Raw genomic sequence first — 57,671 nt, 5'->3', positions numbered from 1 at the left:
CTTCTTGTCGCGCATTTCGTAGAAAATGTAAATCTTCTGTGTCCAAAATTTTCAATGCATTTGGACATTCTTTCGAAACTCGCCAACCATATTGTTCTTCAATCATAAAACGATCAAAAAGAACAATTTCAGGATTTAATTGTTTAATAAAATTATCAAAACTTTCATCATTTAACTGAATTACAACTTCTTTTATTCCTTTCAAAATCAAATCAAAACTATAATCAGATTTTGAAGCAGCGCAGGCAAAAGTTATCTCAAATTCAGCTTTTTGGAAACAATCAATTAACTGAATCATTCGAGTTCCTGCCGCAGAAGAAGTTGGTTCTGGCCAAACTTGACCAATGATTAAAAGTTTTTTCATCCCACAAAATTACACTTTCTGTTTCTTAATTGGAAGATTAAATATTATACACCCAATTTGGCTTATTTTAATGTAAATTTGCAGCTAAAATTATATAAAATGTCTTATCAAACTGTTTTTGAAGAATTTTTCGGGCAAGTAAAATCAAGTATCAAAGAAGGAACTTTTGCAAAACTTACAATGGCCAAAACTATTGGAGATACTGATCTTAAAAATATATTTGTTCGTTTACATCTTTTAGAAAATAATGAGTACAATTTTGCCTTCACATTTCGTTATAAAACCGAAGAAGTTGAGCAATTTCATAGTGTTGAACAGACTTTTTTAATTTTGAGTTCTTACATCAAAAATCCATTTACAAATGCTTTATTATTTACAACTGAAAAAGATTTGATTTTTAAAGTGAACAAAAAAAATGCAGCAAGTTTGACGGAACAAGCACCAACTTTCAAACATGCATCGGATGTGATATTAGAAATGATTGAAAAGAAAATCATTTAATAGACGATTTTTCACATTCAATCTTTAAACAATATAATTTCGTAAATTTGGACTTAATATTTTTCGAAAAATGCTTGGATTAAAACTTTTGACAGACCCACGTTGGGCTGATATTGCGGAAAGAAATTTAGAAGAAATTTTAACAGATCATGCGTGGTGTGAACAAAAAGCGGCGACAAACGCGATTACCATGATTGCGTATAATTCTGAACATGACGAATTTATTCAGGAAATGTCGGATATTGCAATCGAAGAAATGCAACATTTCAAAATGGTTGTAGAAATTATCGAGCGTCGTGGATACAAATTAGGTCGCGAGCGAAAAGATGATTATGTTGGTCAATTGATGAAATTTTGTAAAAAAGATGGTTCTCGAAATATGGCTTTTGTTGATCGTCTATTATTTGCAGCGATGATTGAAGCAAGAAGTTGTGAGCGTTTCAGAACATTATCTCAAAATATAAACGACGAAGAATTAGCAAAGTTTTACTATGATTTGATGGTTTCGGAAGCGAATCATTACACAACTTTCTTAAATTTTGCTCGAAAACTTTCAACTGATGTTGATGTGGACAAACGTTGGAAAGAATGGTTGGATTTTGAAGGAAATTTGATTCAATCTTACGGAAATAAAGAAGCTATACACGGATAGAATTTAGATAATAAAAAAGTGAAATCAAGATTTGATTTCACTTTTTTATTCGACATAAATCAATCGACAAGGAACGTCCAAATCTTCCGTCAAATAATAACTACAACACAAGCGATGATAACCATCTGCAATGATTAATTCGTTCGCAGATCTTACCAACAAAATTGGAGAAAGCTTTTTATTTGCTTTTATTTTTTTTGAAATTCTCTTGAACATGCCTATTCTCCAAAGGAAGTAAACTCAATTTACTCGCTCTGAAAATGTCTTTGGATTTTTTAATTATTGTTTTGGCTTCCGATAATTTATTTGCAAGCGAAGCAGCTATTTCAGGCTTAAAAATTAATTCCAAATAATCTTGCGCAGCAGTAAAATCATGATTTTCTGGTTCATCTAACCAAATATTTTTGTCATCTGTTAGGTTTTTCATGCTAATTAAAATTGATAGGTTTTTATAATTTTATCATCTAATAATTGCTTCATCAACATTTTATGTTGTTTACTTTTACCTCTAACCAACCAAGTTGTAGAAACATTTCCATCTGTAGCATGTTGCTTAGCAACCGAAAATTTTAAATCAAATTTTTTAAATAATGTTTGACAATATTCATATTCCTCTTTCGACTTTGTCAGAATTGTATAATATTTAATTTTATGGTAATCATCAATATAATTTTGAAGATAAGTTAATCCAACCAAAATAATCAAAACGATAACACTTCCCAATAAACCTAAATAAACATACCCCGCTCCAATACACATTCCCAACGATGCAGTCGCCCAAATAGTAGTTGCGGTCGTAATCCCTGCAACTTTATTATCGTCCTTAAAAATTACTCCGGCTCCTAAAAATCCAATTCCCGTAATGATATTTGCAGCCAATCGATCAGGATTTCCTACTCCAATTCGGATCGAAAGAATTGTAAACAAACAGGAACCAAAACTAACTAAAATGAATGTTCGTAAACCGGCAGATTTGTTGCGATATTCTCTTTCCGTACCGATCAAAACGCCAATTATAATCGATATACAAATTAAAATCAATTCATTTTGAATCGATTTCGCTAAAAATTCTTCCATAACAGAATATATAACATTAAATATACAAATTTGATCTTTTATTAACTATCCTATATCAATTTAAATCTAAAATTCTATACGTAAATTTGACTAAATCTAAAATAGTATGGAATTAGGAATAGGAATGTTTGGCGATCTACATATTGATCCTAAAACTGGTTATACACAAACTCCTCAACAACGTATGAGTGAGATTATAGAAGAAGTAAAATTAATGGACGAAATTGGATTAGATTTCTTTGGAATTGGAGAACATCATCGTCCTGATTACGCAGTTTCTTCTCCAGAAATTATTTTGGCTGCTTTGTCTACAGTTACAAAAAATATTAAGTTGGGAAGTGCCGTTTCTGTCATCAGTTCTACAGATCCCGTAAAGTTGTATCAAGATTTTGCTAGTGTTGACAATTTATCGAATGGTCGTGCTGAAATTATGGCTGGACGCGGTTCATTCATCGAATCTTTTCCTCTTTTCGGTTATGATTTAAACGATTACGATGCTCTTTTTGATGAAAAACTTCGTTTACTTTTAGATTTAAATAAAAACGAAGTAATCAATTGGCGCGGAAAATTTAGAATGCCAATTATTAATCAAAGTGTTTATCCAAAGCCTGTGCAAGAAAAACTACCTATTTGGATTGCTGTTGGCGGAACAAAATCATCAATTGTACGTGCTGCAACATTAGGTTTACCTATTATTTTCGCGATTATTGGAGGCAATCCTGCTGATTTTAACTATCTGTTCGAAATTTATAAACAAGTTTATATCGAAAATGGTCATGATATTAAAACGATGCAAATTGGCGTTCACATGCACTCTTTTTTTGGAGAAGATAGCGAAAAAATTGCAGAAGAATATTTTCCAATTTATGGTGCACAAATGAATAGAATTGGAGCAAGTAGAGGTTGGCCAAAATATACAAAACCACAGTTTGACTATGGACGTTCTACAAATGGACATTTGATTGTTGGAGACGCTTCTTTAGCGGTTGATCGTATTTTGAAATATCAGGAAATGTTTGGTTTAACTCGTTTTTCTGCACACATGGACGTGGGAGCGCCAAATCACTTGGATATGATGAAATCTATCGAAATTTTTGGAAAAGATATTCTACCAAAAGTGAAAATGTAACAAAATAAATTTAATTTATAATGACAAAAGACACGATTCGTTTTCGTGTCTTTTTTTATTTTTCGTTAAAATTGAATGAATGAAGAAAATATTAGCCTGTTTTATTGTTTTAGCCAACTTCGGTGTGCATGCACAAGAAAGTAATTTTAGAACTTGGAATACCTTAAATATCAATCAAAAAATCAATAAAGATTTTAATTTTCAGTCGGATATACAATATCGTTCGTACGAAGATTTAGATCAGTTACAACAACTTTTGATTCGTGGAGGAATTGGTTACAACTTAACCGAAAATAACAATACAATTTTAGCTGGTTACGCCTACATTCAAAACAGAACTCCTACTGCTACAGACGATTATGCTCATAGTCACGAACATCGTTTGTATCAACAATTCAATACAAAACATGCTTTACAACGTTTTAATTTCGCGCATCGCTTTCGTGTCGAAGAACGCTTTTTAGAAAATGATACACAATTTAGATTTCGTTATCAATTGACTGCAACTGTTCCGCTAAATAATGCCAAATTAATCGAAAACACGTGGTATTTGAAAGCGTATGATGAGATTTTTCTACAAGCTGTAAAAGATAAAACGTTTGATAGAAATCGACTTGGTTTAAGCTTTGGTTACGTTATTTCGCCAACTTTTAGTTTAGAAGCTGGTTATATGTTACAAAGTCTTAAAGCATCTCATACCGATCATTTGATGATTGGATTGACAGTTAATAATCTGATAAAATAGTCTTATCTTGGTTAGGATAATTTACACTTGATTATATGAAAGTCAAGCTAAATGGAAAAACAAAAGTAAAATGCACTATTTTTATTAATTACTAATATAATTAATCTAATCAATAATTTTAATTACTTCATAAAAAAATAAGACCTCTTTAGTCGAAACTAAAGAGGTCTTATTTAAAAATATTTTTTCTAAGCAAAACTTATCAAATCTTCGTAGGCTTTTTTTGCCCCTTCAAAAACTTGTTGTTGCTCTTCTTCAGTTGTAAATTCTTGATTAATATAACCAATAAAAGTTTTCCAGATTTGACCAAGGTTTTCGCCGTAATGTCCAAAATAATTGAAACTTTTATTCTCTAAAAAAGGATACTTTTTCAGTGTTTTTGCAATTACATTTCCGCCAAGCATAGAACCTTCTATCACATACAAAGCTCCAATTGCTTCGGCTCTATTTCGAAGCTCGAATTGTTTTGGTACATTCAATTCTTCTAAACCTAACTCATTGATATCTTGTTCAATCAAAGACAATTTATTCAATTTTGTCAACGTTAAATTTTTTAAATCTTTGTCATTCAAAAATTGTTTGATAGAATCTTCATAAGATTTTAGAAAAATATGATTAACCTGCAACATTTTATAGTAATTTTTATCTGTAAATGTGCTGTTAAACAATTTATTCGACTCTAATTTATCTTCAATTTCTTTGTGATAAACCGCTGTTTTTTCTTTTAAATAATCAGATAGCATTCGTTAGATTTTTTTTAAATGTTAATATAAAAGTTGTTCCTTCTCCTACTCTACTCTCAAAAGATATACCACCATTCATTCTATCCATCATTCTATGCGCAATCGAAAGTCCAACTCCGTTTCCAGAAATGTTTCCAGTGTTAGACATTCTGCTAAATAGCTTGAACATTTTATTATAATCTTCTTCTTTTATACCAATTCCGTTATCTTTTATTTTGAAGATAACTTCTTTATTATTGATTTCAGATGATATTTCAATCTTTGGATGTTTTGCTTGAGAGGAATATTTTATTGCATTACCAATAATATTCAGAAAAACCTCATAAAACATCGTTTTATCTCCCAAAACATTATGTATTTCTTCTACAACAACTTCAGTATTGTTAATTTTATAATACAACAAAACATCATGTATAATCTTTTCTATGATTGGTTTTGTTTCGATTGTAGACAATACAATTTCTGATTTTTTAGCTTTACTCAACGCCAAAAGATCCTGCATCATTTGTGTCATTCGATCAATTTCTTCAATAACACTTTTTAATCGATCATTTTTAATTTCATCATCCTTCAAACTTCTTTGAAGCATCTGACAATTCAATTTCATCACCGATAATGGTGTACGTAAATCATGAGAAACTGTATAAGTAAACGAGTCTAATTCGTCATTTATTTCTTTTAATTGTTCATATAAACTATGAATTTTGAACGACTGCAAATGAAGTGTTTCTATAATTAACTTAATCACTTCTTTCGCAACATATTTCTCCTTATCTAACCAAATAAACGATTTACTCTTAATATTCTCTTGCCAAATTTTGAAAGAAGTTCGAGGAGAAAAACTATGTATTTCATCGCCATTTATAACATCTACATTTTTAATTTTACTTGGTTCTCCAGCCCAATTTAAGGTTTGAATTTGTTCTTTTTTGAACCAAATAATAAAATGTTCGTAAGTTTGATTTAGAAAACAAAACATTACACCAGCCGAACTTGGACTAAGCCTAAGCTCTTGTCCATAATCTAGATAAAAAGTATTCGAGGTAAATAAACGTGCTGAGTTTCTTTTAAATGCCCATTCTTTTATTCTCAAAATTTCTTCTTTATCTGGCGTTTCGCCTTCTACAAAAACATCGTCAAAATTAACCAATGCAATCCCATCTGCCTTTGTAAGATTAAGAACCTCTTTTAGATTATTGTTCATTGATTGCTGAAGATTTTCTTCCGTTAAAAGATTTTCTTTCAGCTTAATCGCTGTTTCGTTAAAATGATTTTGGAACTTTAATCGTTCAGTTGATTTAAAATTCACATAAGTCAACCTTGCTTGACGCGTCAATAATTCGGTTTGCAAACGAACTTGATTTGGAATAAATTTTGGCTTAGAATTCTGACATGCTACAATTCCCCACAATTTTTCGTTAATTACAATAGAAATAGAGAAACTTGCTTCACAATTAGCATTGCGTAAATACTGTAGATGTATAGGAGAAAGTGCTCTAACAGAAGAGTACATCAAGTTTATTTTTTGATAATTCTCATTACCAATTAAAATGATTCTTTTACTGTCAACATCTGCAACCAAACGGCTTTTTTTCTCTAAATATAGTTGACGTGCTTGTTTAGGAATATCAAATTCGGGAAAACGCAAACCCATATAAGAATCTAATCCCTTATCAATTTCTTCCGCTATAACAACGCCACTACCATCTTCCAAAAATTTATACAACATTACTCTCTCGTAATGAATCAAACTCTTGATAGACGAAATTAACAAATCCCAAGTTGAGCTTATAGACTTAGAGTACAGGATTTGTTCAGAAAAATTATAATAGGCTAATCTGTTTTCTAAAATAATTAATTCTTCTAACTCTAAATAAATCAATTCATCAAAATGATAAACTGTTAAATGGTAGGTTTTTGAATTAACTTTTGTATTAGTTCGGTAAAATTCACCTTGTTCTAAATTCAAAATCTCATCAAAATCAAGCTCAAAATCATGAAGTTGATTAATATGTTGGCTTAATATCTTTTCGGTAGAAATTTCAAATAATTCATCAATATTTTGAGAAAAAAATTCAATTTGATGCGAATTTTTATGAATTCCTATCAAATATCCAAAAGGTTGAATTTCATTGAGAAACTGAATTTCTTCGTCTTCACAATTTTTGATGATTTGGTTGATCATATAAATGGTTTAGGAGTGTAATTATGAATCTAAGGTAAATTTATTTTTTAATCTTCTTGTCTTTTAATTTTCAGAATATAGTTTTCTAACTCTAATTCATCGGTATCTACTAATTCGAAATCATTAAAATGAGTTAAACTTTTCTCAAAAAATGTTGTAACTTTTTCTTTTTCTAACGATGGATGAACTTTAATTCCATTAAATTTTATGTTCTTCATATAGACATAAAAATCGTAATTAAAATCGGTTTCTCCTAAATAAGTATTAGCAATTTTCCCTTTCCATTTGATATCAAAAACACCAAATTCTTCTGTATCTAAAAACGTAATTTCGTGCTGAGCAACCGTGTCATTACCTAACATTGAAATACCAAAAGCAAGATTTTCTGACTCGTCAAGATTTACTGGAAGAGGATCAATTTCGAATGTTTTTTTATTGAGTTGATTAAAATCTAATTGCGCATCATTTTCGATCTTTATCCCTTTATTGTTCCAATATGTACTCGAGATGATAGCATGATCATAATTAATCCAAAGTTGCTTTTCGGCATTCTCTTCAGAAATGTCATCTATTTCATCCAAATCATCTTTATATTCCTCTTCTTCGTCATAATTATCTGACTCTAAATGAAGATCCATCCAAAGGTCAAAATTTTCATCAAGGCGAGCACTCCAAACAAAATCTATTACTTTGTGTCCGTTTGTAAATGGGCTATTCGAAAAATATATTTTGTTATTATCCTTACTCATAAATTGGGTTTTGACTTATGTTTTTGAATTTACAACGATTATTCTACTCTACAAAATTTAAAAAAATAATTGATTCGTTTATTAGATATTGTCATTGATTTTCAAAGAAATAAAAAAAGTGCAATTTCTATAGAAATTGCACTTTTAAATTATAGTTATGATTTATAAATCAATTGAATTACAAGGTTTCTTTTAACCATTTGAAAAATTCTGTATGCCAAATCACAGAATTTTGTGGTTTTAACACCCAGTGATTTTCTTCAGGGAAATAAATAAAACGAGATTTGATTCCTTTCAATTGTAAAATTTGATAAGCCTCTTGCCCTTGTCCCATTGGCACACGATAATCATGACCTCCAACATAAATTAACATTGGCGTATTCCATTTATTTACTAATTCTGTACTACTTGGATCAAATTTAGAGTACGTTTTTTGCGCAGCTTTGTTATTTGTTTCCCACCAAGCGCCACCAGCATCCCAGTTTGTAAAGAAAATTTCTTCTGTAGTTCCGTACATCGATTTCAAATCGAAAACACCATTATGTGCAATAAAAGATTTGAAACGACCTTCGTGAATACCTGCTAAATAATAAACAGAATACCCTCCGTAAGACGCACCAACAGCACCACGACGATCTTTATCTACATAAGATTCCTTCGAAATATCATCAATCGCAGCCAAATAATCTTGCATTACTTGTCCTCCCCAATCTTTAGAAATTTGCTCATTCCACTCTACTCCATGACCTGGCATTCCACGACGGTTTGGCGCAATTACAATATACCCTTGTGCTGCCATTAATTGGAAATTCCAACGAGGAGAATAAAATTGTGTTAAAGCTGATTGTGGTCCACCTTGACAATACAATAAAGTTGGGTATTTTTTATTCGGATCGAAATTTGGCGGATAAATTACCCACGCATGCATTTCTTTTCCGTCTGTTGTTTTAATTTTGCGTGCTTTTACATCACTCAACGCAATATTATCAAAGATTTCTTTGTTTTCGTTTGTTAATTGCGTTAATGCTCCAGATTTTAAATCAACCACATAAATTTCTGCAGCGTGATTGATATCTGTTTTTGTAACAATTGCTTTATTACCAACAATTTCTTTGATGTCTGCAATGTCAAAATCACCTTTTGTAATTTGTTTGATAAAAGGCATTTTTCTCATTTTGAAGTTTACATCAACCTCAAATAATTGAATTGTTCCTCCTACTGGCGCATTGAAATAAATTTTGTTACCATCATTGCTCCATTTATAACCTTGTACGGTTCCGTCCCAATGTTTTGTAATATTCATTTCGATATCACCACGACGAACGATTAAATCATTTTTATCTGCTTCGTAACCATCTCGTTCCATGCTCAAAAACGCAAAATCTCCTTGAGAAGAAAAACTTGGTGTATTGTCATAACCCATTTTTCCTTCCGTGATATTTTTCGTCGTTTTCGTTACTAAATCGTATTGATAAATATCTGTATTTGTGCTTAATGCGTAATCTGTTCCGAATTTTTTCTTAGAAACATACAAAACTTTTGTTCCGTCTGGTGTCCAAACAAATTCTGAAACAGAATATGGTTCGTCTTTTAAAACATCAATTTTAGTTGAACCTTCTTTATTTTCTGACACAAATAAATGATCGTAATTTCCATCATTCCAAGTATCCCAATGTCTGTAATTTAATTCATTATAAATCTGCACATTCGATTTGTCCATTTCTGGATAATAATCAGAACCAAAAACCTTTTGTAATTTAACTTTATCAGTTTCTGCTTTATATTGTTGAGATTTATTCAACGATTCATCAGCCAAAAGCGTTTTATAATCTTCGATTTCCGAAGCTTTTCCTCCTGCCAACGAAATCATATACGTTTTCGATGTATCTTCTTGTGTTTTTACGTTAGTAGAAGTTACTTTGTAAATCAGATTTTTTTGATCTTTCGTTACTCCAACTGGAGCTACTTTTTTTACTTGCCAAAGAAGTTCTGGCGTCATTACTTTTTGTCCCATTGCTGTTGTCGATATCAAGATACTTGCGACTAATACAGAAAATCTATTCATGTTAATTTCAAATCTAAATAATTGTAAAAGTAACAATTCTTTATCGAGAAAGGTAAAATTTATAATTAAAAAAAGACATCATCCAGTACAAATTGTACTTAAATGATGTCTCCGCTAATAATTTTTTTCAAATCGTCTAATCGATTCTTAAAATTAGGCTATATATTTTATATTAAACTACTTAATTAAAAGTTTAACTTATTTTTATGAGTAAAAACTGGAATAATTGCTCCAAAAACTAAATTTTGTTGAGAGAACACAATATCCTGTTTTGCTTTATCAGCTTTGTTTGCAGTTGTACGAATATCACTTAAGTTAGCATATCCACCTTTTAATTCGGCTTGTACAAAGAAATAATCCCAAAAAGTAAAGTTGATCCCAACCATTGCAGCTGTTGCAAAACCTGCTAAGTGAAACTCATCATAACGTTCGTTACCCATCAATTTTACGTTAGAACGTGGATATAAAATCCCTGCTCCCAAACCAGCTGTTACGTTAACATCGATTCCTTTTCCATTTTTTGTGATTGGGAAATGTTGAATATTATCAAAACGACGAACCTCTAAATTAGCATAGTTCAAACCATCTGTATGCTCAAACGTTAAGAAATCTTCTGTTAATTTTTGATCAACATTATTATATGTTCCATCGTAATCTGAACCTGTGTTGATGTGACCATTCATTTTTACAACTTGGTCTTGATCCATCACATATTTCATGTGGTCAATCCCGAAAGAGATATTCCAATTATCCGAAACAAAGTAACCTAAACGGAAGTTATATTGCGGAATCGTCATAGAACTTGGATTGAAATACTTGATTCCAAAAGAAGTTTGACGGTCATGAGCTGCTACATTATCTAACGTAAAATCGTATCCATCTCCTTTGAACTGAATATCTGATTTTGTATACTGCGCGTGATTCCAACCCCAATAAACATAAAATTTACCTTTATTATTTTTTCCTTGCCCGAAAGTAGTTGCAACTAAAGCAACTAAAAACATTACACTTATATACTTTCTCAAAATTTAACTTTTTGCAAATTTATTCTTAAAAAAATTGAGTAAAAATGATTTATGATATCAATTTTATATCTAGACAATATTTAAAATCAATAAACATTGTTAAGCGTCATAAAATAAAATGATAAATATTTATTAAAAATGATGTTCTCTATTTTGTAATTAAAAATTAAAATATATTTTTGTGACATAATGAAAGACTACCTGATAAAACATAGCATTGGAATTTTTTTCACGCTTCTTTTGGTGTTCAGTACGAACATGCAAGGGTTGGCGGGTTATGTAGATTATCAGATGAGAATGGAGCAACAAGACAAAAAAGATTCTTCTGACAATGATCAAAAAGCTTTGTTTTCTCAAACTTCAACTGAAGAAGAAAATAATCAGAAAAATTCTTCGAGCGAAATTACAGAAAAAATACATTATTTCCACGAAATAAAATTGTTTACATTTTTTAATGTGAAACAAATTACATATTCGGATTTTCATCATTCTAATGCATATGCATCTTTAGATAATGGTGTGACAACTCCACCTCCAGAATTAGTTTAATTTTTTAATTGATTTTTTGCATCATCCTATTCAAATCTATTGAATGGATAGCAAATTTATTTTTATCATTTCAAATTATTAAATAATTCATTTTAAAACTATTATGAATCTTTTTCAAAATTGGAAAAAGGACATACCTGCGAGTATTGTTGTCTTTTTCGTTGCATTGCCTTTATGTTTAGGTGTTGCGTTGGCCAGTGGTGCGCCTTTATTTGCCGGAATTATTGCGGGAATTGTAGGAGGAATTGTTGTTGGTCTTATTTCTAAATCTCAAATTGGTGTTTCTGGTCCAGCTGCTGGTTTGGTCGTTATTGTATTAACTGCTATTACAGATTTGGGTGCTTACGAACTATTTTTAGTCGCGGTTGTTATCGCCGGAATTTTTCAAATATTACTAGGTATTCTAAAAGCCGGAGTTATTGGTTATTACTTTCCATCTTCGGTGATTAAAGGAATGTTATGTGCGATTGGTATTTCAATTTTCTTGAAACAAATTCCATTAGCGTTAGGATATACAGAAACATTTAGTTTTAGTAATTTTAGTTTAGATTTTATCACACCAGGAGCGATTATTATTACAGCAATCTCTTTATTTATCTTGATTGTTTGGGACAATATTTTAGGAAAAAAATCAAACTTTTTCAAATTATTACCAGGATCATTAGTAGCTGTATTAGTGGGTATTTTGTACCAAGTTACAATTGGTGATACCAACCACGAAGTATTTTCTATCGACCACAATTTATTAGTAAAAGTTCCTGTTCCTGAAAGTGTTTCAGATTTCTTAGGACAATTTACTATGCCCGATTTCGCCTCTGGATTAACAAATCCTATGGTTTGGCAAGTTGCATTTACCATCGCAATTGTAGCATCATTAGAGACTTTATTATCTGTAGAAGCAACTGATAAATTAGATCCTTTAAAACGTCAAACACCTACAAATCGAGAATTGATTGCACAAGGTGTCGGAAACTCATTAGCTGGTTTAATTGGAGGTTTACCTGTTACGCAAGTTATTGTACGTTCATCTGCAAATGCAATGAGTGGCGGGCTTACAAAACTTTCTACAATTACGCACGGTGTTTTATTATTAGTGAGTGTGATCTCTATTCCAATGTTTTTAAATTTAATTCCAAATGCGGTTTTAGCCTCTATCCTATTGGTTATTGGATACAAATTAGGTAATCCGAAACAATTCTTGGATATGAAAAAATTAGGAAAAGATCAGTTAATTCCGTTCGCAGTAACAGTTATTGCAATTTTGGCAACAGATTTATTAAAGGGTATCATCATTGGTCTTATTGTTGGTGTAGTGGTTTCCTTAATCAAATCTTACAATAACTCGCACGTAATGTTGGTGAAAGAAGGAAATGTTTTCCATATGAATTTTGCTGAGGAGGTAACGTTTGTAAACCGCGGTGCAATTGTAAAAGAATTAGATGGTTTGAAACCTGGTTCTAATCTTGAATTAGATGTTCGTAAAACACGAATTTTAGATTATGATATTATTGAATATTTAGATGAATTTAAAGTCAAAGCAAAAAATAATAACATTAATATTCGACTAATTTCCGAACGTGGAACAGTCGATAATCCCCCATCATTCAGAGAGTTTTTTGGTTACGTATTAGTTGCCGGAGCTCATTAATCTGTAAAAAACATATAAAAATTAAAACACACACAATAAAATTAAATATAATGAAAGCACATACATCAGAAACTCAAGCAACAACAACTCCAGATAAAGCGTTAGAATTTTTAAAAGAAGGAAATGCAAGATTTGTTCAAAATTTAAAAGCGAACAGAGATTTACTTTCACAAGTGAATGACACAAGAGAGGGACAATGGCCGTTTGCAGTTGTTTTGAGCTGTATTGATAGCCGTACTTCTGCGGAACTTATTTTCGATCAAGGTTTAGGAGATATTTTTAGTGTACGAATTGCTGGTAATTTCGTTAATCAAGATATTTTAGGTTCGATGGAATTTGGAACAAATGTGGCTGGCTCTAAATTGATTGTTGTCTTAGGGCACTCTAAATGTGGCGCATTAAAAGGCGGATTAGATGCTGAAGCGATTCACAAAACTGGAATGAATAATTTGTGTCATTTGGTTGATCATTTCAATCCAATTATCGACGAAATTATAAAAGATGGTGAAGAACGCTCTTCTAAAAATGCAGATTTATTAGAAAGATTAAATCACCAAAACGTTATACAAACAATAGAAGATATCCGTAACCAAAGTACAACCTTGAACACCTTAGAAAAAGAAGGGAAAATCAAGATAATAGGTGCAAACTACTGTGTAGATTCAGGCGTTGTAACTTGGTTATAAAACAATTAATTCTTTAGATATTTTTTAGTAATGTAAAAGCCACTCGCAGAGTGGCTTTTGTTATTTAATTAAATCTATAGTTTCTATTTTATAACCATCATAAAATATTCTATAATTATTTAATTTGTTTTTAATAATCCATTTAACATCATTCAAAACAAAATTATCTTCTAAAGCTCTAATAATATATCTATCATCAATATAAATTTCTAAAAATTTATCATCAAATAGTTTAACATTCGAAATATCCAATGACACTAACTCAAATAATTCATTATTATCAATATTAAAATTTGTAATCTTATTAAATATTTTACATCCAGATACAAATTCTATTATTACTTCAACAATTTTATCATAATAAATTGATTTATTACTAATTGAAAACTTAAACGATAAAATACCCGAATATTCAATTGAATACAAACTTGCATTCAATAATAATTTATTTAGTGTATATTCTATTTCTTCATTCATTATTAAATTAGTTTTCGTTTTTATAATGGTTTAAATGAAATGGTATCACTCCTTTTTTAATCAGTTCGGATTTTATTTTATCTGCGTAATTATTCGCAAACTTTTCCTTTTCCTTTTTCGGAAGATTTACATGAATATCATTTCGTCTCTCCCATTCATCAAATTCTTCATCCTCATGACCTGGTTTTTCTACTTGTTCTAAATAATGCACATAATGACCAAATTCGTGTAGTAATGTTCTATATAACTGTGTATTTCTTGCAAATTCAGGTTCTATTTTAGATGTAAAATATTTATTACTTTCTTCAAATATATGTCCATCATTTTTAAGTATTTCGAATTCTTTTCGTTCATCAACTGATAGCTTTTTACTCCAAATTAATTGTGAATCTTTATCTATAGATTCTAAAATAATAGCAGGAAAATCTTCTTTCTCGAATTCGTATAAATAAACTAATCTTCCCCAAACACTCGAAATAATTTGCTCCTTTCGCTTTGGTTGTCTCAAAACTATAAATTTTAATTCTCCATAATCCTCAACAGGTATATTTGAAATAATTTTTACAATATCATTTATTGAACATGCGTGAACAGAATTTAGTCTTGTATCTTCCACTACAAACACAAATTCATGATTATTAATAATTCTACTCTCTTTTTTATAAGTTGTTAGTTTTTCATAAAAAGATTGGTAACTACCATATGGAGTAGAAATCGTCAACTTATTATTCTTACTAAAACCCTGTTTGGCAGTACCTATATTTCTATTTCTTCTTGAAGGATTAAACAAATTACTTCTTTGTTAATAAAGTTAAACCATTTCACAAAATAAACTACATTTTCCATGTAATACACTAAGCTAACTACCTAATTTACTCAGCAAACTTACTTAAACACTTAGCTGACGACGTTCTGAACCTAGTCAGCTTCCAAATTTACTAAGTTGACGGTCTCTTTTACCAAGCTGGCTTGGTTACGAACCAAGAAAACGAGGTAACCTAACCCCAAATTTGACGTTCCTGACATTGTCAGCTAAGTTCTGGACGTAATCAACTAGGTATAAAACCTCATCAGCTTACTAAAATACAAAGCTAGCTTACTTCGGAACGTAATCAGCTTGCTTCAGAACCACGTCGACTACGTTCGGGACGTGGTCAGCTACGTTTGAAACGTAGTCAAGATCCATTAAAATCGCTCGAATTGACAAATTTTCACATCAACACATTAGCTCATTTTCAAATTATCCTTTCTTCGGCAACTCTTTCAAGAAATTATATCTTTTTTGAACAAAATCCATCATACAATAAAAATGATTCAAACCATTTGTTACCATCAACAATTGAGAACCTAACACAATGTTGTAACGCGCTATTTGATCAAAAGTTGCTTGCGAAATTGCAATATTCGGCGCTTTACATTCCACCATAATAAATGGTTTTTCTTGCTGATAAACGACAATATCTGCACGTTTTCGCATTCCTGTAATATCAATTGCAACTTCCAACGCAATCGCCGAAGTTGAATAACCCAAATCGTTGATTAAATAATTCAGAACGTGTTGCCTAACCCATTCTTCGGGCGTATAGACCAACCATTTTTTTCGAATCAAACAAAAGATATACAATTTATCTTGGGCTTGTTTCAATCTTATTTGGTATTTTTCGGAAAAATTTAATTGTACTAATTCAGTCATTGTATGAGTCCTGTAGAATCTTTGATCAAAGATATAAAAAACAAAAACTATAAACCGATTTACTTCTTGGCGGGCGACGAGCCGTTTTTCATCGATCAGGTAACTGATTTGTTGGAAGCAAATATTTTAACAGAAGAAGAAAAAGGTTTTAACCAAACAATAGTTTATGGACAAGATGTAGAAGTTGGACAATTGATTGGAATGGCGCGTCAATACCCGATGGGTGCAGAAAAATCTGTAGTGATTGTAAAAGAAGCGCAACATCTTAGCCGTTCGATAGATCAGTTGGAAATGTATGCAAATCAAGTACAAGATTCGACGGTTTTAATCATCAATTACAAAGGAAATTCACTTGATAAACGCAAGAAAATCTATAAAGTTCTGAATGAAAAAGGGTATTACCACGAATTCAAAAAGATTTATGAAAGCGAGTTACCTTCTTGGATAGAACAAAAAGTTGCAGCTAATCAATTTAAGATTGAACCAAAAGCAAAGTTTTTGTTGACGGAGTATGTCGGAGCAGATTTATCTCGTTTGAACAATGAATTAGAAAAACTCTTTACAATTGTTGGCGCGGATAAAACTATCACACCAAATCATATTGAGGAACATATTGGGATTAGTAAAGATTATAATGTTTTTGAACTTCGCAATGCAATCGAAACGAAGAACATCGAAAAAGCATTCAAAATCATTAAATATTTCGAGAAAAATCCGAAGGATAATCCGTACGTCGTTTCAATCACAACAATTTTTAATCTGTTTACAAACATCATTCAAATACATGTTACGCCAGATAAATCGAAGCAAAATTTGGCGAAAGTATTAGGAATTAATCCGTATTTTGTACAAGGAATGATGACAGCTGCAAGTAATTATCCGCTAAAAAAAGCTACGAGAATTATCTCATTTATACGTGAATATGATTTGAAAGGAAAAGGTGTTGGAACTACTGGAAATGTGACGCCAAGCCAATTATTAATTGAATTAGTGTATAAAATTATGAATCTATAATTTTCATCTATTTATAGAATCGAGAAAAATAAATAAGAAATACTAAATTTGTAAAAAAATAAAACAACACAATGGAAAATAACGTAAGAGATGTTATCATAATAGGATCTGGACCTGCGGGTTATACAGCGGGAATTTATGCTGCACGCGCGAACATGAATCCTTTGATTTTAACTGGTATGGAGCCAGGTGGACAATTAACAACAACAACGGATGTTGAGAATTTCCCAGGTTATCCAGAAGCAGTTACAGGACCAGAATTGATGGCTGATTTACAAAAACAAGCAGAGCGTTTTGGAACTGAAATAAAATACGAATATGTAACGGAAGTAACTTTTGGAGAAAAAGAAGGTGATGTACATACTGTAAAATCGAACAATGGAACTTACCAAGCTCGTTCTATTATTATTTCGACAGGTGCAACTGCGAAATATTTAGGTTTAGATGATGAAACTAAATACGCTGGTAGCGGAGTTTCAGCTTGTGCAACTTGCGATGGTTTCTTTTACCGCGGTAAAGATGTTGCGGTAGTTGGTGGTGGTGATACCGCTGCTGAAGAAGCAACTTACTTATCAAAACTTTGTAACAAGGTTTATTTATTGGTTCGTAAAGAGGAAATGCGCGCGTCTAAAGCGATGCAAGATCGTGTTGCAAATACACATAATTTAGAGGTTTTATATAACCACGAATTAATTGGTTTGGAAGGAAACAATGTTGTTGAAAAAGCGAAAATCATCAACAATGTTACAAACGAAGAAAAAGAATTAATCGTTGATGGAGTTTTTATCGCGATTGGACATAAACCAAATACAGAATTATTCCAAGGGAAATTGGATATGGACGAAACGGGATATTTAATCACGCAAGATCGTTCGTACAAAACAAATGTAGCAGGTGTTTTTGCTGCTGGTGATGTGCAAGATTCTGTTTACAGACAAGCAATTACTGCTGCTGGATCTGGTTGTGCTGCTGCATTAGACGCAGAACGTTATGTAGCAGAATTCTTTGAAGCTTAATTATATTTTTAATAACATATCAAAAAAACTCAACCAATTGGTTGAGTTTTTTTGATTCTTATTGTCTAAATCGTTCAAATTGATGCCAATATTTATCTAATGTAAATAGAAATTGAAATCTCGAAGCAACTACAGATTTTATTACAAATATGTCAAAATATTTCCTCTGGTTTTCAACCAACCTGTGATACTATATCTTGGTCGATTAACAGTTTTTACTTCGTGCGGAATAGTTTTACTATCAAAAACAGCCAAACGACCAGCAAGAGGTAAAATATCTAATTCTTTTTCAGCCTTATTTTCATCTGCCAAATACAAGGTCAATTGTCCGCCAAATTCATCTTTCCACTCTTCATCATTCAAATACAATACAATAGAAAGTGTGCGTCTATCATCATTCTTAAAAGCATCAACATGTTTTTGGTAAAATGTCCCTTCGGGATAAATAGCGTAATGAAATTCACTTTCCTCAATGCCCATGTAGCATGTTAAATTGAGATAGTCAATAAAATCATTGATTTTTGAGAAAAAAATTTCTTCCGTTTCTGTTTTATTTTCTTCATCAATCCATCTGATTTTATCGCCTCTGATTGATTTTATAATTTGTTCGTTAACCGAACTTCCGACAGCAGCTTGATGAAAATCTTTTTTATTTTCTTTTCGAATTATAGCTTCGCGAAGTTGCTTTGTTTCCTCTGTTGAGAAAAAAAAGTCTGAAATAGAGTATTTTTGATTTGATAAGTCATCAATAATCTTTTCATAAATTGGGTTTAATGTAATATTACTCATTCATTATTATGAAAACTTCAGTAAAAGTATATTTTATTACGAAAAACATAATCATATTTTTAAGTTTTTTTTCAAAAAAAGGACATAAAAAATCTGTCCTCAAAAAATAGTTTTAATTATCAATTACTTAAACCAGTCAACTTTATTCAACTGATAAATAAAATTTAACTTTGGCTCTTCTCCAAAATATTCAATTTGTTCTTCTTTCACTTTTTTACAACCCAAACGCTCTACTGCAATTTGCGAACGTACATTATCAGCGCCAACATGTAAATAAATTTTGTCAACAAACTGAAAAATATAATCAAACATTAATTTCTTAACAGACGGATTAAAACCTTTTCCCCAACAATTCGTCGAATAAAACGTATAACCAACCAAAATAGATGAATCTTGCTCATCATAATCGTAAAAACGAGAGCTACCAACAACTTGATTTGTCTGTTTATCAATAATCTTGAAAGCACCTTTACTTTGAATTGCACCTTCGAAAAAATTCATAAAAACATCTCTTTTCCAACGATTTTTATTTGGGTGCTGTTCCCAAACTTTCGGGTCTGAAGCAGCTAAATAAAGCGCTTCAAAATCATTATCGTTGAGCGGTTGAAGTTCTACTAAATCATTTTCTAAATTGGGCTGAATATTTATCATTTGTTTCATTTAATACAATACTAATTTACATTTTTCTTATACGATATTCATTAAAAATGATAATTAATTCATTGAAAATTTTTACATAAACTTTCTTAAAATGAAATCAGATAACTAAACTCAAAAAACAATTGGACTTTTATGGGAAGTCTATGAAAAGAAGCAAATTCTAGAAAGATTTCAAAGAACTTAATTAAAATGACAACCGAAGGATATACCCTTAAAGTTATTAAGATTGGACAATTAGAACTCTATAACCACAACAAGTTTCATTCAGAATTTTGTAGACGCTTATATAAAAAGGCTTGAACAATTAACAAAATAAATCTTGAATTTTATTGATTATTATTATACGACTAACTAACTTCACAGAAAAAATATGTTTTTAAATTTTGAAGATAAAGCCAGTCTTATTTCTAAACTAAAAAGTTTAAAAGTAGATCAACAGCCAGAATGGGGAATTATGACACCTCAACACATGGTTGAACATTTGATTGTAACCACTAAAATTTCAAATGGAGGTTTAACAGTACCTTGTCGAATTCCTGCAGAGCAAATACCCCAATACAAATCCTTTTTATTAGAATCTGATCATGAAATGCAAAAGGGGATAAAAGCAAATGGAATGGAAGGTTTACTAGATTTACGTTACCATTCTTTAGAAGCTGCAATAGAAAAATTAGAACAAGAAATTGATAAATTCAATTCATATTTCACAGAAAATCCTGATGCTAAAATTGTCAATCCTGTTTTAAATGATATTGGATACGAAGATTGGAAAACATTTCATAAAAAACATTTTACACATCATTTCAAGCAATTTGGTTTGATATAAAAAATACAATAATCAAAAAAGCTTTCTCNNGAGAAAGCTTTTTTGATTATTAATTAGGAAAACTCATCAAAACTTTTCATCTTTGCCTTTCAATGGGGTGCTAAAAAGCTGAGAATATACCCAAGAACAATTTTGTTCTATACCTGATCCAGATAATGCTGGCGGAGGAATTGATGTTAGCAATAACTTCTATCTCCTCATCAAAACAAATTATGATGAAGGAAATTATTTTACACACAACTTGGCTTGAATGGCTAGGTGTCACATTTTCTATTTTTCAAGTCGTATTGGCGAGATTCAATAATCCAAAAAATTATTTATTTGGAATTGCAGGAATTACATTATCGCTTTTCGTTATGTTCAATTCTAAGCTATATGCCGAGTTCACTCTTAATATTTATTATTTAGTGATGAGCATTTATGGTTGGTTATATTGGCAATTTGGACAACAAAAACACGAAATTGAAATTACGATAACCAACAAAAAAGAATGGGGAGTTGTCTCAGGAATTGTTTTAAGTAGTTTTACCATTTTTTATTTAACACTTACACATATCACCGATTCTGACGTTCCAATTTGGGATTCAATCGTAAGCGCATTTGCATGGGCTGGTATGTGGTTAATGGCAAAACGTAAACTCGAAAATTGGATTTTGTTGAATATTAGTAACATTATTTCAATTCCATTAATGATTCACAAAGATTTGTATTTATATGCTATTTTATCGTTGATTTTATTCTGTGTGGCGATTTCTGGATATTTTAATTGGAGAAAAATTTTGAATGAAAATAATGCTTGATATTCCCAAAATTCAAAAAGAATTATTGAATAAAGAATCCTTTAATCAAGTAGTTCTCGATCATATTTATACTCAAAATTGGTTGAATATTTGGGTTCCGAAACAATACAATGGACTTGGCTTACATTTTTCTGAAGGATTAAAAATTCTTCAATCAGTTGCTAAAATTGACGGAAGTTTAGGTTGGTTTATAACTCTTTGTAGTGGAGCAAATTATTTTTCTCGAAATCTAAAACCCGATATTGCTTATAATTTATTTTCATCACAAAAAACGTGTTTTGGTGGAAGCGGAATGCTTGGTGGAACTGCTGAAAAAGTTGGAGATAAATATATCATAAACGGTTTGTGGCATTATGCAACTGGCGCTCCTTACCTCACTCATTTTACATTAAATGCGAAAATAATCGAAGATGGAAAAGAGAAATTGGATAAAAATGGTGAACCAAAGTTTTTGTCATTTATTTTAAATAAATCTCAAGTTAAATTAATTTCAACTTGGAAATCAATGGGAATGGTTGCTACATCTTCTCATAGTTTTGAAGTAGAAAATGAAATCGTTCATCAAGATTATAGTTTTATTTATAATGAATTTTATAGTGATGATTTGGTCGAAAAAATACCTTTCCGAATTTTTGCTGATTTAACTTTATTGGTAAATTATCTTGGAATGGCAGAACATTTTATCGAAAAAAGTTTAGAGATTATTCAATACCAAAAACAAACTAATTTTGATAATTTCGTTATTAAATCAACTTCGAAAACTATTGAATTTGCTAAAACAATAGAAAATTTATTGACAAATAATTCTCCTATTTCAGAAGAAATCGAAACTGAAATTCATTCATTTGGAATAGAAACTGTTGAGAAAATCACTCAATTTATCATTGAAATTTATCCACAACTTGGAATTAAAGCTTCAAAAATAAATGAAGAAATCAATCAAATTTTCAGAGATTATTTTACCGCAACCCAACACCGAAATTTTAGACAAAATATTCAACTCAAATAGTCTATTTATCTATATTTGCAAAACTTTTGGCTGCGTAATTTAATGGATAGAATATCAGATTCCGGTTCTGACAGTATGAGTTCGAGTCTCATCGTGGCTACAATTTTTAATAATTCCTTCATTATTTATTATTTCTCTTATACATTTGCCAAAATTTTTCAGTTTTGGAAATCGAGATTTTATTCTATTTATGCATGGCAGCTTTTTGCGCTGGCTTCATCGACTCTATTGTTGGTGGTGGTGGATTAATACAAACGCCATTATCACTTGCTTTTTTACCTAATTTACCTGTTTCAACAGTAATCGGAACGCTAAAAATTCCAGCATTTAGTGGAACAGCTTTAGCAACTTCACAATATCTAAAAAAGGTAAAAATAGATTGGAAACTTTTCACGATTATGGCTATATGCGCATTTGTTTCTGCTTTTTTAGGATCACAATTGTTAACGGTTATCAATAATGATTTTATGAAGCCTGTTTTGTTAATCATTTTGATTGTTTTAGCCATTTACACTATTTTCAAGAAAGATTTTGGACAAGCAACCGAGCGTAAAATTCCTTACCACATTGCGATTATCAATGGTTGTATTGTGAGTATTGCAGTTGGTTTTTACGATGGTTTTATTGGTCCTGCAACTGGAACTTTCTTTATTTTGGGATTCGTAACACTTCTTGGTATGGATTTTTTGAAAGCTAATACTAATGCAAAACTGATCAATTTAGCAACTAATTTTGGTTCGATTTGTTTGTTTTTAATCAAAGGGCAAATTATCTGGAAAATAGCTTTACCAATGGCTATTTGCAACGCTTTAGGAGGTTTATTGGAGCAAAATTAGCCATCAACAAAGGGAATAAATTTATTCGATACATATTTATTTTGGTAATCCTACTCTCAATTTGTAGATTTGGTTATGAAGTAATTTTCAAGTAAATGAAAACCATTTTTTCAATTATTTTTGTTTCTGCATTTATCACTGTTTTTTCTCAAAAGTTTGAGTTAAAAGATTCAGTTTTGATTGAAAATAAAACAATCAAATCAATTGATACTGATCTAAATAATTCGATTTATTTGATTTCAGATACTAGAATTGAAAAAATATTTCAGTCGAAAAAGAACAAAAGTATTGATCTCAAAAATATTATTACTTCAGTTGATGTCAATAATCCACTTCGAGCTTATGTGTATTCAAATTTTAATCAACTCACTATTTTAGACGAAGATTTGAATCCTATTCAGGATATTGTAAAGATTAAATCTAACGATTTTATGCCTGCAGCATTAAAAGTTGTTGACACGCAATTTTGTTGGTTTTATGATTTAATCGGGAATAAAATTGTTTACTATAATTATCAGTTACAAAAACCAATTCTGACATCAAAACAAATTTATTTGAAGTATAATGATCAATCAATCGATAAAATACATGTGTACAAAAATTTGGTGTATTTAAAAGGTCAGAAAACAATTTATGTTTACGATGATTATGGAAATTTCAAATCTAATTTTGAATTTGACACCAATCAGCAACCTTTTTATTTTTATAAAGATGTTATTTTCTATATAAATGACAATAAACTAATATCAAAAAATATTGTTAATCAAAATTTGACGACTTTTATCGATTTAGAAAATGTAAAAAGTTTTGCGTTTAGCGAAAAAAATCTTTATACTTTGGTCGAAAATAAAATTTACACTTATACTATTTTAAATACAAATAATTAATAATAAACTATTTAATCAATTAAAACTAATTACTAATCCTTATTTATTTTTAATTTATAATTGAATAAAAATTCATAAATCAATCGGAATAATTTTTTTCTAAAAAAAGATTTTTCTATGAGTCGCTAGCTTAGATTTTGTTTTGAAAATTAAGCTTTAGTATATTTGCAAACGTTAAAATAATTGGAAAATGCATATCGCCATAGCCGGAAATATTGGAGCAGGTAAAACTACTCTAACAAACCTTTTAGCAAAACAATACAACTGGACAGCTCAGTTTGAAGATGTAGAAATGAATCCGTATTTGGATGATTTTTACAACGACATGGAAAAATGGGCGTTCAATCTTCAGATTTATTTCTTAGGAAGCCGTTTTAATCAAGTAAAAGAGATTAGAGAAAGCGGAAAAGACATTATTCAGGATCGTACAATTTACGAAGATGCGCATATTTTTGCGAGTAACTTGAACGATATGGGATTATTGTCTACAAGAGATTATAACAACTATTTACGTGTTTTTAATTTGATGACAAGTTTTGTAGAAGCACCAGATTTATTGATTTATCTTAAAGCTTCAATTCCTACATTGGTTTCGCAAATTCAGAAACGTGGTCGCGATTACGAAAATTCGATTAGTATTGATTATTTGAATCGTCTAAACGAGAAATACGACAAGTGGATTTCGAATTATAAAGAAGGAAAAGTGTTGGTAATCGACGTGGATAATTTAGATTTTGTTGAAAATAAAGAAGATTTAGGATTCATTTTCAATAAAATAGAAGGAGAAATTAACGGACTTTTTTAGTCAGAAAAAATAAAGTAACTTGCACGGCTTGATTTTAAATTTAATCAGGCCGTTTTTTTGCGTAAAAAATTATGGAAAATAAAAGTATTTTGAAGGGAGTTTTGTTCGTTGCAATGGGCGCTAGCTTCTACGGAATGTTAGCAACATTTGTAAAAATTGCATACGATCAAGGCTATACGACTGCCGAGGTAACAACTTCTCAGTTTGTATTAGGAATTTTGATTTTGGGAATCATCAACTTATTTATGATGAGTAAAAAAGATTTACCAAAGATTGAACAAAAAGATAAAAAAAGGTTGATTCTTGCTGGAACTTCGTTAGGTTTCACAAGTTTATTTTACTATCTAGCGGTACAATATATCAATGTGTCAATCGCAATTGTATTGTTGATGCAAACGGTTTGGATTAGTATTTTGGTTGAGAGTATTTTGGGAAAACAATTTCCTTCTGCCAAAAAATTAATTGCAATGGTTTTGGTATTATTTGGAACTGTTTTGGCAACAAATTTAATCAACCAAGAAGTCGAGTTAAATCCTAAAGGATTGTTTTGGGGATTTTTAGCAGCTTGTTCTTTTACGACTACCATGTTTACATCGAATAGTTTAGCCAATTATTTACCAGCTTATAAAAAAAGTTTGTGGATGCTTTTTGGAGGTTCTATTATTGTGTCTCTATTTTTGTTTTTTAGCCAAATCGGACCTTATTACTTTGATGGTTTAATGAGCTTTTACAACAACTTTTCAAATGATGTAAATGGAATTCATGCATTCAATTTTAGCATTTTTTATACTTGGGGATTACCGTTGGCAATTTTCGGAACTGTCTTACCTCCTATTCTTTTAAACAAAGGTTTTCCGCACACAGGATTAGGTTTGGGAAGTATTGTTTCTTCGTTAGAATTACCCGTTTCAGTAACCATGGCTTTTGTGCTTTTACATGAACAAGTACTCGCAATACAATGGACAGGAATCGCCGTTATTATTTTTGCTATTATTATATCAAATCTGAATTTTAAGAAAAAATAAATTCAAAATGACGAATTCTTATAAGTCAATGAAAATTCAATAACAAAAAAAGCCAACTCTTAATAAGTTGGCTTTGTATTTTGAGTAAAATCTAAATTATTTCACCAAAATTTTATTGGCTAATTGATTTGTTCCATCAATTTTTTCTTGAATTGGTAAACCTAATATCTTCGCAAGCATTGGATAGATTTCTGTATTTGGAAAAACTTTAATCTCTTTACCAGACTTAATATTTGGTCCCCAAGCCATAAAAGTCGCTTTCATTTCTGGCGTTTCTTTTACATAAAAACCATGCGAACCTTTCGGTGCATTTTTGTTTGAGAAATAGTTTGGAGCATGTGCAATCAAAATAATATCTCCAATACGATTGTATCGATCATTCTTTTTATCAAAATGATATTTAGATGGGACATTTGTTGTTTTATACACTTCGAACGTATTATTCTGAACTGCTTTTATTTCTTTGTAAATTGATTCGATATCATTTTTATCTTTTACAAAAAGACTTACATAAGAACCATTTGAAGCAACTTGTACTTTTGATTCATCAATTTTAATTGGCAATTTCAATGGATTTTCATCATCAATTCTTGTCATTCCATGATCAGAAACAAAAACAAAATTCACTTTCAAACCTGTTTTTGCAACCTCATCATTCAATTTCTTGATTGATTGATCTACAAATTGTACAGCTTCCTTTGTTTCAGGTGCATCAGGACCAAAAGAATGCCCTGCGTGATCTACTTCCGGAAAATAAAACGTAATTAAATGTGGACGTTTTTCAGCTGGTAACTCCAACCAATTTACAACTTGCTGAATACGGTAATCAATTGGTGATTTTTCCGAATACTTGTACGAATACGTTGGGAACATACCATTAATAGGCGCTTCCGAACCTGGCCAATAGTAACAAGCAGCTAACATTTTGTTCTGTTCTGCAAGGTTCCAGATTGGCGTTCCTCCGTACCATTTCGGATTGATAACTGCATTTCTATTTCCCAATAAATAACGATCACCAACTTCTCTGTCTAACATATTATTTCCTACCAAACCATGATGAATAGGTGTTAAACCAGTTACAATTGTATAATGATTTGGAAATGTAACAGAAGGAAAAGACGGATACATGGCATCTGCTTTCACTCCATTTTTAGCCAAAGCTAATAGATTTTTAGCTTCATGTTTTTGAGCATAATCATAACGAAAACCATCTGCCGAAATCAAGATAACATAAGGTTTATCTTGTTGTTTGGCATCATTTACACGATTTTCGATTACGATTTGTTCTTCGATTTCTTGTGCATTTGCTGTAACTGAGAACGTTAAAACAATTGCAGAAAATATACTAAGTATTGATTTTTTCATGCCTCAAATTTAGAAAGTTTTATACTTAGAATGAATTAAAAAAATGTCAAATCTTATGAGAAAATTATTCAAAATTCTAACTCTTCTTCATCAACAACTTCAGAAATTCTTTTCCAATAAAAGGATTAATGATATGTTGAAACCCTTTTTGCAAGATAAAAACTGTAATTGTCGCATTAGTTTCTGGCGAATAAATCACATCTGTTCCCCACCAACCACCATGATAATAGGCATTGAATCCCATATCAAAATGATAAATTCCCAAACAATATTTCGATTGATCCGAAGGTAAAACATATGTTGACATCGAATCCAAAATTTGTTTATTCTGAATAATTTTCCCTTCAAACAAATACTGAAAAAACAGAGCCGATTCTTTCGCTGTCGAAGCTATTCCACCACCACCATACAAATCCCACGAAGGATCTAAATCATACGAATCCCACTTGTATTTATCTGCATATTGATGCGCAAGCGGAAGTGTTTTCGAAGGATATTTCTCCAAATCGATAAACCACGTTTGTGTCAAACCTAATTCTTTATACTTTAACAAATCTCGAATTACTTTGTAAAATGGTTGACGCGTTTTTTGTTCAATAATTTCTGCTAAAAGCAAATAATTGATATCACCGTAACTAAACTTTTCTCCTACTTTTTGTGGACTTCCGATTTCCATTGCTCGTTTTATTTGTTCCTCCTTCGTCCATTTATATTGCGGTCGCTGATTAACTAATTCAAAATACGCATCATCGACATAATCTTGTATTCCAGAAGTGTGCGACAACAAATGTTTGACTGTTATCGTATTCAAATCATAACCATCTTTTTCGAGCAATTGACGAGTCTTCTTAGACAATAAATTCTTGATCGATTGGTTAATTCTAACTTGACCTTTTTCTACCAAACGCAAAATTGCAGCAGCTACATAAGGTTTGGTATTACTTGCGATTAAAACCGGTTGTTGGCTGTTTAAAATTTCGTTGGTTTTAATATCCAAAACTCCTTTTGCATAACTCCACGAAATGTTTTGTTCTGGTGCTTCAACGTGAACAATAATTCCGACAGCGTTTTTATTTTTTTCGTAAATCGAATCTATTTTAGATTGAAAAATGGTTTGCAGCTGCGCAAATCCGATAAAAGGAATGAGTACAATATTGAGTAGAAGTCTTTTCTTCATTTAGTGTTATTTGATTTTAAAGATAAATAAAATCTTGAATTGTATGTGATACGCTTAACGTTTTAAGTTGTACGTAATATGTTTTACAAAGTGTAAAATTCGAAACACTAATCTCGTAACTCACGCAACTCATAAATCAAAAGAAAGCTAAGCAGGAATTACTAAACTCTTGCTTAAGAGTTCACCAACTCTTAGGTATCTTTTAACCAAAATAAAGGCAAGATTAAAAATCTTGCCTTTATTATTAAACTTACAAGTTAAAATCTATTTAATTTCAACACGAATTCCTTCACTTTGCGCACTCAATTCTGGTGCATACATATTTTGCATCGATGTAATTCCGTTCGAGAAATTACCTGCATTATTCGCTTTCAAATCATATTCGAAAACATATGTTCCTTTTCTCATGTAATCCGAAAAGAAATTAGTTGCAGCATCTCTTGTGCTTTCGTAATATCCAAATTCGCCTTTCCATTTGTAACCAGAAAGTACATTCACAGGTTCGAAACCACTTGCACGCATATCTTTGATGTGTACAAACTGCATGTTGCGATCAACAGAAATCTCTAATCGAACAGTTACAATATCACCAACTTTTATCGGTGTTGACGTTGTAATTTCTTTCAGAATTGGACCATTTGCAGAATTCGATTTAACAAATAATTTCTTGTTGAATTTAATTCCAGTTTCAGCAGATTTTATTTTATCTAAATCTTCAAAATATTGCCAATACATCGCTCCCCAAGCAACACCTGGAGAAGTTTTCGAAACTTCAACTTTACCCATTTCAGGTTTAATTTCTTCTTTGTTCCAAGAAGTTTTTACATAACCCGAACCAGCTTGCGCATTGTTATCTAAATCAATTTTTTGATTTCCGATCTTCACTTCAATTCCTTTCTCTGCATCTATCCAAGATTTTCCGAAATTCATTAAAGCATAAACCGCTTTTGTCGTTGCTTTTGTCGAATTCCACTGATTTGTTTGACGATTTTTCAATAACCAAACTTTCATTTCTTCGACAGATTTTTCATCTTTTGTTACCTCGTCAAATGCTTCGATTAACAACGATTGTGTTTCTACAGGCGCTTGATACCAAAACCAACCCGGTTGATTTTCTTTCCAATACATACCCATTTCATCCGATTCTACTGCTTTTTCTTTGATCGAATTGACTACAATCTTAGCAGCAGACTGCATTCCAAAACGATTCATCACAATTGCAGCCATTGCTTTTTGTTGCAACGACAACTCTAATTTTGTATCATTTAGATTCTTTAACATCGCTGTTTTCATTTCTTCCAATTCTTTCGACATCGGATAATCTTCTAAGAAAAACGAACGCGCATATAAATAATGTAAACCGTCTGAATACGTAACATCCTTGAATGATTTTTGATCTTTTTTGAACTCTTTGAAACGTTTTAAATTCTCATCATCAATAAACTGAATCGCTTTTTTGATTAATGGATTTACATCTATTTCAAATGCTTTGAAATTCACATCCATTTTCTTCATATTTCCGAAACCAGAAACAATATGCGTTGTGATATATTCGTTTGGACGACCACCGTCAAACCAAGCAAAGCCACCATTTGATTGTTGTTTATCCGATAATTTTTGGAAAGCCGATTTCATTTCCGTTTGCATTTGATTCAATTCAAATAAAACTGCAATTTGCTTCATTTGCTCTTCTTCGCTTTCTGCATTTTTCATCCAAGGCGTTTCTTCTAAAATGATATTTTTCAATTCTTGGTTCAATTGTAATTTTGATTTCAATTCACCTTTTTTGTTCCAATCATCAAAAACAGCTTTAATTTTTGGATTTGAATTGATCACTTTTTCTGAAATCATATTTCCATATAAACGCGAGAACACTTGCTCTGCACATTCGTAAGGATATTCGCGCAAATAAGGCAACGAGAAAACTGCATACCAAATCGGATTCGTTGTCATCTCGAATGTTAATTTGAAATTATCTAACGAAGTCGATTTATTGTTGATCATGTTATCAAATTGGAACGATTTCTTTTGACCTTCTTTCACATAAATCGGCAACGTTTCTGTCACCATCATACGATTTGTCAAAATTGGTAAAGCCGATTCTTCACCATCCGAAAAATCTCCAGCCGAAGCCACCACACGATACACAACTGCTTGTACATTTTTCGGAACATCAATTGTCCACGTCACTTGATCCGAGCTTCCTTTTGCAACAGAGAAATTCTGAACTGCATTTGTCAATTTGAATTGTGCATCAATTGGTTGATTGGTAAACGCATCAAACAACATCAATTTCGCAGAACCATTTAATACCTTATCTGATAAATTATTAATCTTAGACGAAACCGAAATTTGATCGCCTTCACGTAAGAAACGTGGCATATTTGGCACAACCATCAAGTCTTTTTGCGTGCGAACATTTTGCTCCAAATAACCTGTTTTAAGGTCTGGCGTATGTGCAATTGCCATAAATTTCCATTCTGTTAAACTTTCTGGCGTAGTAAATTCTATAATAATATTTCCTTTTGCATCTGTTTTTAAGTTTGGATAAAAGAAGGCTGTTTCATTTAAATTTGTACGCGCTTTTACATTATCTAAAGTTGCGTTTGCCTCTTTTTTAGTTGTAATAATCACTACTCCATTTGCTCCTCTTGCTCCATATAAAGCAGTCGCCTCTTCTCCTTTCAATACATTCATAGACTGAATATCATCTGAATTAAGTTCTGGCATTATATCATACACAACTCCATCTACAACATAAAGTGCATTTGAAATTTCGGCAGAAGAAACTCCACGAACTGTTACATTTGCAGAAGCTCCAGGTTCTCCTGCTTGAGTTGAATAACCTAACGATTTCTTATCTCTTGTAATTCCTAAAGCTGTTACAACAGAACCTTCTAAACTTACATCAGCAGCAGCCCCCATTTGTACCTCAACATGAATTTCATTTTCTGATACTTCTTTTATTTTTACACCTGGCGCAACAGACTTCATCATCATACGATTCATGCGATATTGATTGAAACCAAAATCAAATAAATTAAGGTCTAATCCTGCATATCCTCTTGCATAAAAATCATAATTTGTACGATAATAAATTGCTCGAGATTGATTTGTTATATAAAATTGATATAGATTAAAAGGGTTATTTCTTCTTGAATTTGTAAAATCATACACATTAAAATCTAATGAATTTGACGCAAATTGATCCAACGAAGCGTCGTACATACTTGTTAAAACCTCAGCTGAAACTTTATCTTTATTTGGTCCTTCAATTTTTAGTTGCCATTTTTCTTTTGCACCTGGCGTCAATTTATCACGTAAAACTTCAGCCGTAACTTTCAGTTGTTTATTGGTAAACGGAACTGCCAAATTAAGACTTCCTGTTTGCACATCATTGAATTTCGTCATGGCATAATTCACATAAATTCCACCGCGATATTCTTCTTTAATTGGAATTTCGACTACAGATTTTTTACTCAAATCCAAAAAACCTTTCTCAATAATTGTTTGATTCGCCTCTACTTCATAATACACAAATGTATTTTTAGAACCCGATTTGAACTCAATTTTTGCAACATCTTTTGGTTCGAAAGTCAATTTATTAGGCGAAACTGCTAAAAGTGTTTTAATTGCATTTGCTTTCTTTTCATTCGAAACATAAATCAATTTATCCACTTCCACTTTTTGTGTTCCGTCCATCACAAAACCTTTTACAACATAATAACCTTCTTCTAAATTTGAAGCTTGATTAAATTTAATTTCATCAGAAATTTTTGTATCAAAATCACTTTCAAAAACCTTTTGATTTGTTGTCCACGTTTTTGGATTCATTTCGTCACCATAAGGTTCATTCGGAAATATTTTTTTGAATTCTTCTTTCGAATAAATATTATAATCTGTTGTAAATTTTTGACGACGAACTATTTCTTTTGGTGCATTTAACGAATAAATTTCGACGTGTCCTTTTCCATCTAATTTTTCATCATTCAAGTTTTTCACTTCAATTTTGAAAGCTTTCAAATCATCTACTTTAGCTTTCTCAGAAATAGCAATATTTAACGATATTCTTGTGTCTCCAACTTTTACGGAAGAAGATTCTGATTGCGTTTCTCCATTGATATCCGTTGCATTTACTTCAATAAAATAATTGTAGGTTCTTACCTCATCTTTCTTTTTCTCCGAAGCTGGTTTTGCTACAAATTCAAAGTTAAATTTTCCTTCCGCATCTGTTGTTGTATCTCCAAACGTAATTTCTTCTCGTTCTCCACGACCTGCTGGAATTGAGCGATACCAAGGCCAAAATGTAAAAATTTCTTGACGATAAACACGATACGAAACTTTAGCATTATCGATATTAGCACCAGAAAAAGCAATCGCCTTTCCTTCTACTTTTACCTTGTCGTTTAAACTATAAACACCTTTATTTTTCTCTATTTCTACTTTGAATTTTGGACGTTTATATTCTTCCACTTTGAATGAATAATAACCGTCTTCATTAATAGCTCTGATCGAAAAGTTACCTGTTAAAGCAGAACTTGGCAAAATAAAACTTCCATTTACAGATCCAAATTCATTAGTTGTTAAATCTATTTTAGAAAGCTCTTTATTGTTAACATCATATAAAGCAATCGTCAATTTAGAATTTGGAATGATATTTCGAGTTTTATCTTTCGATAAATAATAAATTCCTTTGAAATAAACCGTTTGTCCAGGACGATAAATCGCACGATCTGTGAAAATCTTGACAGAAGAATCATCATCTTCATCATCACGATCATAATCGTAGTAATACGTTGAATAAATAGTATGTTCGTCTTTCACACGATATTGAAGATTTCTCCAGCCCGAAGGAATTGTTATTATTCCATCTTTATCCGATGTTAAAGTTTTTGTTTCCTTTTTATTATAATTTGTCAAATTAGAAAACTCAACCGCAACATTACTTTCTGGTTTTCCAGTTTCACGATTCACAACCGACAATTTATCATTTAAAGAATTTATCGCATATTTCGAAACCATTACATCTAAATAATCAATATCGTCTTTTGTGTTGATTCTGAATTCAGAATTATTCGAAAAAAGGACAATATAACGACCAGATTTTAGTGGATTTAATTTAACAATTGTCGAATGATTTTGATAATCTTCAAACGATTTAACATCAATTGCATATTGATCAACAACCTTTAAACTATTCAGAAATTTTTGCGCTTCTGCAATTCTATTTTCGTTGTAAACATTTAACGCTTGTATTTTATCTTTTCCATCAAAACCTTCATTATAAGCGAAAATTCTCACAAAAACTTGCGACAAATTTTTATGCGTTAATTGAATTGGTGTATTCTGATTTTCGTTAATATATCGCTCTGCTTGTACACTTAATTCTTGCGATTTTATCTTCGAAACTAAATTATTTATATTCTCTAATTCCTCCGAATTTGGATAAAGCTTCGCAACTTTTTGTTGTAGTTCAAAAATCTTATTTACGTTCGCCAATTTATCTTCTTGCAAACCATAATAATCTGTCGCTAAAGTTGCATACACATAAGACGAATACCATGCTTTTGGATATTTTGTTGCTAAAAATTCTTTTTGTTTAATAATTTCTTGAACCGAAGTCGAACCTCGGTTTGAATCAATTAAAATCAATTCATTGTACAAAACAGCATTTTCGTTATTTTTTTGTTTATTAATCTCAACTAAATCAGAAAGCAATTGATTTGCTTTATCTTTTTCATCATTCTCATTCAGATAATTGATATAATTTCTTGCTAAAACATCATACAATGTTGGCGTTAAATCAAATTGTTGTTGCGCATTTTTCTTATCATTTGCAATATTCAAAATCATTTTATAATCTTGAGATTTTGCATTTATTAATTCATTTTTTGGTTGAATTGATTTCGAAAAATAATCATTAATTGTTTTCTTAAAAGTATCTTCTGTCCAAAATCTCACATCATTTGTAGCTTGATTTTCGACATTTGTACGACTATTGATTTTCCAACGATTTTCGTTGTAATACAATTGATATAACTCAGCTAAATATGAATAAACAATCGCATTATTTACAATTGATTTTTCATCTAAATCCTTTTTAAACAAATCAAAAACGAAGTTTACATCATCTGTTTCATCAGAAGTTGCGACTTTTATTTTTGCTTCATAAAACAAAGCTTTCAGATAACTTTGTTGATTATTTTGCTTTTTTGATAACGTTTTAAGTTCATCAATTTTTGGTTGGATAGATTTGAATTGACCATTTTGCATTTGTTGGTCAATTTCCTTCCACTTTTGATCAATCGTTGGGGATTGAGCCATAAGCATCGAATTGGTTAAAATTAATAATAAAAACAGTAGCTGTTTCATAGATTCTTTCTTTTATCAGTAGATGCAAGTTACGGAAAAATGGTTGGTTGAGGAAGTAAAAAAATTATCAAATGGTTTATATATAGCACAAAAAAAATCTGAATGTTGCCATTCAGATTTTTTGATATATAAGTTGATTAGTTGTAGTTTTTATAAATCGTCTACGTCTAAATCTTCGTCGATTTGTAAATCATTTAATTCAGCATCTTCTGCAAAATCAATATCTTCTTCATCGTCTAAATCAACCATCATGTCTTTTTTAGGCGCTTTAAGAGGCATTGAACCGAAACGGTAAACCGTTAATGGATAATTAAGAACAGCTGGTTTATCTTCTACAGAAATTAATTCAGCCACAAATGTCCACATTTCCATAAAATCATATACAAAAGCCATACGATCTCCTTGATTAGCAAAAGCTTCTTTGATATAAAAATCAGCCATTGTTTCATCAGTTCCATCATCAGACATATCCTCTAAAGGAATTTCTTTTGTTTGGTTTCCATCTTCATCTACTTCATAGAACGACGCCAACTCCTCACCTTGTAAACTAAAAGCACTAATTATACCTTTGTACAATGTGAATAATGTTTGCTTCTCTTTAATTTCTATGTCTCTAAAAACATCCTCTTTTGCATCAAGGAATACACGAATTTTATATATCACTTTCTAAATATTTTTCGGTTCCAAATTTAAATCTTTTCCCATATTAATTACAAATTCTAATGCAGAATTATAATTATTTTCTACTTCGCCTTCTAAAATTGCTTCTTTGATGGCATTTTTTAAGATTCCAATCTCTTTTCCTGGCTGAATATCAAATATTTCCATTATTTGTTCACCTGTAATTGGTGGTTGAAAATTACGTACTTTATCACGTTCTTCAACATCTTTTATTTTTTGTTCTACAACTTCAAAATTTTGTTTGAAACGTTTTTGTTTACGTTCATTTTTTGTTGTAATATCAGCTTTGCAAAGCGTAATTAAATCGTCGAAATCTTCTCCAGCATCAAACAATAATCTACGTAATGCCGAATCTGTAGCGTCGTCTGTTACAACAGCAATTGGTCGAGAACTCATCATGACTAACTTCTGAACATATTTTACTTGCGGTCCTAATGGTAATTTTAATCGTCTGAACAATTTTAATACCATTTTTGATCCAACAAATTCATGCGAATGAAATGTCCAACCTACATTTTTATCAAAACGTTTTGTTACAGCTTTTCCAATATCATGCAACAACGCTGCCCAACGTAACCAAACATTATCTGTGTTGACAGAAATATTATCAACGACTTCTAACGTATGATAAAAATTATCTTTATGTTTCTGACCTTCAACCTCTTCGATTCCTTTTAACGCAACCAATTCTGGTAAAATATGTTGCATTAATCCTGATTGTTCCAACAACAATAATCCGACCGAAGGTTTGTCAGTCATCATAATTTTCTGAAACTCATCCATTACGCGTTCAAAAGATACGATATTAATACGTTCTGCATTATCAATTATTGCCTGAAAAGATTTTTTTTCTATTTCAAAATCCAATTGAGCTGCAAAACGAATCGCACGCATCATACGCAAAGGATCATCAGAATAGGTAACATTCGGCTCTAATGGTGTTTTGATAATTTTATTATTCAAATCTTCTACTCCATTAAAAGGATCAATTAATTCGCCAAAATTCTCTTTATTCATCGAAATTGCCAATGTATTGATCGTAAAATCACGACGTTTTTGGTCGTCTTCCAACGTTCCGTCTTCAACATGTGGTTTTCGACTATCTTCTGAATAACTTTCTTTTCGCGCACCTACAAATTCCAAATCTGTGTCTTTATATTTGAACATTGCTGTTCCAAAACGTTTAAAAACTGAAACTTGTGATGTATGTCCTAATTTATTAGCCAATTCTTTAGCCAATAAAATTCCATTTCCAACTGTTACAAAATCGATGTCCTTTTTCTGACCACGATTCAATAAATAATCGCGTACAAATCCACCAACCACATAAGTTTCTTGATTAATTTCATCAGCAACTTCTGCTACATTTCTAAAAATTGGATTTGATACGGCTTCTAAGATTTTCATTCTGCAAAAGTATAAGTTTTGAAATAAAAAACTACTCTCTAATAACTTTTACTTCGTTATCTAGACCTAATTTAATTATCGTTGATGCAGTGAACTGAGGTACAAAGGTTTTTGTTTCATCTGGATAAAAGTCAACACGCTCTAAAATAGTAGGATTAACTTCCGAAAACACTTTTGGAGAAGATTCTCCTGATAAATTAGCCGATGTAGACACAATTGGTCCTCCTAATTTCCCGATGATTTTTTTACAAAACAAATCATCAGTCATTCGAATGGCAATTGTATTATCTTCTGCAATTAACGATTGTGGTAAACCTTTTGGATTATCGTAAATAATTGTAAGAGGTTTTTCGTTCAAATCAATCAAATCCCAAGCTAATTCTGGCACCTCAACAATATTTTGTAACATACGTGGAGAATCAACCAAAATAATCAACGATTTTGATGAAGGACGATTTTTTATCTGATAAATTTTTTCGATTGCAGCCTCATTCTTCGCATCACAACCCAGTCCAAGAATTGTGTCTGTTGGATAAAGCATTGTTTCTCCTTGTTTTAGTTTGGCTACAATTTCGTTTATATCTGACATTTTCTTTGTTTTATAAATTTGAGTGCAAAGGTATTATAGGAAAGTTGAATGAAGTCGATTTTCTTCGAAATATTATTTATCGCAAAATAGATTTTAGATTTCATAGACCTTTAGATATTCATTTGCCGCTTTATCCCAACTAAAACTTCCAGCTCTTTTGATATAAGCTTCTATAAAATAATCTGAATTTTGATTGTATTGATTTAACGCATCTTCCACTACATTTTTCATATATTCTGGTTCAAAATCATTCCAATAAAACGCATCTTTTCCACCAATTTCTGGTAAAGACGTTTTATCAGATAAAATAATTGGTTTTCCAAAGCTCATCGCTTCTAAGGGAGGCAAACCAAAACCTTCTCCAGTTGATGGAAATAAGAACGCTTCGCAATTTTGCATATAAAATTGCTTTGCTCGTTCAGAAACTTTACCTGATAAAAAAACTTGGTTTTCTAATTTTTCTTTAGCAATTAAATCTTTTATTTTTTGACCATAGGCATTCGTACAATTCCCAGAAATAATCAAATTAAAATCTGGTAAAAATTTCATCATTTTTACAAGTGATTCAAAATTTTTCTTTTCAAGAAAAGCTCCAATCGTATAAAAATAAGGTTTTGAAATATCTAATGGAGATTGAAAATCATCACAATTTATAATTTCTGAAATTGAATTTCCATTATAAATTATTGTATTTTCTATTCCCGAAATATCAAAATATTGCATAGTTTGTTTCTTTGCATATTCAGAAATAAATGTGATAACATCTACTCGCTTAATCTTTTCTTTAAAATATTTAATGTGATTTGGACTATAATCAAGCGAATTTTCTTCCATAAAATTAACATCATGAATCGTCAAAACATATTTTTTTGGTTTATGACAAGGTTCAACTTTTATATTTTGATTTAAGGAGTGCCAAACATCATACTTTTCACGCGTTCTGAAAAACGGATTGCGCATTAAACTATAATATTTTTTATAATGAAATTTAGTACCAAATTCAGTCCTTAAATCTTCAGGTTTTTTGTAAAGTAAATAAATTTGATCATCAAAATTTAATTTCGAAAGAGCTTTAATCAATTCGTAATTAAAAACTCCGAAACCAGTTGCACGATTCTTTAGATTATGAGATTCTAAAAGAATTTTTTTTACCATAAGTTAGGTTCTAAAATTTTTAAAAAACTTGTTTTAAGTTGTCCTTATTTTCAACAAAAATAGACATATCTTTGACAGATTAAAATGAAATATAGATTTTTTCTATATTAATTATAATATTTTGAAAAATGACACAGAAAATTGTCGTAAATAATAATTATCAAACTACGCAAACTGAAATCAAATCCATTATTGACAATTTTGACTTGATTGACGATTATATTGCAAAAGGCACAAGAAATTCTATCAAAAAAAAGACATTAAAATCGGGTAAAATTGCTACGATTAAATCATTCAAAATTCCGAATATTGTCAATAAATTTGTATATCGATTTTTCAGAAAATCAAAAGCTGAACGATCATTCTTATATGCTAATAAATTAATTGATTTAGGTTTTAAAACACCTACTCCAATCGCATATGTCGAAAATTTTAATACAATCTCATTTTTAAAAAGTTATTATTTTTGTGAATTAGTTACATCTGAAATAACTTTTAGAGAATTAGTTTTAGATATTAATTATTCAAATCGAAATGAAATCTTGAAACAATTTACAAAATTCACATTTGATTTGCATGAAGCTGGAATTGAATTTTTGGATCATTCTCCTGGAAATACTTTAATTAAGCAAGTTGGAGAAAATCAATATGAGTTTTATTTGGTTGATTTAAATCGCATGAATTTTCATAATTCAATGAGTTTTGATATTCGAATGAAAAATTTTTCTCGTCTAACTCCTCAAAAAGAAATGATAGAAATTATGGGAAAAGAATATGCGAAACTTATTAATAAACCAGAACAAGAAGTTATTAAAGAAATGTGGAATAAAACACAAGAATTCCAGCAAAAATTTCAAACAAAACAAGCTCGAAAAAAGAAATTAAAAGCCATGATTGGTAAAAAACAATAACAAAAAAGCAGATTTANNTAAATCTGCTTTTTTGTTATTTTATCATTTCAGAAAACGGAATAATAATCTCATATCCTTTTTCTTTAAAATAATCGTTCATTCCTTCTCTATACGTCACTAAAACAAAATCTCCGCCCCAAGCTCCGAGGCTTTTTACAGCTCCTAAATAATCAGGAAAATGCAATTCTTTGACTTGCGAAATTTGCATAAAATCTCCTAATCGTTCTTGATATTCATCTAAAATAGATTCTAAATCAGTTAAATTCTCAACTTTAGTTGCTTGAACAACCAAATCAGAAAGCTCTTGAATCATTTTCCAATCTTTTGATTTGTTCTTATAATGATTTCCAACAACGGCTTGTGTATCTTGCTTTTGATTAAGATAAACAAAATAAAGTTGATCTTTAAAATTCCAATTCAATTCTAAATCTTCTACTTCGATAGGATTATTCGAAAACAAAATGGGCTGATGATGATGCGCACATGCAATATCATAACCACTTGTATTGAAGGTTAATTGATTTAATTCAAACGGATTTATTTCTATCCATTGACTAATCAAATCAATCAAAGTCGAACTACTTCCCAGTCCCCATTCTTGCGGATATTCTAACTTCGTTAAACATTGATAACTGTTATTAGAATCAAAAAAATCAGGATTTAAAATTTTAGCTTGTTTTAAAATATTTTGTAATGATTGACTTAATTTATCATTTGTAGACGAAATTATTTCTAAATCATTCAATCTAACTTTAGTTTCAAACCAAATAGAATTATCAAATTTAGTTGCTTTCCAAGTGATTAAATTTTCTATTTCTGATGAATTTTCCACAAACAAACATTGCCCATATTTTGTGGGCAATGCAAATGCTTTCGCCCCATCAATCACAATATATTCCCCGATAAGGAATAATTTTCCATTGGAACGGTATGTTTTCATTTCGTTTAGATTTGTGCCGAAGAAGTTGAGACCTCTCTGTTTATTTTTTTCACTAAACCTTGTAAAGTATTTCCTGGTCCAACCTCAATAAATTCACTCGCACCATCAGCAATCATATTTTGAACAGATTGCGTCCATTTTACTGGAGCAGTTAATTGAGCAATCAAGTTTTTCTTAATTTCAGCAGGATCTGTAACAGCTGTTGTGCTTACATTTTGATAAACTGGACAAATTGGAGTATTGAATGTTGTTTCTTCAATAGCTTGTGCTAATTCTTCTTCAGCAGGTTTCATTAAAGGTGAGTGAAAAGCTCCTCCTACTGGTAAAACTAATGCTCGTTTTGCACCTAACTCTTTCAGTTTTTCGCATGCTACATTAACCGCTTCAATTTCTCCAGAAATCACTAACTGACCTGGACAATTGTAATTTGCAGCCACTACAACTCCATCAATTTCTGCACAAGCATCTTCTACAATTTTATCTTCTAACCCTAAGATTGCAGCCATTGTAGATGGATTAGCTTCACATGCAGCTTGCATTGCTAAAGCACGTTTGTAAACTAATTTTAATCCAGATTCAAAGTCTAAAGTTCCATTTGCAACTAAAGCAGAAATTTCTCCTAAAGAATGTCCTGCAACCATTTCTGGTTTAAAATCTGGTAAAATTTTCGCTAAAATAACAGAATGTAAAAAAACTGCTGGTTGCGTAACTTTTGTTTGTTTTAGGTCTTCAGCAGAACCTTCAAACATAATTGATTTTATATCAAATCCTAAGATTTCGTTTGCTTTGTCAAATAATTCTTTTGCGATTTCAGAATTTTCGTACAAGTCTTTACCCATTCCAGAGAATTGAGCGCCTTGTCCTGGAAAAACATATGCTTTCATTGTATTATTTTTAATGTATGACAAATGTATAATAAAATCTCAAACTTCTTTATTTAACCTAAGTTTTGATTTTCTTTTCTATAAATTTCGTCCAAATATTTATAACGATTTGCAACAGAAATTGCATGTAGTTTTGCAATTGTATAACCATCTTTTCCATCTAAAAAACCAAATCTCACCACAAAATAATTGAAAAAACGATAAGCAGGCTTTATGGTATAATGATAAAATGATGGTTTCAAATTTTTGAGACGAAGTTCTTGTGCTCGTAAGCGAGAATAACTATTAAGTTTATCTAAATAATATTCTTCATCAATAAACGTATGATGTTTCACTTTTTGTTCCAAATCACCTACTGCCCCATCACATTCTAATAATTCATGAACCATCAAACCATCTTTATATCTACATTTAGATTTTCTAAAAAGACGAACAGCTCTCACATTTTGCTGACCAGAAAATTCTATTTTCTTATTCTTAAAATAAAATGAATGATAAGCCATAAAAGCTACATCCTGTAAATTTGAATTTACTTTCTTTATTAATTCTTCTTTTAATTCAGATGAAAGTTCTTCATCTGCATCAAAAAAAGTGACCCAATCATTTTTTGCCAAAGAAAGTGTATAATTTCGTTGATTTGTGAAATTATCAAACTTGCGTTTTACAAACTTTACTTTTGGATTTTGGAATGCAATTTCTTCCGTTTTGTCTGTACTATATGAATCTACAATTATTATTTCATCTGCATAACTAGCCTCATCAAGAAATCTTTTGATGTTTTTTTCTTCGTTAAGTGTAATTAGTAGAGCAGAAATTTTAGTAGACATTCTCTATAGTAATCTAATTTTATAAATAGAAACTCAAAATTTCTGTTTTTATTTTATTAATGGTGATAAGAAATATTCTAACTTTTCTTTAAACAAATCGAAATCAAAGATTGAATAAAATTCATCAACTTGTTTTTTTATTTGACGATTGTTTAAATCTCCAAGTTTTTCAGGAAAATAATCTTTTAAATGAACACTTGTGTGATGAATTCCATCTTCGAAAGTTGCCCAAACTTTTTTATCAATCCAAGGAGAAAAAATAATAAACGATTTTTTCCCTAAAGCCTTGGACATATTAATTGCTCCTCCATCATTTCCTACAATCACATCACATTCGTTTGCAATTGCAATAAACTCGCGCAAATCATTACCCAACAATTCAAAATAAACTTTCGATTTGGTTTCATCAGATAATTGATTATATACTTCTTTTGCTTGCGATAATTGTTTCGGAAAATAATTGAATAAAATATTGACATTATAATGTTGACCAATAAAATCAACCATTTTTGCCATTTGATTCAACGGATAAGTTTTTGAAGGATCAGAACCAAGTAAACTAATCATAACTGATTTACGAGTAGAATCAACTTGATGTTTTTCAAATAAATCTTTCGCAAAGTTTATTTCTTCTTCTGTTAAATACAATTTCGGTTCTGTTGCCAAAGGAATTTCAATTCCTAAAGGCTTCAATAAAGACAAACGATGTTCGATTGCTAAACCTAAATATGAATTTGGTTCGTCATGTTTTTCTACATTATCTGTATACAAAAACGTTCTTCCAATCTTTTTGTACGATATTTTTTTTGGTGCATTATTGATAAAAACATCTACCCAACTCTGTAATTTTGAGTAAGCATCAATTACAATATCATATCTATTTTGATTAACTTTTTTCGAGAATTTAATCAAATTCATCAAGCCTTTGTTTTCTTTTTCATCGAAAACAATTTTATGATCGATGTATGGATTATTCTCTAAAACAGGCAAAGTATTACTATTGATTAAATAATCAACAATAGCATTTGGATAAGCTCTTTTGATATTTTCGCACAACAATGATGTGATTAAAACATCGCCTATCATCTTGTGTTGGATAATCAAAATTTTCATAAAACATAGTTATAAAGCAAAACTACTAAAATATGTTTGATTCGAAAATAAAAAATCCTCAACAAAACTGCTGAGGATTATATTTTATAAAATTTATTCTACTTAAACCGCCACATTATGCTCGCGTAATGCATCGTTTAATGAAGTTTTTTTATCTGTAGACTCTTTACGAGTTCCGATGATCAAAGCACATGGAACTTGGTATTCACCTGCAGCAAATTTCTTTGTATAAGAACCTGGAATTACAACTGAACGAGCAGGAACATAACCTTTAATTTCTACTGGTTCGTCACCTGTTACATCAATAATTTTAGTAGATGCTGTCAACACAACATTTGCTCCTAAAACCGCTTCTTTACCTACACGAACTCCTTCTACAACGATACAACGAGATCCGATAAACGCATTATCTTCAATAATTACTGGCGCAGCTTGCAATGGCTCTAAAACTCCACCGATTCCTACACCACCAGATAAATGAACATTTTTACCAATTTGTGCACAAGAACCTACAGTAGCCCAAGTATCAACCATTGTTCCTTCGTCCACATACGCACCAATATTTACATAAGAAGGCATTAAAATAACTCCCGAAGAAATATACGCACCATAGCGGGCAACAGCATTTGGAACAACACGAATTCCTTTTTCAGCATAGTTACGTTTCAATTCCATTTTATCATGGTATTCAAAAATTCCTGCTTCTAAAGTTTCCATTTTCTGAATTGGGAAATACATTACAACTGCTTTTTTCACCCATTCGTTTACTTGCCAATCTTCTCCAACTGGTTCTGCACAACGTAATTGTCCGTTATCGATTAACTCAATTACTTCACGAATTGCAATTTGTGTTGACTCTTCTTGTAACAATTCTCTATTGTCCCAAGCTTTTTCTATGATTTGTTTTAAATTCTCCATCTTTATTAATAATAGCCACAAATATAAAAATTATAATCAAGGGATTTCATAGAGATTATTTATTATTGAATCGTTTTTTTAAATTTGCCAAATGTCACGAATATTAGCGTTAGATTACGGAGGAAAAAGAACAGGCGTTGCCGTAACCGATGAATTGCAAATTATAGCTTCGCCAGTTGATACAATTGATACATCAAAATTGATGGATTTCTTGAAACAATATATCGAGAAAGAAAACGTTTCTGACCTTGTAGTTGGATTATCTGTTCGTTTTTCAGGAGAATTAAATGAGATTGAAAATCAAATTCAACCTTTTTTGAAAAAATTTTCTGAACAATTTCCGTTGATTAAAATTCATCGTGAAAATGAGATGTTTACCTCAAAAATGGCTTCTCAAGCAATGTTTGCTGGAGGAATGAAAAAGAAAAAACGTCAAGAAAAAGGAATGGTCGATAAAGTGAGTGCCGTAATAATTTTACAATCATTTTTATCACATAAACTATAACAAATTGTATCTTTGCCGTTAAATTAATAAAAAAAGATCAGAAAATGGTATTACCAGTTGTAGCTTACGGAGATCCTGTCTTGCGTAAAGTTTCACAAGAAATCGATCAAGATTATAAAAATTTACAAGAACTGATCCAAAATATGTTCGATACAATGTATGACTCTAACGGAGTTGGTATCGCAGCGCCTCAGATCGGGAAAGATATACGTTTATTTGTTGTTGATTGCTCGCCTTTCGAAGAAGATGAAGATTATGATGATGTAAAAGATGAATTAAAAGATTTCAAACGAGTTTTCATCAATCCAAAAAAAATCAGTAGTTCTGAAGGTGATGAATGGGCTTTTACAGAAGGATGTTTGAGTATTCCTCACATTCACGAAGATGTAACACGTCCAGAATCGGTAACTTTAGAATATTTTGATGAAAATTGGGTGAAACATACCGAAACTTTTTCGGATATTCGCGCTCGAGTTATTCAACACGAATACGATCATTTGGAAGGAAAGCTTTTTATTGACTATATTTCGAGCTTTAAAAAGAAATTAATAAGTAATAAATTAAAAAATATAACAAAAGGGAAAGTAAACACGAGTTACAAAATGAAATTCCCTTCATAGACCCTTAAACATAATAGAATATGGATTTATCAAGAGTTATCGCAATTTCAGGAAAACCAGGATTATACCGTTTAGTTTCTCAAACAAGAGGTGGTTTTGTTGTTGAAGATTTAGAAAAAGGTAAAAAAATCTCAATCGCTTCTAACTACAATGTTAGTTTATTAGACAACGTTGCTATTTACGGAGTATCACAAGAATTTCCTTTGGCTGAAGTTTTCTTCAGAATTTACAAAAAAGAAAACGGAGGAGAAACGATCGATTACAAAACTTCTGGTGCAGAATTGCGTAAATATATGGAAGAAGTTTTACCAGAATATGACGATTCAAGAGTTTATGATTCTGATTTGAAAAAATTATTCCAATGGTATAATATCTTACACAAAAACGGATTATTAAACATCGACTTAGCTGCTGTAGAAGCTGCAATGGCTGCTCAACAAGCACAAGAAGCTCCTGTTGCTGAAGTAGAAGCTACAGAAGAAGTTGTTGTGGAAGAAAAACCAAAAAAGAAAGCTCCTGCTAAAAAGGCTGCTGACAAAAAAGACGCTGAAGAAAAACCTGCTAAAAAAACTGCTGCTAAAAAAACAACAGCAAAAAAAGATAAAGACGCTGAATAATTAGAGATGAATACACGTAAAGATCAATTACAGGCTTTCGAAAGATTGTTGGATATAATGGATGAATTACGTGAAAAATGTCCGTGGGATCGTAAACAAACAATGGAAACGTTGCGTACGTTATCTATCGAAGAAATTTATGAACTTTCGGATGCCATCATCGAAAAAGATTCGGATGAAATAAAAAAAGAACTAGGTGATGTTTTTCTTCACCTAGTTTTTTATTCTAAAATCGCATCAGAACAAAACAACTTCGATGTTGCTGATGTTTTAAATGGTATTTGTGACAAATTAATTCATCGTCATCCACATATTTACGGCGATGTAGAAGCAAATACAGAAGAAAAGGTGCTTCAAAATTGGGAACAAATCAAACTAAAAGAAGGTAACAAATCTGTACTTTCTGGCGTTCCTACTTCTCTCCCAGCAATGGTAAAAGCTTACCGAATTCAAGACAAAGTAAAAGGTGTTGGATTTGAATTTGAAAATTCTGATCAAGTTTTTGATAAAATTATCGAGGAAATTAATGAATTCAAAGAAGAACAAAATCCAACAGATAAAGAGATGGAATTTGGTGACATTTTATTTTCTTTGATTAATTATGGACGATTTAATGGCATCAATTCTGAAGATGCTTTAGAAAGATCGAACAAAAAATTTATCACACGTTTTCAGAAATTAGAAGAAATCGCGAAAGAAAATGGTCAAAACATAGCTGATTTAACCATTTCCGAATTAGATAAATTATGGAATTTAGCGAAAATTCGCTAGTGTAAACTTAACACTATAAAGTTTATTCAAATCAACGAAAACGTTGTAATCAGACGTTTTAACACTATTATAAATAACTTTTATCGACACCAATAAAACAAAGTATTACAAATTATTGTGCACGCACAGAAAACCGACATATATTTGCAATGGTTATAGCGGGCAATAGCTTGTAATAATGGAAGGAAGTTTGTTTACTAAGTAAACAGTTTTCTCATTTTTTTGTGGTTTTGATGAAAAGGTGACTTAAAGTCGCCTTTTTATTTTTTATCAACTTCTATGTAAAATCACAATTCATAACAATCCTTTTTTATCTGAATAATTTGTAAATTTGTAGAATGCAGTTTCAATTAAATTCTGAATTCAAGCCAACTGGTGATCAACCAAAAGCTATTGAAGAATTATCAAATGGTATTCTAAATAATGATCGTTATCAAACACTTTTGGGTGTTACAGGTTCTGGTAAAACATTTACAATCGCGAATGTTGTACAAGATGTGCAACGTCCAACTTTAGTTTTGGCACATAACAAAACGTTGGCGGCACAGTTGTATATGGAATTCAAAGAATTTTTTCCGAATAATGCAGTCGAATATTTCGTTTCTTACTATGATTATTATCAACCAGAAGCTTACATTCCTTCATCAGGAACCTATATTGAGAAAGATTTATCAATTAATGAAGAAATTGAAAAGCTTCGTTTAAGTACAACTTCCTCCCTACTTTCTGGTCGTCGCGATATTTTGGTTGTGGCTTCAGTTTCGTGTTTATATGGTATTGGAAATCCAACAGAATTTCATAAAAATGTGATTCAGATTGAAACGGGGCAAATTATCTCGAGAACAGCTTTTTTGCATAAATTAGTCCAAGCTTTATATTCGAGAACAGAAGGTATTTTTCAACGCGGAAATTTTAGAATTAAAGGAGATACATTAGATATTTTCCCTGCTTATGCGGATGATGGAATCAGAATTAATTTCTTTGGTGATGAAATCGAAGAAATCTCAGTTTTCAATGTAGAAACAGGTAAAACTTCAACTAAATTAGATAAAATTAATATTTATCCAGCCAATCTTTTTGTTACTTCTAAAGACACTTTAAATGGTGCAATTGCTGATATTCAGATCGATTTGGGTAAACAAGTTGAATATTATCATGAAATCGGAAAACATCTCGAAGCAAAACGTTTGCAAGAACGTACTGAATTCGATTTGGAAATGATCAAAGAATTGGGATATTGTTCTGGAATCGAGAATTATTCGAGATACTTAGACGGTCGCGAACCAGGAACTCGTCCATTCTGTTTGTTAGATTATTTCCCAGAAGATTATTTGATGGTGATTGATGAGTCGCACGTTACAGTTTCTCAAGTTCATGCAATGTATGGTGGAGACCGCTCGCGCAAGGAGAATTTAGTAGAATATGGTTTCCGACTTCCAGCTGCAATGGACAATCGTCCGTTAAAATTCGAAGAATTTGAAGCTTTACAAAATCAAGTGATTTATGTTTCAGCAACACCTGCGAATTATGAATTAGAAAAATCGGAAGGAGTTGTTGTAGAGCAAGTCATTCGTCCAACAGGATTATTAGATCCAATTATTGAAATTCGTCCAACACAAAATCAAGTCGATGATTTGATGGAAGAAATCAATAAACGAGTAGAGTTAGACGAACGTGTTTTGGTCACTACTTTAACGAAACGAATGGCGGAAGAGTTAACGAAATATTTGACAAAATATGGCGTTCGATGTCGTTATATTCATTCTGATGTGGATACATTAGAACGTGTTCAGATTATGGCTGATTTACGCGCTGGATTATTTGATGTTTTGGTTGGAGTTAATCTTTTGAGAGAAGGTTTAGATTTACCTGAAGTTTCTCTAGTAGCAATTTTGGATGCTGATAAAGAAGGTTTTTTAAGAAGTCATCGTTCTTTAACGCAAACGGTTGGTCGTGCTGCTCGTAACGTGAATGGTTTGGCGATTATGTACGCAGATAGAATTACAGATAGTATGCAATTAACGATTGATGAAACAAATCGTCGTCGTGAAATTCAAATGAAATACAACAAAGATCACAATAAAGTTCCGCAAGCTTTAAACAAAAAAATAACGAAACTAAGTTTAGCTGCAGCAGATTTTGAAGAAAATCCTTACGAACAAAAACATTTGATTCAACAAGCAGCAGAGATTAATGAAAATTATTCGACAGAAGATAAAGAGAAATTGGTACAAAAATTGCAGAAAGAAATGGAAAATGCTGCAAAAAATTTAGATTTTATAAAAGCAGCCGAATTAAGAGATCAAATTCAACTCTTAACCAAAGAATAGCACGTTTTTTTCAACATTTCAATGAAAATTTTTAAGAATACATTTTTTTTAACTCTATCGTTTTTTACCATTTTATCATCTTGTAACACACAGATTTTAAAATCATCTTCAAATAATGAATTGCTTGAAAATGAAGAAAGTAGTTTAGTTCATACACGTGAATTAAAGATTTTCAAGAGATTTGATACACCTCCAAATTATGAAAGGAATCAAAATTATACAGATTTTGGTAAATGGATAAATAACCTTCCGCTCAAAAACAATAATACAGCTGTTTATTCTTTTGATGGTCAAAAAAAATCTAATCCAAATATATATGTAGGAGTTTTAGATTTAGAACAACCCAAAAAAAATGTACAGTTTAATGCAAATGCGATGATGAGTTTGCGTTTAGAGTATTTCTTCCGTTCGAAAAAATACAATGAAATAGATAAATTGTCTAAAATTTCTACAAAGCCAATTCCTTACACTGACTATGTAAAAGGAGATTATTCTCATACGAAATACATGCAATATTTGATCTATTATTTAGAAAATACAAATTCAAATACAATTGCTGAATTATTAAAACCAATCTCTATCAAAGAGATTCAAATTGGCGATGTATTTTTTCAAAAGGGAAATATAAAAAGTCATGCTGTAATGGTAATTGATTTAGCGAAAGATAAAAATGGGAATAATATATTCATTTTGGCTCAAAGTTATTATCCAAGTCAAGACATTCATATTCTTTCTAATCCAAGCAACGATTTAATCTCACCATGGTATATTGCAAAAGAAGGCATACTTCTTACACCTGAGTGGAGATTTTTGTCTTCGGACTTGATGCGTTTTAAATAACATTTTACTTTTTCAATCCTTACATTTTACTTAAATTTGTTGTTCAAAACCTCAAAGTAAACAACAATACAGTAAATAATCGATAATGCAAAGAGTATATTTAGACAATGCAGCAACCACAGCAATTCGTCCAGAAGTAGTTGACGAAATGGCAAATGTGATGAAAAATGTTTTCGGAAATCCATCTTCTACCCACGTTTTTGGTAGAGAAGCCAAGGCACTTATAGAAATGGCTCGAAAGAACATTGCGCAGCGTTTAAATATTTCTCCTGCCGAAATTTATTTTACTTCTTGTGGGACAGAATCTAACAATACGATTATACGTTCTTGTGTAAATGATTTAGATGTTACACGTATCATTACTTCGGATATGGAACACAAATGCGTACAAGAAAGTATCAAAGATTTAGAATATCGTGGAAAAGTTGAAGTAATCCGCATCAATATTCAAAAAAATGGAGACATTGATTATGCTCAATTAGAGGAATTAGTTAAAGATCAATCTAAAAAAACATTGGTTTCTTTGATGCATGCTAATAACGAAATTGGAAATTTAACAGATATTAAACGTATTTCGCAATTGTGTCAAGAAAATAATACATTGTTCCACACAGATACGGTGCAAACAGTTGGTCATTACGATTTAGATTTCCAAGATTTGGGAATGGATTTCGCTTCTTGCTCAGCACACAAAATTCATGGACCAAAAGGTGCTGGATTTTTATATGCAAAAAAAGCTTCGCATTTAAAAGCCTTGATTGCTGGAGGAGGACAAGAAAGAGGAATGCGTTCTGGTACCGAAAACGTATACGGAATTGTTGGACTTTCAAAAGCTTTTGATTTAGCAATTGATGAGTTAGAAGCTCATGTTAATCACATCAAAGAAATTAAACAATATACAATCGATCAATTAAAAGCAGCTATTCCAGGCGTTTCTTTCAATGGATTATCAGATGATTTAGACAAAAGTTTGTATGCATTATTAAGCATCAAATTACCATTTCATGATGCCTTAATCGGATTCGAATTAGAATTAGCTGGTATCGCTGTTTCACAAGGAAGTGCTTGCAGTTCTGGTGCAGCAAAAGTTTCATTAGTTATGCAAACATTGTACACAGAAGAAGAAATTGATCAAATGACGCCTTTACGTGTATCTTTTTCATACGAAACAACTAAAGAAGATATTGATGTCTTAGTTGGAACATTGAAAAAAATCGCTGAAAAACATCAATTACAAAACGCTTAATGACTGATTTCAATCAACTTGATATTCTGATTTTAATTGCGTTAGCTTTTGGTTTTATCAACGGATTTTTCAAAGGTTTTATTTCTCAATTAATTGGGTTAGTCGGTTTTTTTGTAGCAATTTGGTTCAGTTTTAAATTTTATCAAATCATCGAAGTTTATGTCGATTCTTACAACATTGTTGCAGATAGCTTAACTTCTTTGGTTGCGTTAGTTATTACATTTGCAATTGCTTTTTTCACAATAAAATTAGCGTCAAGTTTAACACAAAAAACAGTAGAAGCAGTTGGTTTAGGAATCATTAATCGATTTGGTGGAGCGGCTTTAGGATTAATAATCTCTTTACTTTTAACATCAAGTATTTTGTATTATATCGATCCGATTTTAGAACTAGGATTTAAAGAAACAAAAGACGAAAGCCAGATTTTACCAATTTTGAACGAAAGTTCTCAAATCATCAAAAATTCTATCTTCGAAACAAAAGATAATTTAAGGACAGAATCCCAAGATTCTATTCATTTATGATCATACAAAGACAGCTTTTTCAAGCTGTCTTTTTTCTTAACATTAATTTTATAAAAGGCACAAAAATTATCTAAAGAGATCAAAACAATTAATTTAAGATGAAAAAACAATTCTTAGAAATCGTTTTTTTATGATTTTATTTTTAATAACGACATATTGTGTCGTATAAAATCGTTCCTTTGTTTAAATTTTAAGATTATGAACAGCGCAATCATACTTTCATCCATCCTTTTTTTTATCATTGGAGCCGTTATCAGTTTTTTATATTCAAAATCGAAAGCAAATTCAGCCATAATTGGAAATGAAATAAAACACCAAGAACTTCAGAAACAATATGATTCGCTAAAAAATGAATTTATCGAAATAAAAGATGATGCAAATTTCAATTTGGATCAATGGCAAAAAGAGCGCGAAAAAAATACAGAATTAACGGTTCGCCATCAAGAAGCAATGAAAGCTGTGGAGGAGCAAAAATCGTTTATGCTCGAAACCAATGAACGATTAAAAGAGCAATTTGAAGCACTTTCAGCTCAAGTTTTGAAAAGTAATAACGAACAATTTCTTGATTTAGCGAAAACAACATTGGATAAACATTTTTCTAATTCTCAAAACGATTTAGAAAAACGTCAACAAGCGATTGATTCGTTAATCAAACCATTAAATGAAAGCTTGAATAAATTTGACGGAAAAATATCCGAAATAGAAAAAGCTCGAGAAGGCGCTTATTCAGAAATTAAAGTTTTCTTAGATTCAATGCGTGGTACAACTGATAAATTGCAAAAAGAAACCAATACATTAGTTTCTGCTCTTAAAACTTCACACACAAGAGGAAAATACGGAGAAATTGGATTGCGTCGTGTCGTTGAATTTGCTGGAATGTCATCTTTTTGTGATTTTGAAGAACAAACTTCTGTTCAGTCCGAAAATGGTTTGCTTCGCCCGGATTTAATCGTTAATCTTCCTGGAAATCGAAAAGTAATTGTCGATTCTAAAGTTCCATTAAACCAATATATGCTTGCATTTGAAACGGAAGATGAGAATTTAAGAAAACATCATTTACAAATGCACGCGAAAGCTGTACGCGAACATTTAAAGAATTTGAGTTCTAAGGCTTATTGGAATCAATACACAGAAGCACCCGATTATGTGGTGATGTATCTGCAAATTGAAAGTTCTTTTGGTGCTGCGTTAGAATTGGAGCGAACTTTGATAGAAGATGCACTAAACAATAGAATAATTATTGCAACACCAACTACTTTGATTACAATGCTTCGCACAATTGCGTTTAGCTGGCAACAATTAAATGTTGCGGAAAATATATATCAAATGCGAGATGCTGGAATAGAATTATACAATCGTGTGAATGTTTTAATACAACATTTGGCGACGGTTGGTCATAATCTAAACCAAGCAACCCAAAGTTACAATAAAGCTATAGGTTCACTAGAAAATCGATTTATTCCGCAGGTTAAAAAGCTGAAAGAAATCGGTGGAACTTTGATGGAAAAAGAAATTTCGGAAACTAAGCCAATTGATACAATGATTCGTTCAATAAATAACTTGGATATTCAATAATCATTCTATATTTGTACAACTTTTAGAGAGAATGAAAACAAGCCTATTTACCTTGATTTTACTATACTCTCCTGCCATTTTTGCGCAGGTGAATTTTGAAGAAAAATCTGTACAGGTAAAACCAAATTTAGAATTAAACAAAATATATAACTACTCATTTACAGATCGTAACTTTTCGATTTCTGTAAATGATACGGTTTCTAAAGTCATCAACCAATCAAATAAATCGATGGAATTGGTTGACAAGAATGATTTTGCCAATAAGTATACATTTGTAAATGGTAAAAATCAATCCAATGATCCTGATGAATTTTACCGCGATTTTATCAATAATTCTGAAGGAATAGAGTACGAATTCACAACAAATCCTTCTGGAGAATTTTTAGAATTATTAAATGTTCCTCAGATTGAAGAAAAATTGCTTAAAATAACAGATAAACTTGGTAAACAACGCAAAAAATCTGATGATTATAAGGCAAATATTGCGTACATTGAGGAAATGGTCAAATCGAAAACATATGTTCCCTATGTTTTTGAGCAAGAAATTCACGTTTTCAATTATTTTAATGGACAATATTTTCGTTTAGGTGAAACATATGAAGGAAAATCTGTACAGGAAAATATTTTTGGATTTCCAATTTCTTCTACCACAAATACTTATCTAAAAGATATCAACAAAGAAAAAGGTACGTATACAATTGCTTCTGACCAAAATTTGAGCAAAGATGATTTTGAGAAATTATGGGAAGAAATGGCGTATTATATGTTGAATGATGCTAAACTGAATTTGTCGCAAGAACAGGTAAAAAAAGAAATCAAAAAATATTCAGAAACAGTTGAATTAAAAGTGAAATATGAAAATACGTACGATTTGAATTCAATTTTAATCAAATCTGAATATTTATTTAGCTTAAATATTGGTTCTAAGAAAACAGTTAATCAATTAAGTATAAAACTTTTAAATGACTAAATTTTATTTTTTAACGAATTTCAAACTTCATTTTAGATAATTTGCTCTATTTTTGAATTAGTTTGATTACTTATAAATGAAAATTAATTTTACATATTATCTGTTTTTTCTATTTTTTTCGATAAAAATATTTGCCCAAGATCCTATTCAAGATACAATTTCACCGGTTGTTAAAAATGATACCATTTTTAATGCTCCGCAGGAAACGATTATTTTTCCCAAAACATATTGGAATATTGGAAACGAAAAACGATATAATGTAACAACAAGTGAAGTGAAATTGGAAGATGACACGATTTCGCATCAAGAACAATATACTTATAACGTTATTATTCAAGTTGAAAATATTTATCAAAACGAAACCATTGTAAAGTGGAATTTCAGAAATATACAATTCAATTCAAAATCATTTTTAAATAATCCTTTTTCGTTAGTTAATAATGTTTCGATTTCCTTTAAAATAGATCAAGACGGACGATTTTTAGGTTATACAGATTTAGATAAAACGATTAAACAATTGGTTTTATCTTCAGAAGATTTAGAGAATAAATATTTGGATAATCCTACTGCGATTGCGTTAATCAAAAAGAATCTTCAACAATATTCTACAGAAGAAAGTATTGTTAAATTATTTGACAAAGACATTCGTCAATTCCATCATTTTTATGGAAAAAGTAATTTTACTTTAGAAAGTGCGCCATTTGTTTATCAATCTTACATGGACAATTTATTTAGCACTTCTCCCACTCCAGCTACAACAGAATTGAAATTGAATGAGATTGGAGTTTCGCAAACCAATTACATTATGTCAAGTTTTCAGGAAGCCGATAAAGATTGGTTGGCCAATTCTTGGTATACTTATCTAAAAGAATTAGCAACAAAATTAGGTACAGAACAGCCTTCTGAAAATAGATTGAAAGACGACATAAAATATTATGTTAAAACGACTTCGCGTATCAAGGATAACGGTTGGATTTCATATAGTATCGAAACCAAAAAGGTAAAATTTCAAGATACAGATTATACATTAGAGCGCCGTTTTGAGTTAGTAGACTAAAACTCGCATCAATACTGATAATTCTTACATTATTAAATCATAAAAACTTCGTGAATCAAGATTATTTTTCATAATTTTGCATTCATTTTATATAAATTATATTCACTATGCAATTGTCTGAACAAGAAATTATTCGTAGAGAAAAACTACAACAATTAAGAGACTTAGGCGTTGAGCCTTACCCTGCCGAAGAATTCGTGATAACTTCTAATTCTAAAGAAATTAAGGAAAAGTACGAAGAAGGAAAGGTTGTCAAGCTTGCCGGACGATTGATGAGTGTTCGTGTAATGGGGAAAGCTTCTTTCGCTGAGTTACAAGATAGCGAAGGTCGTGTACAGGTTTATATCTCGAGAGATGATATTTCTTCGTCTGAAGAAGGAATTGAGTATAATACAATTTTCAAGAAATTGATGGATATCGGAGATTTTATTGGAATTGAAGGATATGAATTCAAAACTAAAGTAGGTGAAATTTCTGTTTACGTAACAAAATTAACTTTGTTATCAAAAACTTTACGTCCATTACCAATTGTAAAAACTGACGACGAAGGTCATGTATTTGACGCTTTTACAGATCCAGAATTGCGTTACCGTATGCGTTACGTAGACATGGTTGTAAATCCTCACGTGAAAGAAATTTTCTTAAAACGTACACGTTTATTCAACGCAATGCGTAATTTCTTCAACGATCGTGGATACATGGAAGTAGAAACTCCTGTTTTACAATCGATTCCTGGGGGTGCAGCAGCTCGTCCGTTTATTACACATCATAATGCATTAGATATTCCATTATATTTAAGAATCGCGAACGAATTATATTTAAAAAGATTAATCGTTGGTGGTTTTGATGGTGTTTACGAATTTTCTAAAAACTTCCGTAACGAAGGAATGGATCGTACGCATAATCCAGAATTTACAGCAATGGAAATTTATGTTGCTTACAAAGATTACAACTGGATGATGGATTTCACAGAGCAATTATTAGAACATTGTGCAATTGCTGTTAATGGAACTTCTGAAACAACTTTCGGAGAACATAAAATTGATTTCAAAGCACCTTACAAACGTGTAACAATGCGTCAATCAATTATTGATTTTACAGGATTTGATATCGATGGAAAATCTGAAGCAGAATTATTTGAAGCTGCTAAAGGAATGGGGATCGAGGTTGATGAGACTATGGGTAAAGGAAAATTAATCGATGAAATTTTTGGTGAAAAATGTGAAGGAAACTACATTCAACCAACTTTCATTACAGATTATCCAAAAGAAATGTCTCCATTGACTAAAAAGCACCGTGATAATCCAGAATTAACTGAGCGTTTCGAATTAATGGTTTGTGGAAAAGAAATTGCTAACGCATATTCTGAGTTAAATGACCCAATCGATCAACGTGAGCGTTTTGAAGCACAAATGGCTTTAGCTGATAGAGGTGACGACGAAGCAATGTTTATCGACCAAGATTTCTTACGTGCATTAGAATACGGAATGCCTCCAACATCAGGTTTAGGAATCGGAATGGATCGTTTGATTATGTTCTTAACAAATAATCCATCTATTCAAGAAGTTTTATTCTTCCCTCAAATGCGTCCAGAAAAAGCTGCACCAGCTTACGAATTGACAGAAGAAGAAACTCAAATTATTGAAATTTTAAAAGCTAACGAAAACATTGATTTGAATGAATTAAAATCTCAAGCTGCTTTAAGCGGTAAAAAATGGGACAAATCAATGAAAAATTTAGCAAAATATAACTTGACTAAAGTTACTGTTGAAGGAGATTCTAAGACAGTTTCATATTTAGGCGAGTAAATTATTACCCTTTCATCTATATTTTAAAAGCTCAACTTCGGTTGGGCTTTTTTTGTAATTATTTGGGCGTTCCCTCGCTCTTTGCCTTCCATTTATATTATTTATAAAATAACCAAAATAATACAAACACAGCTAATGCAAATCGCTCGGTTGGGCTATCCGTTCCAATCTTTTGTAAAAGAAGATTAGAAGTGATTACAGAAAATCCAACTCCTACAAAAGGATTTACACTACTATCCCTAACGCGGGTTTTAAGTTCTGAGTTTTGAGTAATAAGTTATAAGACATAAGATTTAAGACTGACAATAAAAATCTACAAAGGAGTGTTATCGAGTTATGAGTTGTAAGTTCTGAGTTAGTTGTAAAAAGGAAGCTTCCTTTTTATCAAGAAGAAGCTTCTTGTTGACTAATTAGAAGCCTCTTATTTACTGATTGGAAGCTTCTTGTTTTATAAAACATAGTCTGGAGATGCGTAAAGCTTAAAACGTTCAGTCTAAAGCGCGACGTATACCCA

The 57,671-nt window shown here is 31.0% G+C and carries 53 protein-coding genes, 1 tRNA gene and 1 pseudogene (1 of these 55 running past the window's edge); 30 read left to right on the top strand and 25 right to left on the bottom strand.

Going from position 1 to position 57,671, the window contains the following annotated elements:
- Window positions 1-364: the 5' portion of a glycosyltransferase gene (locus B3M86_RS03505; protein WP_219035006.1), read on the bottom strand. It extends 878 nt beyond the left edge of the window; 364 of the gene's 1,242 nt are visible here — the first part of the coding sequence; the start codon lies at window positions 362-364; its stop codon lies off the left edge, out of view.
- A gap of 99 nt (window positions 365-463) precedes the next feature.
- Between B3M86_RS03505 and B3M86_RS03500 the strand changes: the two genes are divergently transcribed.
- Together B3M86_RS03500 and B3M86_RS03495 are read left to right on the top strand one after the other, a co-directional pair.
- A complete protein-coding gene (locus tag B3M86_RS03500) occupies window positions 464-865 on the top strand; it encodes a hypothetical protein (protein WP_219035005.1) in 402 nt (133 codons plus the stop codon).
- A 70-nt stretch (window positions 866-935) separates the two neighbouring features.
- Complete coding sequence (locus B3M86_RS03495) at window positions 936-1,517, top strand: tRNA-(ms[2]io[6]A)-hydroxylase (RefSeq protein WP_115001228.1); 582 nt, start codon at window positions 936-938, stop codon at window positions 1,515-1,517.
- A gap of 178 nt (window positions 1,518-1,695) precedes the next feature.
- Here B3M86_RS03495 and B3M86_RS03490 read toward each other — a convergent pair whose 3' ends face one another.
- Together B3M86_RS03490 and B3M86_RS03485 are read right to left on the bottom strand one after the other, a co-directional pair.
- Window positions 1,696-1,944 (bottom strand): hypothetical protein, encoded by a 249-nt coding sequence (locus tag B3M86_RS03490; RefSeq protein WP_291076163.1) that lies wholly within the window; start codon window positions 1,942-1,944, stop codon window positions 1,696-1,698.
- A gap of 5 nt (window positions 1,945-1,949) precedes the next feature.
- Window positions 1,950-2,594: an MgtC/SapB family protein gene (locus B3M86_RS03485; RefSeq protein WP_280037384.1), complete on the bottom strand. Its 645-nt coding sequence runs from the start codon at window positions 2,592-2,594 to the stop codon at window positions 1,950-1,952.
- A gap of 106 nt (window positions 2,595-2,700) precedes the next feature.
- Here B3M86_RS03485 and B3M86_RS03480 point away from each other — a divergent pair, with 106 nt between their 5' ends.
- Both B3M86_RS03480 and B3M86_RS03475 read left to right on the top strand, forming a co-directional pair.
- Window positions 2,701-3,723: an LLM class flavin-dependent oxidoreductase gene (locus tag B3M86_RS03480; protein WP_219035004.1), complete on the top strand. Its 1,023-nt coding sequence runs from the start codon at window positions 2,701-2,703 to the stop codon at window positions 3,721-3,723.
- 79 nt (window positions 3,724-3,802) lie between these two features.
- Complete coding sequence (locus B3M86_RS03475) at window positions 3,803-4,468, top strand: DUF2490 domain-containing protein (protein WP_286496271.1); 666 nt, start codon at window positions 3,803-3,805, stop codon at window positions 4,466-4,468.
- Between the two features lie 188 nt (window positions 4,469-4,656).
- On the opposite strand, the gene B3M86_RS03470 is transcribed toward B3M86_RS03475, so the two are convergent.
- The 5 genes from B3M86_RS03470 to B3M86_RS03450 all read right to left on the bottom strand — a co-directional run bounded on the left by B3M86_RS03470 (window position 4,657) and on the right by B3M86_RS03450 (window position 11,235).
- On the bottom strand, window positions 4,657-5,211 hold the full coding sequence (locus B3M86_RS03470) for a biliverdin-producing heme oxygenase (protein WP_291048121.1): 555 nt from the start codon (window positions 5,209-5,211) through the stop codon (window positions 4,657-4,659).
- On the bottom strand, window positions 5,201-7,396 hold the full coding sequence (locus B3M86_RS03465; RefSeq protein ID WP_291076161.1) for an ATP-binding protein: 2,196 nt from the start codon (window positions 7,394-7,396) through the stop codon (window positions 5,201-5,203). The genes B3M86_RS03470 and B3M86_RS03465 overlap by 11 nt, the downstream gene beginning before the upstream one ends.
- Before the next feature lie 47 nt (window positions 7,397-7,443).
- On the bottom strand, window positions 7,444-8,145 hold the full coding sequence (locus B3M86_RS03460; RefSeq protein WP_291060469.1) for a hypothetical protein: 702 nt from the start codon (window positions 8,143-8,145) through the stop codon (window positions 7,444-7,446).
- Between the two features lie 178 nt (window positions 8,146-8,323).
- Window positions 8,324-10,210: a S9 family peptidase gene (locus B3M86_RS03455; RefSeq protein ID WP_291076159.1), complete on the bottom strand. Its 1,887-nt coding sequence runs from the start codon at window positions 10,208-10,210 to the stop codon at window positions 8,324-8,326.
- 185 nt (window positions 10,211-10,395) lie between these two features.
- A complete protein-coding gene (locus B3M86_RS03450) occupies window positions 10,396-11,235 on the bottom strand; it encodes a hypothetical protein (protein ID WP_236688191.1) in 840 nt (279 codons plus the stop codon).
- A gap of 189 nt (window positions 11,236-11,424) precedes the next feature.
- Here B3M86_RS03450 and B3M86_RS03445 point away from each other — a divergent pair, with 189 nt between their 5' ends.
- The 3 genes from B3M86_RS03445 to B3M86_RS03435 all read left to right on the top strand — a co-directional run bounded on the left by B3M86_RS03445 (window position 11,425) and on the right by B3M86_RS03435 (window position 14,118).
- The gene (locus B3M86_RS03445) at window positions 11,425-11,784 is read left to right on the top strand and encodes a hypothetical protein (RefSeq protein ID WP_291078966.1); all 360 of its coding nucleotides are present in this window, start codon (window positions 11,425-11,427) and stop codon (window positions 11,782-11,784) included.
- Between the two features lie 103 nt (window positions 11,785-11,887).
- Window positions 11,888-13,432 carry a SulP family inorganic anion transporter gene (locus B3M86_RS03440; protein WP_038333625.1) on the top strand — a complete coding sequence of 515 codons (1,545 nt, stop codon included), beginning with the start codon at window positions 11,888-11,890 and terminating at the stop codon, window positions 13,430-13,432.
- A 50-nt stretch (window positions 13,433-13,482) separates the two neighbouring features.
- The gene (locus tag B3M86_RS03435; RefSeq protein WP_280051755.1) at window positions 13,483-14,118 is read left to right on the top strand and encodes a carbonic anhydrase; all 636 of its coding nucleotides are present in this window, start codon (window positions 13,483-13,485) and stop codon (window positions 14,116-14,118) included.
- A gap of 60 nt (window positions 14,119-14,178) precedes the next feature.
- On the opposite strand, the gene B3M86_RS03430 is transcribed toward B3M86_RS03435, so the two are convergent.
- The 3 genes from B3M86_RS03430 to B3M86_RS03420 all read right to left on the bottom strand — a co-directional run bounded on the left by B3M86_RS03430 (window position 14,179) and on the right by B3M86_RS03420 (window position 16,288).
- The gene (locus B3M86_RS03430; protein ID WP_286496144.1) at window positions 14,179-14,595 is read right to left on the bottom strand and encodes a hypothetical protein; all 417 of its coding nucleotides are present in this window, start codon (window positions 14,593-14,595) and stop codon (window positions 14,179-14,181) included.
- Window positions 14,596-14,602: 7 nt separating this feature from the next.
- Window positions 14,603-15,316: a hypothetical protein gene (locus tag B3M86_RS03425; RefSeq protein ID WP_286496142.1), complete on the bottom strand. Its 714-nt coding sequence runs from the start codon at window positions 15,314-15,316 to the stop codon at window positions 14,603-14,605.
- A 519-nt stretch (window positions 15,317-15,835) separates the two neighbouring features.
- Window positions 15,836-16,288: a type I restriction enzyme HsdR N-terminal domain-containing protein gene (locus B3M86_RS03420; protein ID WP_221854544.1), complete on the bottom strand. Its 453-nt coding sequence runs from the start codon at window positions 16,286-16,288 to the stop codon at window positions 15,836-15,838.
- A gap of 3 nt (window positions 16,289-16,291) precedes the next feature.
- Here B3M86_RS03420 and holA point away from each other — a divergent pair, with 3 nt between their 5' ends.
- Together holA and trxB are read left to right on the top strand one after the other, a co-directional pair.
- A complete protein-coding gene (gene holA, locus B3M86_RS03415; RefSeq protein ID WP_219034745.1) occupies window positions 16,292-17,302 on the top strand; it encodes a DNA polymerase III subunit delta in 1,011 nt (336 codons plus the stop codon).
- A gap of 71 nt (window positions 17,303-17,373) precedes the next feature.
- A complete protein-coding gene (gene trxB / locus B3M86_RS03410; protein WP_221854545.1) occupies window positions 17,374-18,318 on the top strand; it encodes a thioredoxin-disulfide reductase in 945 nt (314 codons plus the stop codon).
- 141 nt (window positions 18,319-18,459) lie between these two features.
- Here the strand turns inward: trxB and B3M86_RS03405 are convergent, their stop codons facing one another.
- Both B3M86_RS03405 and B3M86_RS03400 read right to left on the bottom strand, forming a co-directional pair.
- A complete protein-coding gene (locus B3M86_RS03405) occupies window positions 18,460-19,107 on the bottom strand; it encodes a 2OG-Fe(II) oxygenase (protein ID WP_219034743.1) in 648 nt (215 codons plus the stop codon).
- Window positions 19,108-19,230: 123 nt separating this feature from the next.
- Complete coding sequence (locus B3M86_RS03400; protein ID WP_306822322.1) at window positions 19,231-19,767, bottom strand: GNAT family N-acetyltransferase; 537 nt, start codon at window positions 19,765-19,767, stop codon at window positions 19,231-19,233.
- 370 nt (window positions 19,768-20,137) lie between these two features.
- Here B3M86_RS03400 and B3M86_RS03395 point away from each other — a divergent pair, with 370 nt between their 5' ends.
- From B3M86_RS03395 to B3M86_RS03360, 8 genes and pseudogenes are all read left to right on the top strand, one after another.
- Window positions 20,138-20,593 (top strand): hypothetical protein, encoded by a 456-nt coding sequence (locus B3M86_RS03395; RefSeq protein WP_219034742.1) that lies wholly within the window; start codon window positions 20,138-20,140, stop codon window positions 20,591-20,593.
- A 212-nt stretch (window positions 20,594-20,805) separates the two neighbouring features.
- A complete protein-coding gene (pnuC, locus tag B3M86_RS03390) occupies window positions 20,806-21,393 on the top strand; it encodes a nicotinamide riboside transporter PnuC (protein WP_219034749.1) in 588 nt (195 codons plus the stop codon).
- Window positions 21,377-22,402, top strand: coding sequence for a hypothetical protein (locus B3M86_RS03385; RefSeq protein ID WP_291046102.1), 1,026 nt, complete (start codon window positions 21,377-21,379; stop codon window positions 22,400-22,402). The genes pnuC and B3M86_RS03385 overlap by 17 nt, the downstream gene beginning before the upstream one ends.
- A gap of 28 nt (window positions 22,403-22,430) precedes the next feature.
- Window positions 22,431-22,502: transfer RNA gene (locus tag B3M86_RS03380), tRNA-Arg, on the top strand.
- A gap of 64 nt (window positions 22,503-22,566) precedes the next feature.
- Window positions 22,567-23,333 (top strand): annotated as a pseudogene (locus B3M86_RS03375) (sulfite exporter TauE/SafE family protein).
- Window positions 23,334-24,125: a hypothetical protein gene (locus tag B3M86_RS03370; RefSeq protein ID WP_221854784.1), complete on the top strand. Its 792-nt coding sequence runs from the start codon at window positions 23,334-23,336 to the stop codon at window positions 24,123-24,125.
- Between the two features lie 190 nt (window positions 24,126-24,315).
- Window positions 24,316-24,930 carry a deoxynucleoside kinase gene (locus B3M86_RS03365; RefSeq protein ID WP_038333632.1) on the top strand — a complete coding sequence of 205 codons (615 nt, stop codon included), beginning with the start codon at window positions 24,316-24,318 and terminating at the stop codon, window positions 24,928-24,930.
- Window positions 24,931-25,001: 71 nt separating this feature from the next.
- Complete coding sequence (locus B3M86_RS03360) at window positions 25,002-25,955, top strand: EamA family transporter (RefSeq protein ID WP_219034739.1); 954 nt, start codon at window positions 25,002-25,004, stop codon at window positions 25,953-25,955.
- A gap of 96 nt (window positions 25,956-26,051) precedes the next feature.
- On the opposite strand, the gene B3M86_RS03355 is transcribed toward B3M86_RS03360, so the two are convergent.
- The 7 genes from B3M86_RS03355 to B3M86_RS03325 form a co-directional block, all read right to left on the bottom strand.
- Window positions 26,052-27,320, bottom strand: a complete 1,269-nt coding sequence (locus B3M86_RS03355; RefSeq protein ID WP_219034738.1) for an ectonucleotide pyrophosphatase/phosphodiesterase — start codon at window positions 27,318-27,320, stop codon at window positions 26,052-26,054.
- 76 nt (window positions 27,321-27,396) lie between these two features.
- Window positions 27,397-28,497 (bottom strand): serine hydrolase domain-containing protein, encoded by a 1,101-nt coding sequence (locus B3M86_RS03350; RefSeq protein ID WP_286496138.1) that lies wholly within the window; start codon window positions 28,495-28,497, stop codon window positions 27,397-27,399.
- A 264-nt stretch (window positions 28,498-28,761) separates the two neighbouring features.
- Window positions 28,762-34,869, bottom strand: a complete 6,108-nt coding sequence (locus B3M86_RS03345) for an alpha-2-macroglobulin family protein (protein ID WP_291053594.1) — start codon at window positions 34,867-34,869, stop codon at window positions 28,762-28,764.
- Between the two features lie 150 nt (window positions 34,870-35,019).
- Complete coding sequence (locus tag B3M86_RS03340) at window positions 35,020-35,532, bottom strand: IS1096 element passenger TnpR family protein (RefSeq protein WP_038333549.1); 513 nt, start codon at window positions 35,530-35,532, stop codon at window positions 35,020-35,022.
- Between the two features lie 3 nt (window positions 35,533-35,535).
- A complete protein-coding gene (locus B3M86_RS03335; protein WP_286496136.1) occupies window positions 35,536-36,957 on the bottom strand; it encodes a CCA tRNA nucleotidyltransferase in 1,422 nt (473 codons plus the stop codon).
- A gap of 31 nt (window positions 36,958-36,988) precedes the next feature.
- Window positions 36,989-37,546, bottom strand: coding sequence for an L-threonylcarbamoyladenylate synthase (locus B3M86_RS03330; RefSeq protein WP_286496134.1), 558 nt, complete (start codon window positions 37,544-37,546; stop codon window positions 36,989-36,991).
- Window positions 37,547-37,639: 93 nt separating this feature from the next.
- Window positions 37,640-38,701, bottom strand: coding sequence for a glycosyltransferase family 4 protein (locus tag B3M86_RS03325; RefSeq protein WP_125350144.1), 1,062 nt, complete (start codon window positions 38,699-38,701; stop codon window positions 37,640-37,642).
- A 128-nt stretch (window positions 38,702-38,829) separates the two neighbouring features.
- Here B3M86_RS03325 and B3M86_RS03320 point away from each other — a divergent pair, with 128 nt between their 5' ends.
- Window positions 38,830-39,612: a lipopolysaccharide kinase InaA family protein gene (locus B3M86_RS03320; protein WP_286496133.1), complete on the top strand. Its 783-nt coding sequence runs from the start codon at window positions 38,830-38,832 to the stop codon at window positions 39,610-39,612.
- Window positions 39,613-39,646: 34 nt separating this feature from the next.
- Here B3M86_RS03320 and B3M86_RS03315 read toward each other — a convergent pair whose 3' ends face one another.
- The 5 genes from B3M86_RS03315 to B3M86_RS03295 all read right to left on the bottom strand — a co-directional run bounded on the left by B3M86_RS03315 (window position 39,647) and on the right by B3M86_RS03295 (window position 44,294).
- A complete protein-coding gene (locus B3M86_RS03315; RefSeq protein WP_286496132.1) occupies window positions 39,647-40,552 on the bottom strand; it encodes a GYDIA family GHMP kinase in 906 nt (301 codons plus the stop codon).
- Window positions 40,553-40,557: 5 nt separating this feature from the next.
- Window positions 40,558-41,436, bottom strand: coding sequence for an ACP S-malonyltransferase (gene fabD, locus B3M86_RS03310; RefSeq protein WP_114999826.1), 879 nt, complete (start codon window positions 41,434-41,436; stop codon window positions 40,558-40,560).
- Window positions 41,437-41,489: 53 nt separating this feature from the next.
- The gene (locus B3M86_RS03305) at window positions 41,490-42,263 is read right to left on the bottom strand and encodes a glycosyltransferase family 2 protein (protein WP_286496131.1); all 774 of its coding nucleotides are present in this window, start codon (window positions 42,261-42,263) and stop codon (window positions 41,490-41,492) included.
- A 48-nt stretch (window positions 42,264-42,311) separates the two neighbouring features.
- Window positions 42,312-43,349: a glycosyltransferase family 9 protein gene (locus B3M86_RS03300; RefSeq protein WP_291060438.1), complete on the bottom strand. Its 1,038-nt coding sequence runs from the start codon at window positions 43,347-43,349 to the stop codon at window positions 42,312-42,314.
- Between the two features lie 129 nt (window positions 43,350-43,478).
- On the bottom strand, window positions 43,479-44,294 hold the full coding sequence (locus tag B3M86_RS03295) for a 2,3,4,5-tetrahydropyridine-2,6-dicarboxylate N-succinyltransferase (protein WP_125350148.1): 816 nt from the start codon (window positions 44,292-44,294) through the stop codon (window positions 43,479-43,481).
- 91 nt (window positions 44,295-44,385) lie between these two features.
- Between B3M86_RS03295 and ruvX the strand changes: the two genes are divergently transcribed.
- The 12 genes from ruvX to lysS all read left to right on the top strand — a co-directional run bounded on the left by ruvX (window position 44,386) and on the right by lysS (window position 57,157).
- Window positions 44,386-44,799: a Holliday junction resolvase RuvX gene (ruvX, locus tag B3M86_RS03290; RefSeq protein WP_038333513.1), complete on the top strand. Its 414-nt coding sequence runs from the start codon at window positions 44,386-44,388 to the stop codon at window positions 44,797-44,799.
- A gap of 44 nt (window positions 44,800-44,843) precedes the next feature.
- On the top strand, window positions 44,844-45,419 hold the full coding sequence (def, locus tag B3M86_RS03285) for a peptide deformylase (protein ID WP_114999818.1): 576 nt from the start codon (window positions 44,844-44,846) through the stop codon (window positions 45,417-45,419).
- Window positions 45,420-45,439: 20 nt separating this feature from the next.
- On the top strand, window positions 45,440-46,036 hold the full coding sequence (locus B3M86_RS03280) for a DUF5606 domain-containing protein (protein ID WP_038333500.1): 597 nt from the start codon (window positions 45,440-45,442) through the stop codon (window positions 46,034-46,036).
- Window positions 46,037-46,042: 6 nt separating this feature from the next.
- On the top strand, window positions 46,043-46,807 hold the full coding sequence (mazG, locus tag B3M86_RS03275) for a nucleoside triphosphate pyrophosphohydrolase (protein ID WP_114999814.1): 765 nt from the start codon (window positions 46,043-46,045) through the stop codon (window positions 46,805-46,807).
- A gap of 338 nt (window positions 46,808-47,145) precedes the next feature.
- Window positions 47,146-49,137 carry an excinuclease ABC subunit UvrB gene (uvrB, locus tag B3M86_RS03270; RefSeq protein WP_286496129.1) on the top strand — a complete coding sequence of 664 codons (1,992 nt, stop codon included), beginning with the start codon at window positions 47,146-47,148 and terminating at the stop codon, window positions 49,135-49,137.
- Between the two features lie 21 nt (window positions 49,138-49,158).
- Window positions 49,159-49,977, top strand: coding sequence for a DUF4846 domain-containing protein (locus B3M86_RS03265; RefSeq protein ID WP_286496128.1), 819 nt, complete (start codon window positions 49,159-49,161; stop codon window positions 49,975-49,977).
- Between the two features lie 85 nt (window positions 49,978-50,062).
- Window positions 50,063-51,223: a cysteine desulfurase family protein gene (locus B3M86_RS03260; RefSeq protein ID WP_125350150.1), complete on the top strand. Its 1,161-nt coding sequence runs from the start codon at window positions 50,063-50,065 to the stop codon at window positions 51,221-51,223.
- Window positions 51,223-51,747 carry a CvpA family protein gene (locus B3M86_RS03255; protein ID WP_286496127.1) on the top strand — a complete coding sequence of 175 codons (525 nt, stop codon included), beginning with the start codon at window positions 51,223-51,225 and terminating at the stop codon, window positions 51,745-51,747. Before B3M86_RS03260 ends, B3M86_RS03255 begins: the two co-directional genes overlap by 1 nt.
- 198 nt (window positions 51,748-51,945) lie before the next feature.
- Window positions 51,946-53,322: a DNA recombination protein RmuC gene (gene rmuC, locus B3M86_RS03250; RefSeq protein ID WP_286496433.1), complete on the top strand. Its 1,377-nt coding sequence runs from the start codon at window positions 51,946-51,948 to the stop codon at window positions 53,320-53,322.
- 31 nt (window positions 53,323-53,353) lie between these two features.
- Complete coding sequence (locus B3M86_RS03245; protein WP_114999803.1) at window positions 53,354-54,292, top strand: hypothetical protein; 939 nt, start codon at window positions 53,354-53,356, stop codon at window positions 54,290-54,292.
- Window positions 54,293-54,368: 76 nt separating this feature from the next.
- The gene (locus B3M86_RS03240) at window positions 54,369-55,349 is read left to right on the top strand and encodes a hypothetical protein (RefSeq protein WP_219034726.1); all 981 of its coding nucleotides are present in this window, start codon (window positions 54,369-54,371) and stop codon (window positions 55,347-55,349) included.
- A 107-nt stretch (window positions 55,350-55,456) separates the two neighbouring features.
- Window positions 55,457-57,157, top strand: coding sequence for a lysine--tRNA ligase (gene lysS / locus B3M86_RS03235; RefSeq protein ID WP_291076152.1), 1,701 nt, complete (start codon window positions 55,457-55,459; stop codon window positions 57,155-57,157).
- Window positions 57,158-57,671 lie beyond the last annotated feature (514 nt).

The sequence above is a fragment of the Empedobacter sp. UBA6305 genome (assembly GCF_002440405.1).
GTDB lineage: Bacteria > Bacteroidota > Bacteroidia > Flavobacteriales > Weeksellaceae > Empedobacter > Empedobacter falsenii_B.
The sequence above is the reverse complement of the archived record's forward strand: the minus strand, read 5'-3'. Positions and strand labels throughout refer to the sequence as shown.

Bases quoted from the DNA above. Each gene is read 5' to 3' on its own strand.
- B3M86_RS03500 (WP_219035005.1), top strand. From the start codon at position 464: ATGTCTTATCAAACTGTTTTTGAAGAATTTTTCGGGCAAGTAAAATCA.
- B3M86_RS03495 (WP_115001228.1), top strand. From the start codon at position 936: ATGCTTGGATTAAAACTTTTGACAGACCCACGTTGGGCTGATATTGCG.
- B3M86_RS03490 (WP_291076163.1), bottom strand. From the start codon at position 1,944: ATGAAAAACCTAACAGATGACAAAAATATTTGGTTAGATGAACCAGAA.
- B3M86_RS03485 (WP_280037384.1), bottom strand. From the start codon at position 2,594: ATGGAAGAATTTTTAGCGAAATCGATTCAAAATGAATTGATTTTAATT.
- B3M86_RS03480 (WP_219035004.1), top strand. From the start codon at position 2,701: ATGGAATTAGGAATAGGAATGTTTGGCGATCTACATATTGATCCTAAA.
- B3M86_RS03475 (WP_286496271.1), top strand. From the start codon at position 3,803: ATGAAGAAAATATTAGCCTGTTTTATTGTTTTAGCCAACTTCGGTGTG.
- B3M86_RS03470 (WP_291048121.1), bottom strand. From the start codon at position 5,211: ATGCTATCTGATTATTTAAAAGAAAAAACAGCGGTTTATCACAAAGAA.
- B3M86_RS03465 (WP_291076161.1), bottom strand. From the start codon at position 7,396: ATGATCAACCAAATCATCAAAAATTGTGAAGACGAAGAAATTCAGTTT.
- B3M86_RS03460 (WP_291060469.1), bottom strand. From the start codon at position 8,145: ATGAGTAAGGATAATAACAAAATATATTTTTCGAATAGCCCATTTACA.
- B3M86_RS03455 (WP_291076159.1), bottom strand. From the start codon at position 10,210: ATGAATAGATTTTCTGTATTAGTCGCAAGTATCTTGATATCGACAACA.
- B3M86_RS03445 (WP_291078966.1), top strand. From the start codon at position 11,425: ATGAAAGACTACCTGATAAAACATAGCATTGGAATTTTTTTCACGCTT.
- B3M86_RS03440 (WP_038333625.1), top strand. From the start codon at position 11,888: ATGAATCTTTTTCAAAATTGGAAAAAGGACATACCTGCGAGTATTGTT.
- B3M86_RS03435 (WP_280051755.1), top strand. From the start codon at position 13,483: ATGAAAGCACATACATCAGAAACTCAAGCAACAACAACTCCAGATAAA.
- B3M86_RS03430 (WP_286496144.1), bottom strand. From the start codon at position 14,595: ATGAATGAAGAAATAGAATATACACTAAATAAATTATTATTGAATGCA.
- B3M86_RS03420 (WP_221854544.1), bottom strand. From the start codon at position 16,288: ATGACTGAATTAGTACAATTAAATTTTTCCGAAAAATACCAAATAAGA.
- holA (WP_219034745.1), top strand. From the start codon at position 16,292: ATGAGTCCTGTAGAATCTTTGATCAAAGATATAAAAAACAAAAACTAT.
- trxB (WP_221854545.1), top strand. From the start codon at position 17,374: ATGGAAAATAACGTAAGAGATGTTATCATAATAGGATCTGGACCTGCG.
- B3M86_RS03405 (WP_219034743.1), bottom strand. From the start codon at position 19,107: ATGAGTAATATTACATTAAACCCAATTTATGAAAAGATTATTGATGAC.
- B3M86_RS03400 (WP_306822322.1), bottom strand. From the start codon at position 19,767: ATGAAACAAATGATAAATATTCAGCCCAATTTAGAAAATGATTTAGTA.
- B3M86_RS03395 (WP_219034742.1), top strand. From the start codon at position 20,138: ATGTTTTTAAATTTTGAAGATAAAGCCAGTCTTATTTCTAAACTAAAA.
- pnuC (WP_219034749.1), top strand. From the start codon at position 20,806: ATGATGAAGGAAATTATTTTACACACAACTTGGCTTGAATGGCTAGGT.
- B3M86_RS03385 (WP_291046102.1), top strand. From the start codon at position 21,377: ATGAAAATAATGCTTGATATTCCCAAAATTCAAAAAGAATTATTGAAT.
- B3M86_RS03370 (WP_221854784.1), top strand. From the start codon at position 23,334: ATGAAAACCATTTTTTCAATTATTTTTGTTTCTGCATTTATCACTGTT.
- B3M86_RS03365 (WP_038333632.1), top strand. From the start codon at position 24,316: ATGCATATCGCCATAGCCGGAAATATTGGAGCAGGTAAAACTACTCTA.
- B3M86_RS03360 (WP_219034739.1), top strand. From the start codon at position 25,002: ATGGAAAATAAAAGTATTTTGAAGGGAGTTTTGTTCGTTGCAATGGGC.
- B3M86_RS03355 (WP_219034738.1), bottom strand. From the start codon at position 27,320: ATGAAAAAATCAATACTTAGTATATTTTCTGCAATTGTTTTAACGTTC.
- B3M86_RS03350 (WP_286496138.1), bottom strand. From the start codon at position 28,497: ATGAAGAAAAGACTTCTACTCAATATTGTACTCATTCCTTTTATCGGA.
- B3M86_RS03345 (WP_291053594.1), bottom strand. From the start codon at position 34,869: ATGAAACAGCTACTGTTTTTATTATTAATTTTAACCAATTCGATGCTT.
- B3M86_RS03335 (WP_286496136.1), bottom strand. From the start codon at position 36,957: ATGAAAATCTTAGAAGCCGTATCAAATCCAATTTTTAGAAATGTAGCA.
- B3M86_RS03330 (WP_286496134.1), bottom strand. From the start codon at position 37,546: ATGTCAGATATAAACGAAATTGTAGCCAAACTAAAACAAGGAGAAACA.
- B3M86_RS03325 (WP_125350144.1), bottom strand. From the start codon at position 38,701: ATGGTAAAAAAAATTCTTTTAGAATCTCATAATCTAAAGAATCGTGCA.
- B3M86_RS03320 (WP_286496133.1), top strand. From the start codon at position 38,830: ATGACACAGAAAATTGTCGTAAATAATAATTATCAAACTACGCAAACT.
- B3M86_RS03315 (WP_286496132.1), bottom strand. From the start codon at position 40,552: ATGAAAACATACCGTTCCAATGGAAAATTATTCCTTATCGGGGAATAT.
- fabD (WP_114999826.1), bottom strand. From the start codon at position 41,436: ATGAAAGCATATGTTTTTCCAGGACAAGGCGCTCAATTCTCTGGAATG.
- B3M86_RS03305 (WP_286496131.1), bottom strand. From the start codon at position 42,263: ATGTCTACTAAAATTTCTGCTCTACTAATTACACTTAACGAAGAAAAA.
- B3M86_RS03300 (WP_291060438.1), bottom strand. From the start codon at position 43,349: ATGATAGGCGATGTTTTAATCACATCATTGTTGTGCGAAAATATCAAA.
- B3M86_RS03295 (WP_125350148.1), bottom strand. From the start codon at position 44,294: ATGGAGAATTTAAAACAAATCATAGAAAAAGCTTGGGACAATAGAGAA.
- ruvX (WP_038333513.1), top strand. From the start codon at position 44,386: ATGTCACGAATATTAGCGTTAGATTACGGAGGAAAAAGAACAGGCGTT.
- def (WP_114999818.1), top strand. From the start codon at position 44,844: ATGGTATTACCAGTTGTAGCTTACGGAGATCCTGTCTTGCGTAAAGTT.
- B3M86_RS03280 (WP_038333500.1), top strand. From the start codon at position 45,440: ATGGATTTATCAAGAGTTATCGCAATTTCAGGAAAACCAGGATTATAC.
- mazG (WP_114999814.1), top strand. From the start codon at position 46,043: ATGAATACACGTAAAGATCAATTACAGGCTTTCGAAAGATTGTTGGAT.
- uvrB (WP_286496129.1), top strand. From the start codon at position 47,146: ATGCAGTTTCAATTAAATTCTGAATTCAAGCCAACTGGTGATCAACCA.
- B3M86_RS03265 (WP_286496128.1), top strand. From the start codon at position 49,159: ATGAAAATTTTTAAGAATACATTTTTTTTAACTCTATCGTTTTTTACC.
- B3M86_RS03260 (WP_125350150.1), top strand. From the start codon at position 50,063: ATGCAAAGAGTATATTTAGACAATGCAGCAACCACAGCAATTCGTCCA.
- B3M86_RS03255 (WP_286496127.1), top strand. From the start codon at position 51,223: ATGACTGATTTCAATCAACTTGATATTCTGATTTTAATTGCGTTAGCT.
- rmuC (WP_286496433.1), top strand. From the start codon at position 51,946: ATGAACAGCGCAATCATACTTTCATCCATCCTTTTTTTTATCATTGGA.
- B3M86_RS03245 (WP_114999803.1), top strand. From the start codon at position 53,354: ATGAAAACAAGCCTATTTACCTTGATTTTACTATACTCTCCTGCCATT.
- B3M86_RS03240 (WP_219034726.1), top strand. From the start codon at position 54,369: ATGAAAATTAATTTTACATATTATCTGTTTTTTCTATTTTTTTCGATA.
- lysS (WP_291076152.1), top strand. From the start codon at position 55,457: ATGCAATTGTCTGAACAAGAAATTATTCGTAGAGAAAAACTACAACAA.